This window comes from Klebsiella pneumoniae subsp. pneumoniae HS11286 (genome assembly GCF_000240185.1).
Taxonomy (GTDB): domain Bacteria; phylum Pseudomonadota; class Gammaproteobacteria; order Enterobacterales; family Enterobacteriaceae; genus Klebsiella; species Klebsiella pneumoniae.
The window spans coordinates 2,278,469-2,333,234 of the sequence record NC_016845.1 but is presented as its reverse complement, the minus strand read 5'-3'; the positions used below and the strand labels follow the sequence as shown (position 1 = coordinate 2,333,234).

The 54,766-nt window shown below is 52.9% G+C and carries 70 protein-coding genes (2 of these 70 cut by a window edge); 20 read left to right on the top strand and 50 right to left on the bottom strand.

Annotated features, from left to right (window positions below; all coding sequences use genetic code 11):
* From KPHS_23030 to KPHS_22960, 8 genes are all read right to left on the bottom strand, one after another.
* Positions 1-417, bottom strand: the 5' portion of a protein-coding gene (locus KPHS_23030; RefSeq protein YP_005226603.1) for a putative protease. Its footprint begins 2,238 nt before the window's first position; 417 of the gene's 2,655 nt are visible here — the first part of the coding sequence; its start codon is at positions 415-417; its stop codon lies off the left edge, out of view.
* 264 nt (positions 418-681) lie between these two features.
* Positions 682-1,173 (bottom strand): Hcp family type VI secretion system effector, encoded by a 492-nt coding sequence (locus KPHS_23020; protein YP_005226602.1) that lies wholly within the window; start codon positions 1,171-1,173, stop codon positions 682-684.
* Between the two features lie 4 nt (positions 1,174-1,177).
* A complete protein-coding gene (locus tag KPHS_23010; RefSeq protein YP_005226601.1) occupies positions 1,178-2,884 on the bottom strand; it encodes an OmpA/MotB domain-containing protein in 1,707 nt (568 codons plus the stop codon).
* Positions 2,881-3,570, bottom strand: a complete 690-nt coding sequence (locus KPHS_23000) for a DotU family type IV/VI secretion system protein (protein ID YP_005226600.1) — start codon at positions 3,568-3,570, stop codon at positions 2,881-2,883. The genes KPHS_23010 and KPHS_23000 overlap by 4 nt, the downstream gene beginning before the upstream one ends.
* Positions 3,567-4,910, bottom strand: a complete 1,344-nt coding sequence (locus tag KPHS_22990) for a type VI secretion system baseplate subunit TssK (RefSeq protein YP_005226599.1) — start codon at positions 4,908-4,910, stop codon at positions 3,567-3,569. Before KPHS_22990 ends, KPHS_23000 begins: the two co-directional genes overlap by 4 nt.
* A 9-nt stretch (positions 4,911-4,919) precedes the next feature.
* Positions 4,920-6,464 carry an EvpB/family type VI secretion protein gene (locus KPHS_22980; protein ID YP_005226598.1) on the bottom strand — a complete coding sequence of 515 codons (1,545 nt, stop codon included), beginning with the start codon at positions 6,462-6,464 and terminating at the stop codon, positions 4,920-4,922.
* A gap of 42 nt (positions 6,465-6,506) precedes the next feature.
* Entirely contained in the window at positions 6,507-6,998 is a 492-nt protein-coding gene (locus tag KPHS_22970) for a type VI secretion system contractile sheath small subunit (protein ID YP_005226597.1), read from the bottom strand.
* A 158-nt stretch (positions 6,999-7,156) separates the two neighbouring features.
* The gene (locus KPHS_22960) at positions 7,157-7,279 is read right to left on the bottom strand and encodes a hypothetical protein (protein YP_005226596.1); all 123 of its coding nucleotides are present in this window, start codon (positions 7,277-7,279) and stop codon (positions 7,157-7,159) included.
* 564 nt (positions 7,280-7,843) lie between these two features.
* Here KPHS_22960 and KPHS_22950 point away from each other — a divergent pair.
* Positions 7,844-8,092, top strand: coding sequence for a DinI family protein (locus KPHS_22950; RefSeq protein ID YP_005226595.1), 249 nt, complete (start codon positions 7,844-7,846; stop codon positions 8,090-8,092).
* A gap of 584 nt (positions 8,093-8,676) precedes the next feature.
* On the opposite strand, the gene KPHS_22940 is transcribed toward KPHS_22950, so the two are convergent.
* From KPHS_22940 to KPHS_22840, 11 genes are all read right to left on the bottom strand, one after another.
* Positions 8,677-10,164, bottom strand: a complete 1,488-nt coding sequence (locus KPHS_22940; RefSeq protein ID YP_005226594.1) for a putative reverse transcriptase/maturase — start codon at positions 10,162-10,164, stop codon at positions 8,677-8,679.
* A gap of 449 nt (positions 10,165-10,613) precedes the next feature.
* On the bottom strand, positions 10,614-10,823 hold the full coding sequence (locus tag KPHS_22930) for a hypothetical protein (protein YP_005226593.1): 210 nt from the start codon (positions 10,821-10,823) through the stop codon (positions 10,614-10,616).
* A gap of 738 nt (positions 10,824-11,561) precedes the next feature.
* Entirely contained in the window at positions 11,562-14,585 is a 3,024-nt protein-coding gene (locus KPHS_22920; RefSeq protein YP_005226592.1) for a hypothetical protein, read from the bottom strand.
* Positions 14,586-14,640: 55 nt separating this feature from the next.
* Entirely contained in the window at positions 14,641-14,838 is a 198-nt protein-coding gene (locus tag KPHS_22910; RefSeq protein ID YP_005226591.1) for a hypothetical protein, read from the bottom strand.
* Positions 14,813-14,944, bottom strand: a complete 132-nt coding sequence (locus KPHS_22900; protein ID YP_005226590.1) for a hypothetical protein — start codon at positions 14,942-14,944, stop codon at positions 14,813-14,815. Before KPHS_22900 ends, KPHS_22910 begins: the two co-directional genes overlap by 26 nt.
* A gap of 120 nt (positions 14,945-15,064) precedes the next feature.
* Positions 15,065-15,229, bottom strand: a complete 165-nt coding sequence (locus KPHS_22890; protein YP_005226589.1) for a hypothetical protein — start codon at positions 15,227-15,229, stop codon at positions 15,065-15,067.
* Positions 15,230-15,703: 474 nt separating this feature from the next.
* Entirely contained in the window at positions 15,704-16,372 is a 669-nt protein-coding gene (locus KPHS_22880; protein YP_005226588.1) for a putative bacteriophage protein, read from the bottom strand.
* 101 nt (positions 16,373-16,473) lie between these two features.
* Positions 16,474-17,670, bottom strand: coding sequence for a putative bacteriophage protein (locus tag KPHS_22870; protein YP_005226587.1), 1,197 nt, complete (start codon positions 17,668-17,670; stop codon positions 16,474-16,476).
* A complete protein-coding gene (locus KPHS_22860) occupies positions 17,670-18,023 on the bottom strand; it encodes a putative bacteriophage protein (protein ID YP_005226586.1) in 354 nt (117 codons plus the stop codon). The genes KPHS_22870 and KPHS_22860 overlap by 1 nt, the downstream gene beginning before the upstream one ends.
* Position 18,024: 1 nt before the next feature.
* Positions 18,025-18,678 (bottom strand): putative bacteriophage protein, encoded by a 654-nt coding sequence (locus KPHS_22850; protein YP_005226585.1) that lies wholly within the window; start codon positions 18,676-18,678, stop codon positions 18,025-18,027.
* A gap of 53 nt (positions 18,679-18,731) precedes the next feature.
* On the bottom strand, positions 18,732-19,082 hold the full coding sequence (locus KPHS_22840) for a hypothetical protein (RefSeq protein YP_005226584.1): 351 nt from the start codon (positions 19,080-19,082) through the stop codon (positions 18,732-18,734).
* 252 nt (positions 19,083-19,334) lie between these two features.
* Between KPHS_22840 and KPHS_22830 the strand changes: the two genes are divergently transcribed.
* Positions 19,335-19,520 carry a hypothetical protein gene (locus KPHS_22830; protein YP_005226583.1) on the top strand — a complete coding sequence of 62 codons (186 nt, stop codon included), beginning with the start codon at positions 19,335-19,337 and terminating at the stop codon, positions 19,518-19,520.
* Positions 19,521-19,572: 52 nt separating this feature from the next.
* Here KPHS_22830 and KPHS_22820 read toward each other — a convergent pair whose 3' ends face one another.
* From KPHS_22820 to KPHS_22610, 22 genes are all read right to left on the bottom strand, one after another.
* Positions 19,573-19,914: a hypothetical protein gene (locus KPHS_22820; RefSeq protein ID YP_005226582.1), complete on the bottom strand. Its 342-nt coding sequence runs from the start codon at positions 19,912-19,914 to the stop codon at positions 19,573-19,575.
* Positions 19,914-20,936, bottom strand: coding sequence for a putative bacteriophage protein (locus KPHS_22810; protein YP_005226581.1), 1,023 nt, complete (start codon positions 20,934-20,936; stop codon positions 19,914-19,916). Before KPHS_22810 ends, KPHS_22820 begins: the two co-directional genes overlap by 1 nt.
* A gap of 2 nt (positions 20,937-20,938) precedes the next feature.
* Positions 20,939-21,166 (bottom strand): putative bacteriophage protein, encoded by a 228-nt coding sequence (locus KPHS_22800; RefSeq protein ID YP_005226580.1) that lies wholly within the window; start codon positions 21,164-21,166, stop codon positions 20,939-20,941.
* A gap of 75 nt (positions 21,167-21,241) precedes the next feature.
* Positions 21,242-21,655: a hypothetical protein gene (locus KPHS_22790; RefSeq protein YP_005226579.1), complete on the bottom strand. Its 414-nt coding sequence runs from the start codon at positions 21,653-21,655 to the stop codon at positions 21,242-21,244.
* A gap of 185 nt (positions 21,656-21,840) precedes the next feature.
* Positions 21,841-23,844, bottom strand: coding sequence for a lytic transglycosylase, catalytic (locus KPHS_22780; protein YP_005226578.1), 2,004 nt, complete (start codon positions 23,842-23,844; stop codon positions 21,841-21,843).
* Entirely contained in the window at positions 23,834-23,986 is a 153-nt protein-coding gene (locus KPHS_22770) for a hypothetical protein (RefSeq protein YP_005226577.1), read from the bottom strand. Before KPHS_22770 ends, KPHS_22780 begins: the two co-directional genes overlap by 11 nt.
* A gap of 35 nt (positions 23,987-24,021) precedes the next feature.
* Positions 24,022-24,447, bottom strand: coding sequence for a hypothetical protein (locus KPHS_22760; protein YP_005226576.1), 426 nt, complete (start codon positions 24,445-24,447; stop codon positions 24,022-24,024).
* A gap of 3 nt (positions 24,448-24,450) precedes the next feature.
* Complete coding sequence (locus KPHS_22750; RefSeq protein YP_005226575.1) at positions 24,451-24,891, bottom strand: Putative bacteriophage protein; 441 nt, start codon at positions 24,889-24,891, stop codon at positions 24,451-24,453.
* Positions 24,892-24,901: 10 nt separating this feature from the next.
* Positions 24,902-26,047: a putative bacteriophage protein gene (locus tag KPHS_22740; RefSeq protein YP_005226574.1), complete on the bottom strand. Its 1,146-nt coding sequence runs from the start codon at positions 26,045-26,047 to the stop codon at positions 24,902-24,904.
* Positions 26,048-26,050: 3 nt separating this feature from the next.
* Positions 26,051-26,491 carry a putative bacteriophage protein gene (locus KPHS_22730; protein YP_005226573.1) on the bottom strand — a complete coding sequence of 147 codons (441 nt, stop codon included), beginning with the start codon at positions 26,489-26,491 and terminating at the stop codon, positions 26,051-26,053.
* Positions 26,492-26,585: 94 nt separating this feature from the next.
* Positions 26,586-26,972: a hypothetical protein gene (locus KPHS_22720; RefSeq protein ID YP_005226572.1), complete on the bottom strand. Its 387-nt coding sequence runs from the start codon at positions 26,970-26,972 to the stop codon at positions 26,586-26,588.
* Complete coding sequence (locus KPHS_22710; protein ID YP_005226571.1) at positions 26,972-27,478, bottom strand: putative bacteriophage protein; 507 nt, start codon at positions 27,476-27,478, stop codon at positions 26,972-26,974. The genes KPHS_22720 and KPHS_22710 overlap by 1 nt, the downstream gene beginning before the upstream one ends.
* On the bottom strand, positions 27,475-27,894 hold the full coding sequence (locus KPHS_22700) for a putative bacteriophage protein (protein ID YP_005226570.1): 420 nt from the start codon (positions 27,892-27,894) through the stop codon (positions 27,475-27,477). Before KPHS_22700 ends, KPHS_22710 begins: the two co-directional genes overlap by 4 nt.
* Positions 27,863-28,144, bottom strand: coding sequence for a hypothetical protein (locus KPHS_22690; protein YP_005226569.1), 282 nt, complete (start codon positions 28,142-28,144; stop codon positions 27,863-27,865). Before KPHS_22690 ends, KPHS_22700 begins: the two co-directional genes overlap by 32 nt.
* A gap of 39 nt (positions 28,145-28,183) precedes the next feature.
* Positions 28,184-29,125: a putative bacteriophage protein gene (locus KPHS_22680; protein YP_005226568.1), complete on the bottom strand. Its 942-nt coding sequence runs from the start codon at positions 29,123-29,125 to the stop codon at positions 28,184-28,186.
* Between the two features lie 11 nt (positions 29,126-29,136).
* Positions 29,137-29,631, bottom strand: coding sequence for a Putative bacteriophage protein (locus KPHS_22670; protein ID YP_005226567.1), 495 nt, complete (start codon positions 29,629-29,631; stop codon positions 29,137-29,139).
* Positions 29,632-29,634: 3 nt separating this feature from the next.
* On the bottom strand, positions 29,635-30,669 hold the full coding sequence (locus KPHS_22660; RefSeq protein YP_005226566.1) for a DUF2213 domain-containing protein: 1,035 nt from the start codon (positions 30,667-30,669) through the stop codon (positions 29,635-29,637).
* An 823-nt stretch (positions 30,670-31,492) separates the two neighbouring features.
* Positions 31,493-32,944 carry a phage-associated protein, family gene (locus KPHS_22650; RefSeq protein ID YP_005226565.1) on the bottom strand — a complete coding sequence of 484 codons (1,452 nt, stop codon included), beginning with the start codon at positions 32,942-32,944 and terminating at the stop codon, positions 31,493-31,495.
* 237 nt (positions 32,945-33,181) lie between these two features.
* A complete protein-coding gene (locus tag KPHS_22640; protein ID YP_005226564.1) occupies positions 33,182-34,582 on the bottom strand; it encodes a putative bacteriophage protein in 1,401 nt (466 codons plus the stop codon).
* Complete coding sequence (locus tag KPHS_22630; protein YP_005226563.1) at positions 34,533-35,021, bottom strand: putative bacteriophage protein; 489 nt, start codon at positions 35,019-35,021, stop codon at positions 34,533-34,535. Before KPHS_22630 ends, KPHS_22640 begins: the two co-directional genes overlap by 50 nt.
* Positions 35,022-35,941: 920 nt before the next feature.
* Positions 35,942-36,331 (bottom strand): lipase chaperone, encoded by a 390-nt coding sequence (locus tag KPHS_22620; protein ID YP_005226562.1) that lies wholly within the window; start codon positions 36,329-36,331, stop codon positions 35,942-35,944.
* Positions 36,328-36,858, bottom strand: coding sequence for a lysozyme (locus tag KPHS_22610; protein YP_005226561.1), 531 nt, complete (start codon positions 36,856-36,858; stop codon positions 36,328-36,330). The genes KPHS_22620 and KPHS_22610 overlap by 4 nt, the downstream gene beginning before the upstream one ends.
* 163 nt (positions 36,859-37,021) lie before the next feature.
* On the opposite strand from KPHS_22610, the gene KPHS_22600 reads away from it, so the two are divergent.
* From KPHS_22600 to KPHS_22580, 3 genes are read left to right on the top strand one after another with little or no spacing between them, the layout of a single operon-like run.
* Complete coding sequence (locus KPHS_22600; protein YP_005226560.1) at positions 37,022-37,426, top strand: IS66 family insertion sequence hypothetical protein; 405 nt, start codon at positions 37,022-37,024, stop codon at positions 37,424-37,426.
* A complete protein-coding gene (locus KPHS_22590) occupies positions 37,423-37,770 on the top strand; it encodes an IS66 family insertion sequence element accessory protein TnpB (RefSeq protein ID YP_005226559.1) in 348 nt (115 codons plus the stop codon). Before KPHS_22600 ends, KPHS_22590 begins: the two co-directional genes overlap by 4 nt.
* A 48-nt stretch (positions 37,771-37,818) precedes the next feature.
* Entirely contained in the window at positions 37,819-39,357 is a 1,539-nt protein-coding gene (locus KPHS_22580; RefSeq protein ID YP_005226558.1) for an IS66-like element ISKpn24 family transposase, read from the top strand.
* A 10-nt stretch (positions 39,358-39,367) separates the two neighbouring features.
* Here KPHS_22580 and KPHS_22570 read toward each other — a convergent pair whose 3' ends face one another.
* The gene (locus tag KPHS_22570; protein YP_005226557.1) at positions 39,368-39,571 is read right to left on the bottom strand and encodes a class II holin family protein; all 204 of its coding nucleotides are present in this window, start codon (positions 39,569-39,571) and stop codon (positions 39,368-39,370) included.
* Positions 39,572-39,588: 17 nt separating this feature from the next.
* On the opposite strand from KPHS_22570, the gene KPHS_22560 reads away from it, so the two are divergent.
* Positions 39,589-39,717, top strand: coding sequence for a hypothetical protein (locus KPHS_22560; RefSeq protein YP_005226556.1), 129 nt, complete (start codon positions 39,589-39,591; stop codon positions 39,715-39,717).
* Between the two features lie 37 nt (positions 39,718-39,754).
* Here KPHS_22560 and KPHS_22550 read toward each other — a convergent pair whose 3' ends face one another.
* From KPHS_22550 to KPHS_22500, 6 genes are all read right to left on the bottom strand, one after another.
* Complete coding sequence (locus KPHS_22550; protein ID YP_005226555.1) at positions 39,755-39,910, bottom strand: hypothetical protein; 156 nt, start codon at positions 39,908-39,910, stop codon at positions 39,755-39,757.
* 66 nt (positions 39,911-39,976) lie between these two features.
* Positions 39,977-40,759, bottom strand: a complete 783-nt coding sequence (locus KPHS_22540; RefSeq protein ID YP_005226554.1) for a putative antitermination protein — start codon at positions 40,757-40,759, stop codon at positions 39,977-39,979.
* Entirely contained in the window at positions 40,756-41,232 is a 477-nt protein-coding gene (locus KPHS_22530) for a hypothetical protein (RefSeq protein YP_005226553.1), read from the bottom strand. Before KPHS_22530 ends, KPHS_22540 begins: the two co-directional genes overlap by 4 nt.
* Positions 41,229-42,206, bottom strand: coding sequence for a putative phage DNA primase (locus KPHS_22520; protein YP_005226552.1), 978 nt, complete (start codon positions 42,204-42,206; stop codon positions 41,229-41,231). Before KPHS_22520 ends, KPHS_22530 begins: the two co-directional genes overlap by 4 nt.
* Positions 42,193-43,806, bottom strand: coding sequence for a putative helicase (locus KPHS_22510; RefSeq protein ID YP_005226551.1), 1,614 nt, complete (start codon positions 43,804-43,806; stop codon positions 42,193-42,195). The genes KPHS_22520 and KPHS_22510 overlap by 14 nt, the downstream gene beginning before the upstream one ends.
* Positions 43,807-44,693: 887 nt before the next feature.
* Positions 44,694-44,861, bottom strand: coding sequence for a hypothetical protein (locus KPHS_22500; protein ID YP_005226550.1), 168 nt, complete (start codon positions 44,859-44,861; stop codon positions 44,694-44,696).
* Between the two features lie 725 nt (positions 44,862-45,586).
* On the opposite strand from KPHS_22500, the gene KPHS_22490 reads away from it, so the two are divergent.
* The 13 genes from KPHS_22490 (at position 45,587) to KPHS_22370 (ending at position 50,948) form a co-directional block, all read left to right on the top strand.
* Positions 45,587-45,901 (top strand): hypothetical protein, encoded by a 315-nt coding sequence (locus tag KPHS_22490; protein YP_005226549.1) that lies wholly within the window; start codon positions 45,587-45,589, stop codon positions 45,899-45,901.
* Entirely contained in the window at positions 45,894-46,082 is a 189-nt protein-coding gene (locus KPHS_22480) for a hypothetical protein (protein ID YP_005226548.1), read from the top strand. The genes KPHS_22490 and KPHS_22480 overlap by 8 nt, the downstream gene beginning before the upstream one ends.
* 373 nt (positions 46,083-46,455) lie before the next feature.
* On the top strand, positions 46,456-46,617 hold the full coding sequence (locus KPHS_22470) for a hypothetical protein (RefSeq protein YP_005226547.1): 162 nt from the start codon (positions 46,456-46,458) through the stop codon (positions 46,615-46,617).
* A 314-nt stretch (positions 46,618-46,931) separates the two neighbouring features.
* Positions 46,932-47,054 carry a hypothetical protein gene (locus KPHS_22460; RefSeq protein YP_005226546.1) on the top strand — a complete coding sequence of 41 codons (123 nt, stop codon included), beginning with the start codon at positions 46,932-46,934 and terminating at the stop codon, positions 47,052-47,054.
* On the top strand, positions 47,051-47,476 hold the full coding sequence (locus KPHS_22450; protein ID YP_005226545.1) for a hypothetical protein: 426 nt from the start codon (positions 47,051-47,053) through the stop codon (positions 47,474-47,476). Before KPHS_22460 ends, KPHS_22450 begins: the two co-directional genes overlap by 4 nt.
* Positions 47,473-47,667 carry a hypothetical protein gene (locus tag KPHS_22440; RefSeq protein YP_005226544.1) on the top strand — a complete coding sequence of 65 codons (195 nt, stop codon included), beginning with the start codon at positions 47,473-47,475 and terminating at the stop codon, positions 47,665-47,667. Before KPHS_22450 ends, KPHS_22440 begins: the two co-directional genes overlap by 4 nt.
* Positions 47,664-48,491 carry a gp20 gene (locus KPHS_22430; protein ID YP_005226543.1) on the top strand — a complete coding sequence of 276 codons (828 nt, stop codon included), beginning with the start codon at positions 47,664-47,666 and terminating at the stop codon, positions 48,489-48,491. The genes KPHS_22440 and KPHS_22430 overlap by 4 nt, the downstream gene beginning before the upstream one ends.
* A gap of 104 nt (positions 48,492-48,595) precedes the next feature.
* Positions 48,596-49,114, top strand: coding sequence for a hypothetical protein (locus KPHS_22420; protein YP_005226542.1), 519 nt, complete (start codon positions 48,596-48,598; stop codon positions 49,112-49,114).
* Positions 49,115-49,119: 5 nt separating this feature from the next.
* Positions 49,120-49,830 (top strand): DNA-binding protein Roi, encoded by a 711-nt coding sequence (locus KPHS_22410; RefSeq protein YP_005226541.1) that lies wholly within the window; start codon positions 49,120-49,122, stop codon positions 49,828-49,830.
* Complete coding sequence (locus tag KPHS_22400; protein YP_005226540.1) at positions 49,820-50,044, top strand: hypothetical protein; 225 nt, start codon at positions 49,820-49,822, stop codon at positions 50,042-50,044. Before KPHS_22410 ends, KPHS_22400 begins: the two co-directional genes overlap by 11 nt.
* A 95-nt stretch (positions 50,045-50,139) precedes the next feature.
* Positions 50,140-50,253 (top strand): hypothetical protein, encoded by a 114-nt coding sequence (locus KPHS_22390; protein ID YP_005226539.1) that lies wholly within the window; start codon positions 50,140-50,142, stop codon positions 50,251-50,253.
* Positions 50,254-50,495: 242 nt separating this feature from the next.
* Positions 50,496-50,729 carry a hypothetical protein gene (locus tag KPHS_22380; protein ID YP_005226538.1) on the top strand — a complete coding sequence of 78 codons (234 nt, stop codon included), beginning with the start codon at positions 50,496-50,498 and terminating at the stop codon, positions 50,727-50,729.
* Between the two features lie 72 nt (positions 50,730-50,801).
* Positions 50,802-50,948, top strand: a complete 147-nt coding sequence (locus KPHS_22370; RefSeq protein ID YP_005226537.1) for a hypothetical protein — start codon at positions 50,802-50,804, stop codon at positions 50,946-50,948.
* Positions 50,949-51,130: 182 nt separating this feature from the next.
* Here KPHS_22370 and KPHS_22360 read toward each other — a convergent pair whose 3' ends face one another.
* A complete protein-coding gene (locus KPHS_22360) occupies positions 51,131-52,312 on the bottom strand; it encodes a site-specific integrase (RefSeq protein YP_005226536.1) in 1,182 nt (393 codons plus the stop codon).
* A gap of 256 nt (positions 52,313-52,568) precedes the next feature.
* Here KPHS_22360 and KPHS_22350 point away from each other — a divergent pair, with 256 nt between their 5' ends.
* Positions 52,569-53,057 carry a putative intracellular protease/amidase gene (locus KPHS_22350; protein YP_005226535.1) on the top strand — a complete coding sequence of 163 codons (489 nt, stop codon included), beginning with the start codon at positions 52,569-52,571 and terminating at the stop codon, positions 53,055-53,057.
* A 198-nt stretch (positions 53,058-53,255) separates the two neighbouring features.
* On the opposite strand, the gene KPHS_22340 is transcribed toward KPHS_22350, so the two are convergent.
* A protein-coding gene (locus tag KPHS_22340) for a putative metal-dependent phosphohydrolase with HD subdomain (protein ID YP_005226534.1) crosses the window boundary here: on the bottom strand, positions 53,256-54,766 show its 3' portion. The gene runs 22 nt beyond the window's last position; the window shows 1,511 of its 1,533 coding nt (coding positions 23-1,533); its start codon lies beyond the right edge, outside the window; its stop codon occupies positions 53,256-53,258.

The window sequence follows — 54,766 nt, the reverse complement described above, 5'->3', positions numbered from 1 at the left end:
ACGCTGGCCCAGCGTTAACAGCGGCCACAGGCCATCGCACTGGATCAGATTCTGTTTTTCAACCAGCGCCATCAGCAGGTGAACACTGCGGATCTGCGCTTCGCCGCTGAGAGAGGCAATCAGCCAGGCCTCCTGCATCAGCCTCAGGGTATGGTCAGAGAGCTGGGGACGATGACGTACCGAGCGCGGCTGTTTATCCAGCCAGCTCAGCAGATCCTGCCACAGCGCATCCATATCCCATTCATAGCGCCGCGCCAGCACCGTCAGATCGCCTTCCCCCTGTTCCAGCAGCTTGAGCAGCCAGTGCTCGGGCAGGATCTCGGCATGCGCCCGGGTCTGGCACAGGGAGGCCGCCCCCTCCATTGCGCGGGCACAGCAGGGATTAAGACGGCGTAACAGGCTGGCTGGATTTTCCATGAGATCCTCTCTTATTGTTTCCGGACACGCTACCGCCCGTCGCTGTTCCTGAACAGGAACCCCTAGCGCACAAGGTCAGGCAGACAGATTGTGTTTTTCTTTGCTGAGAACCCGTATCTCAGGCGCTCAGCAAAAAACGGCGGGCAGAGAAACGCTGCCCGCATCAGGCGATCGCCCGCAATAATCCCCGGCCGCAGAGATAACGATGCGGCCGGGATGAGCGAACGTCGCCTGCGCGCCAGCGGCGCGAAATATGACGGGCAATTACGCGGTGGCGCGTTCGTTCCAGCTATCGGAGTGAATGATGTTGCCGTCTTTATAGGTCCAGGTGATCTTCTCGTAGCGCAGCTCAATCTGTTCCAGATGGTTGTGCTTCTCGTAGGCGGGGTTTTTGATGTCGTGCATCAGGGGATTCACTTTCACCACCTTGACGTTCTCAAGTTTGGTATTGAAATACTCCACTTCCTGGCCGGCATCGTTGATTCGGTACCACTTGAACTCAGCGGATTTCAGGGTCTGGCCGGTGGTCACTGCCTTGTACAGGTAGGGGCTGGAGGAGTCGATCTCCTTGGTGAACAGGAACGGCGTATGAATACGCGTGCCGGTCAGTTTGCCGGTGTTGTTATCGGTCGGGATGTACAGGTTATGCTCCTGAGCCACCACTTCGATACTGCCTTCACGATCCTGAACGTCGACAGACCCTTTAATGTCCGCGCCGCCGTCGTCTTTCAGCCAAAGATAAACAGGAATTGCCATGGAATTACTCTCCATTGTGTAGTGAAGCGCCATCATCCTGGGATGACGCAGAGGGTTGGTCCGGTAACCGGCAGGCGTCTACCTGCGGCACCAGACTGATTTCGACACGACGGTTCAGCGCACGGCCTTCCGGCGTATCGTTTGTTGCAATTGGTCGGCTTTCGCCATAGCCCTGAACGGCAAAGCAGCTGTCCGGCACGTCGCCGGTATCGCGCATCCAGTCGCGGACCGATTCCGCACGTTTCAGCGACAATAGCTGGTTGGCTTTTTCCTCACCCACGCTGTCGGTGTGACCCGCCACCACGATCAGCCACCCGGGCCTGGCCTTAATGTCCATCAGCGAGCTGACCAGCCGCTTTGTCGAACCAGGCTTCAGTACCCATTTCCCGGTATCGAATAGCGACATGCTGTCAAGGCGGATGACATCCGGCGCGACGCGCTGCACCGGCCTGGGCGGAGGCGGAGGCGGCACGTAACCGCGAATCGCCTCCAGCAACGGCAGGCGAATCTGCTCCCCGTGATACAAGCCCAGACTCAGGCGCAGCGGGACGCCGTTACGCGCCCAGCTATCAAGCAGCGCGGCATCTTCACGCAGCACCCTGACAGCGCTGGCTTTTGGTCGATAATCATCCATCGCAATCCGCTCATAACGGGCAATATCGACGCTCACGCGCTGCAGCAGTTGTCGATTGTTCCAGCCACTGCTGAGCAGCGCGGCGACAGCCGCGAGGGTGAAAATCGCGAGCGCCGCTCGCCAGGCCCTGCCTCGTGGCGTGAGTCCCCGTCCCACCGGTAACTGCGGCAGGATTAATTCCGGCAAAGCTGAAGCGTCCCCGGTGTCGCTCTCATCTGGCTGCCAGCCAGCTACCCGCGACAGGCCGCTATGTCGGGATAACCACGTCGTCCAGGCCGACGATGCCAGCCTTCCAGGCAGCGAGGGCCCGAGGCCCCACAGCACGGCCGCAGGGGTCAGAGGTGGCAGGTCGGTATTCTCTTCCGTCAACACGGCATGGACGTGCTGTTCAAACCAGCCCATCAGGCTGTTCATCAGCACCTGCTGCTCCAGCGCGGCCGCCCCACCGGCGCTTACCCAGGCCGGTACGGAACAGGGGGCGCAGGAGGGCTGCCAGACTTTCACCGCTTCACCCGGTATCGCCGCCTGCCACAACAGGTCGCGACTCATCGCGCTGCCCACCTGCCCCTGCAGCACCAGCGGTACGGCATACCCCGTCTGCTGGCGCAGCTGGCTGAGTTGCCAGCGCAGGGCCAGCAGAGCGCTGGTCAGCGCATCGCTTTGCGCATGCCGCTGCGGGCAGACGCAGAGCAGCACCGACAGCTGAGGCCCCCATTCCGGCCGCTGGCTCAATACCTGGCGCGCGACCTGCTGCAGCTCCTCCGTCTTTTCCACGCGGATCCAGCAGCCCTGTTTGACCACTCGCACCGGTGACGCTTGCGGCCAGACACACGGCAGGTCGCCGCAAACGAGGACCACCGGTTGGCGATAAGCGCCCTCCGGGAGAGGGGCCAGGGTTGATGCGACGTTACGTCCGGTACGACGACTGGCGATGCGCCAGATCCCGATGATCAGGGCCAGCGTGACCAGCAGAATGAGCCACGCCCCCCAGCGGGGAACCGGCAAAAATAGCAGGCACACCAGCGCACTCAGCAGACTGGCCCACAGCGCCAGCCCACGCTGCTGCGGGGGGCTCATTTCACCTCCCCCGGTAACAAGGTCAGCAGCAGGTGATCGAGCCAGTGGTTGAGTCCCCACCACAGGGCGAGTACCACCACCACGCTCAGGCCAATACGTACCGGCCATGGGGCCAGCCAGCCGCTTATCCCCAGACCGGCGCGACTCTCTACCAGTACGGGAGCGGTAGCCGGGCACTGAAAAGGAGGAACACGCTCACCGAGCGCGTTGACCAGCTTCAGGCGCTCGGGGTCGTGGAGGGAGCGAAAGCTGCCAATAAAACCCAGCAGCATCACCCGCTGAAAACAGGTGACCACGGCCAGGTTGGGCGCCGGTTCACGCAACACATCACGCATCCGCTCGCACAGGGTGTCGCCGGCGTCCATGGTGCCGAGGAAGTGCCCCTGCAGCGGAATGTCATACCACTGCAGGCAGGCCTCATCCTCCACGCCGCGACCTTTCACTGCTTCATCGAGCAGCGCGCACTGGGCGGTGAGAATATGCTGACAGCTGACGTCATCAAGCCCGCTCGCCTTCAGCTCATGTTGCACGCGCTCGACATCAGCAATACAGCGCTGCCATAGCGTGTACCCTTCCTCATCGCGGAACTGCGGGCCGTGGCGCAGGCTGATAACCTGCAGCCAGGTGTTCTGCAGCAGCGCATCAATATCAATGGACGCGGCGTTGCCGCGTTTAGGCTCATTCACGTTCGTAGTACCGCAAAAAGTTCAAGTTCAGGCTCACCGAGCATCCCCGGGACGTAAAACATACAGGTGCCGCTCTGCAGCATTTCCGTTGCCAGAGGGTGGGACACATCGAGGCTGAAATACTGATTTTCCAGACGCAGCGGGATCGCCGCCGGCACATGACGCAATGGCGTGAGGGGCACCCCTGTCCGCGAGGAGTTGACGATGGCTTTGACATGATCCGGACTGCCCACTTTGCACTGGCGCGGAAACTGCTCCTGCAGTTGGGCGACCGGTACCGACGAACGAACCGACAGGTAGTAATCAGCCCCTTCCCGCAGCCGGGCATCGTGCAGACGCGCCTGCCAGAAGTGCAGCCGGACATCATGCTCCAGGGCAATCGCCACCACCCGCGATGGCAGGCTCGCCTCCAGCAGGTCGCTCAGTAAATCAAACAGCGGCGGAAAAACCGCGTTCAGCTGGTCATGCTGATAGATCGGGACGGCATTCGCCTGATGGGTGAGCGAAAAGGTCAGCAGGCTACCAGCCAGGCGCGCCAGCTCCGGGTAGAGGCGTTCCGGCGGGCTTTGCCGGTAACGCAGAAAGTACCCCAGCACCGGTTCGGCGCTGTTCAGCGCATTCAGCAACCAGAACAGAGAGACATCGGCTACGGCAAAATCAGCCATCCGTTCATTGCTTTCGCGACGCATGGCCATCAGGCGCGTCAGACGAGCCCGGAGCTGGACGAGCAGCTGTTCAAGCTGCGTCGCCAGCCAGCGGCTGCCCTGGATCTGCAGCAGCGGCGAGAGAAACGTCTCGTCGATAAGCCAGGCCCCCTGCGAGTCCCGCTGCAGGCGAACAAGCGGACAGGTCAGGTAATCGCTGTTGTCCTGGTGGGCGAAGCGGAGGGTCAGCTCCGGCTGTATGACGGCAATCTGCCGGGTATCATCCCCAAACTGGTTACGGACATCGCGCCAGCGCTGCCGGAAGCGCACCGGCCTTTCGGCAACCTCCTCCGGCTTCAGACAGTTGCCGCCATTCGCCTGCATCAGGGGCAGCGCCAGCACGATCACCGCCTCGCCGGGCGCGCCGTCCAGCGACAGCGCGGACGGCAGCGCATCGGCATTGTCCGTATCAATCATCGTGCCATCCTGGAACCGGACCTGCAGCCTGTGAGCCTGCAGGCGGCCCAGTTTGAGCATCTCTGGTTCGAAGGTCGCCTCAACCACTCCCCAGGGGTGGTTAAGACCCATCCGGGCAATCACTTCCGCAGTCCAGGCTGCATACGCAGCCTGCTGTTGAAAATGCTGAGGCGACACCATAATGCCCCGGCCCCACAACGGACGTTCCGTTTTCATCATCGTCCGAACCTACGCCTTCGCCTTTGGCATCTGGCTAACCAGCGACAGATTGACGTCCATCCCCTCGACCTGGAAGTGCGGCACCGCGTACAGCTTCACGCGGAAGAAGCCCGGGTTATCCTCGATATCTTCCACCACCACGCTGGCATCGCGCAGCGGATGGGAGGCCTGCAGCTCGTCGCCGGGGTCGGTCATTTCGGTCACCAGGCTCCGCACCCAGGTGTTCAGCTCCAGCTCCAGCAGACGCCGGTCCTTGGTGGTGCCGATATTTTCGCGCTGGATCATCTTCAGGTAGTGCGCGATGCGCGACAGCAGGAAGATGTAAGGCAGACGCGCGTTGATACGGCTGTTGGCGGTGGCGTCGGCGGTATCGTACAGCGCCGGTTTCTGCGCGGAGTTGGCCGAGAAGAAGCAGGCGTAATCGCGATTTTTGTAGTACGACAGCGGGATAAAGCCCAGGCTGGCGAACTCAAACTCCCGCGTTTCCGGGATCATCACCTCGGAAGGGATCTTCACCTGGTTGCCGGTGCCCAGATCGTACAGATGGATAGGCAAATCTTTCACCGCGCCGCCCGCCTGCGGACCGCGAATTTGCACGCACCAGCCGTTGTTAACAAAGCTCTTCACCATATTAGATGCGAAGGAGAACGCCGCGCTGGTCCAGAGATATTTTTCGTGATCCGGGCCCTTCACCTGCTCGACATAGTTGAAGCTGCGCACCGGCACGGTGTCCGGACCGTACGGCAGACGACCCAGCACGCGCGGCATCACCAGGCCGATGTAGCGGGCATCGTCAGTTTCGCGAAACGCCTTCCAGCGGATATATTCCGCACGATCGAAGTAGTTGCCGATATCCTTAATGGCAGCCACCTCTTCCATGGTCTCTTTCAGGAAGAAGGCCGGGCCGACGGCGCCGATAAACGGCATATGGGCGGCCGCAGAGACGCGGGAGATATTGCGCAGCAGCGCCACATCCTGCGGGCTGGCGTCGAACTCATAGGCCGAGATCACCGAGCCGATCGGCTCGCCGCCGGGAGTGTCATACTCCGCGGTATAGGTGTGCCAGTACATGCCGCTCTGGATAAGCTCCGGCGCGTCCTCAAAGTCCTGGCGCAGATCGTCTTTGGCGACGTCGAGGATCTCCGTTTTGACGTTCTGCCGATAGTCGGTGTTGTCCACCAGCTGTTTGAGGCCGCGCCACAGGGATTCGACCTGCTGAAACTCCTGATGGTGCATCACCGCGTCCAGCTGACGGCTTATCTGGAAATCCAGCTCGGCGATATGGTGATCGATCAGCGTTTTGTCGAGCTTTTCCACCCGCTGGCCGGACTGGCGGATGCGTTCCATAAACACCTGCATCGCCGCGGTGAGACGTTCCGCCGCCGGCGCCTCGGAGAGCGCGGCATCGTCCAGAAAGTCGTTGATATCCCCGAGGCGAGACGCCGGGGTGAGATTAATTTTTTCAAACAGCGAGGCGTAAACGCCCTCGCCCGCCCTGTTTTCCTGCAGCGTGGTTTGCCCCTGAACAGGGGCGTTTTCTGTGGTAACAGACATTAGCATTTTCCCGGTTAATCCATTAACAGACTTGCCCCGCACTTATTTCGGGGCAAGCGCACTCATTTCGTCGCGTAATTCCTGGGACAGCGCCGGATCTTTCAGGATTGCCTCAAGCTCTTTTCTGAAAGTGGCGTTATCGAGCAGATTGGATTTGAGATCGCGTAATAAATTACGCATCGCCAGCATGGCGCGGAGTTGCGGAATTTGCCGGGCAACCTGCTCCGGTTCAAAATCTTTGATGTCGGTAAAACGCAGTCTGACGTTCTCCTCTTCGCCATTGCCGGCCAGCGTATTCGGCACCGAGAGGTTAACTTCCGGGCTAAATTCCGAAAGTACGCTGTTAAAATTATTTTTATTGACGTTGATTTTTTCTCTTTCCGATAAAGGCCGGTTTTCCTTAACATGACTAAAATCGCCAATGGTAAGCAGTTTGAGCGGCAGTTCGACCTTCTTTTGCGCGCCGCCGGTATGAAGAGATAATTTGAGATTAATGCGCGCCCTGGGGACTTCATTCTGGAACGTATCAGCCATAGCAGTTCCTTTCCTTAAGGAATAATTATTGAAGATATATTGATGTGAAACGTGACGATGATAAAGCAAAAATGGATTACCGATCAACTTAACCACCTAATAATTATATTTATTCATAAACACCCACTTTCACCACGAAAATAAAAGCACCATGAATATCAATATTTAAAATATGAAACAACAGTCAATGATAAATTCAATAAATAATGCACCAAAGGAATGTTTGCAATGGATACCATAAGGCGGGCTAAAACATTAAGCGGATGAATAAAGGAAACCATAGAGACGACCGGGGCAATATAATTCGCTCATTATGCAAATTTAGCGTAACAACGCAATCAATTACTCAGAGGGAAAATATCTGGCTTCCATCCGATTGCCCCTTCGCGGCGGACGCTTAATAGTGCTGGCGCGAAATCTAAACGGTAACAATATTCTTCTGCTCCCCTTACTCCCCACAAACCGATTTTTTGCGGATAACGAGCCACAGCGCGATGTCGAACAAAGTTGTCGTTAGCAAAAAAACATGAGCCCGGTTACAAGACGCACACGACACCGTCGTCGGCATCCTGAACGGTTCGCATTCTGCAAGTCGCCAGGCTATATCTAAGACACCTTTCGCCCACAACGAGACACAAAGATGAGCAAGAAAATCCTAATGCTGGTCGGCGATTATGCCGAAGATTACTTGAACAAAATTATAACTAACTGATTTAAAATAAAATTAATTAATAATTACCTAAAATATGTACTTAATTATGTACTCACAAACCTAAACAATCCATTTGACTAGTAATCATCTCTCGCTGAATACTGTATATTCAACCAGCACAAAGGTGATTATCATGCGTGTAGAAATCAGCATTGCCAAAGAGAAAGCCGCGAAAATGCCAAAGGGGTCAATGGAGGCCTTGAAAGACGAAATGACCCGTCGAATCAGCAAGCAATATGACGACGTTGAAGTGATCGTGAAAACGGCCAGTAATGATGGACTGAGCGTTTTGTGGGCGACTGATAAAGAAATCGCCAAAGAATTTGTAGAGACCACTCTAAAAGACGCTTGGGAGACGGCTGACGACTGGTTTGTGCGTTGATCGGTCTATATAATCATTCGCGGTGATCTCCTGCCTGAGTCACTACCCCCACCAGGCAGCAGCATACATTAGCTGCCGGGTGGGCCTATGTGCAACACACTTTGAACTATTCACTAAATGAGCTGCCTGAATAATAACCACTATTAATAAGGCTCACTATGACTACTCTTCTGATCACCTCAAGCGTTGTATTTGTCATCCTCGCACTATTTACCATAAGCGTCATAAAACTATGGATTGGAGTCTCCAACAACCCTGACTAGCACCATCAGAGCCCCTCCCCATCCCTGCCATCATCCACAGCCTGTTTTCGCTATGGTCAGGCGTCTTATCGACGAAATACGTTTGTTCCCGCGCGATCCAGGAGTTCGCCTCCACCTCGGAGAAGTGGATGCCGCGCAGGCGCAGTGCGGTAACGAAGTCTCGGGTGTGAATGTACTGGAACCCCTTGGAACTGCGCAAAATGGACTCGCGGAAAGCCGCGGCGATGTCTGTCTGTCGAAGCATGATCTGCCCTCCAATTAATGTCGCGGTAGGGATACCCGTTACCGGATACCCCCCGCACAGATCCCGGCGTGCGCGATTTACGCACCGGGCTCCTGCCTCGGGTGTCTGGCGGTGAACCGCTCCACAGGCCATGGATGAAGAACCCGAACCCTTGGTAGCCATGCGGCTGCCAGTTTGTTTGCTTTCGTCCAGGTCGTATCATCCTTCTGGCTCCTGCGCCTGAGCGCCCGGCGCCAGAGGTTTGTTACGTGTGTCCTGAACTTCTGCATGGTGGGGAAGTTGCCCGGTACCGAGTGATAGTTCAGGTATCCCTGAACCACTCTCCTGAGCCATTTTCCCTGTTCGGGGATTGAGTAATGCCAGCGCCTTCGCAGACCGTCTTTGATGGCTTTCAGAGTTGCCGTCATCCGATCCCGGCGGGTCTTTCGTATCAGCATGAACCTGCCGTTGCGATCTTTCCCGCTGATGTGCGTGAACCCGAGGAAGTTGAACGTTTCTGGTTTGCCTTTTCCCCTGATGGCACGGTTTTCGGCAGCGAAGCGGCCGAACTCCATCAGACGGGTTTTCTCCGGGTGAACCGTGAGTCCGAACTCCCTCAGTCTGCGCTGCATGGCTATACGGAAGCGCCGGGCATCGTATCGTTTGTCGAACCCGATGACGATGTCATCGGCGTATCTGACCATTACCACATTGCCTGTGGCATAGCGACGTCGCCACTGATGCGCCCACAGATCGAAGACGTAGTGGAGGTATATGTTTGCCAGCAGCGGTGAGATGACCGCACCCTGTGGGGTGCCTTCCTCCGTTGCTCGCCATTGACCCTCCTCCGACGTCCCGGCTGTGAGCCACTTACGTATGAGCCTGATTACCCTCCGGTCGCCGATCCGATGCTCTGTGAACCTGATCAGCCATTCGTGGCTCACCCTGTCGAAGAACTGACTGATGTCGGCATCCAGTACCCAGTTTACGTTAGTGCGTACCAGCCCTGTGGCCAGTGCGTCCAGTGCATCGTGCTGGCTTCGCCCGGGTCTGAACCCGTATGAGAACCCCATAAAGTCGTTTTCATAGACTGCGTTCAGGATTTTCACCAGCGCATACTGGACGATCTTGTCCTCCAGCGAGGCGATGCCGAGCGGGCGTTGTTTTCCATCCGCTTTTGGGATGTAGTGACGCCTGCCGGGCTGCGCCCTGTAGCTGCCCTGATGTAGCCTCCGGTGCAGATCTGTTATGTTGTTCTTCATGTTTCCGGCGTAGTCCATCCACCTGATGCCATCCACTCCGGCGGCCGCTTTCCTGCTCAGGGAGAGGAATGCGGCTTCCAGTGCTTCGACTGTCAGCAGGTGGAACAATGCTGTAAACCGTTCTTTCTTCCGCTGCTTCGCAGCTTCCCGCACGCGTGACAGCCTCTGTGACATGCTTTCCCGGCTCTGTGTCCGGCGCATGTGTGGCTGTTCCGCGTTCCCCTTGGCCCCGCTCCTTCGCTCCACTGACTCCGCTCCTTTCGGGTTGTTCGCCTGCTTCGCCGCTACTATGAGCGAGTCCGACTTCTCCTCTCCGTACATCACCGGCTATGACTCCTCGTCTTCCCGGTGCGGGCCATCTCCGACACTGGCAGATGGTCAGAGGGGAGATCTCCCGGTTCCCGCGTAGAGATCGTATTGACATGCCAGGGTCTCAGACCCCGCCGGGTCCATGTGGCACTCGCAGTATCGCACCCTATGATGTTGCCTTCCGTTAACAGTACAACGTCGGCACCCGGTAATTTAATATACATTTCGTGGCTCAATGGCTGGCCTGTCAACACCCCTGTCAACGCTTCGCCCCATACCTCGCGGTATGCAACGCATGACTCGGGGACCTTGTGGATTGCTGGTCCTTCAATGGTCGGGGACTTTCACCCCTTGATCTCTAACCGGTCTCCCGGCGCACACTGTATTTATATACAGTAGTTTTGTTGGTGGGCAAGGTCAATACAAGATGTGGCTATTGGTTACTGTGACAGCGACATAAGTCTTTAAGGGGCCTCGTTTTCGCTTTGGGACCAACTCAGCGTATAGCCAGTGCTTACTGATATAACGGCTTGCGCATCATCATTACCGTTTACCAGTAAACTGATGATGTCATCACGCTCAAACTGGTTCAGTTCATCCCAGATAAATACTTCATGTGAGAATTCTACTTTTGCCCCTGAAACAGTCTCAATCTTAACTGCGATTGTTGTCATACCGTCTCCCCTCTTCCGGTCATGATACTAGTTCCCAGGGCTATGGCATTTGTGATATCTCCTGCGGAGAACTCATTACCCCATGCACCAAAGAACCCAATGTCGCCTTTGAGCATCGAGGATCCTGCGGCACTTGCACCGAGCATGAGAGGACTGCCAGCAACGTTAGCCAGATAGCCCGTTGGGCTAGCAGCAATTGCGGTTCCATCAGACAAAGTTAATTTGTGATTGCGGTTAGGGGAAATGACACCACAGGCCACATACCATTTGTCAGCAACGATGGTTTGTCCGGTTGCGTAGTAAATACCCATTGAGCCATCAGGCCACGCAACACGCAGCTCCAGGCGCTGCCCGGTGGGGTTGTATGTGATGGCAAAGCCGTGACCGGAGCCGACGGTAAGATCTCGACAGTCCAGAACGTACTGGAATGTGTCGATGGCACTGAAACGGAAAGCCGTCAGGAAAGATAGTCCCGCAAGTCCAGCCTCCGTAAAGTCTGTTTGACTACCTGCAGTACCTTGAAACTGCAGTCCATATGGTTTCAGCTTCTGAACGCCCTGCTGCACGCTAAATCCGTGCCGCGAGTTATCGAGAGGCGTCAACAGGTCGTAAGCGACCTTCGGATTACTGATTGCCGATAGCGGAGAAGCTACAGGCTCAAAGTGCTGCTTGCTCCAGTCGGTGATGATACCGTCCGAGTTGAGCAGAATACGTGTTCCATTAGACATTTGTTACTCCTCAAATAAACGCATTTGCAGGGAGGTTAGGCGCTTTGGCGCTATCACCGATCATCTCATTTCCAGAACCGCGTAAGGTTCCAGTATAGGTTGCGCCGTTCGTCGGATTCAGCCACGAACAGCCAGTAACCAGTGTTTTATCTGCTGCAAAATAGACCACGCCTGACGCATCAGGTATCAGCTCAATATCAGCACCGGTGACCCGGCAGCGGTTGCCATTGCCGTTGGTGTAGACCCGCGCCAGCTTGCCGCCATGAATATCGACAACAGCTTTTGCGCCAGGAGTATGGATAATTGCCGGGATGCAATTATCCAGGGTAATCCGCGGTATCCAGCTGTAATCACTGTTCAGGTAATCAGCGGTCCAGTTTGCCGCGTCTCCCGGAATATCGACGGTCTGGGCTGCGGCCAGCTCGATGGACGGATTGTTGATAACGCTGTGCAGGTTGCGCAGTGTGATCCGGGCGTTCGTCCCGTCGCTGCCCTTTTTGTTACGTGAGCCCACAGTGTTCTGATACAGGTCGGCAGGCAATTTGATGCCGCACATGACAGCGTTCTGTGTTGGCTGGACGTTAATAGCCGTCATTCCATCAACGGTGATATTGTCGGGTAGCAGCGTTTTACGTCCGGTTACCGCGTAGTCGGTAAACTGAGAACGTAAGGCCGTAACAGCGCAGAACTCAAAATTGTCATTCGGTCTTCCGGTCTGGATGCCGGCGAGATCAAACACTATATTGCGGATGGTGATGGTAGGCGGTAGTTTGCTGTCGATGCCCTGATCAAGAGAGTTGGCCGTATCGATAATTCTGACAAGGTCAAATGACCGGGTCGTGTTGTACCATGCGGGTAGCCCTCTGTCCCACATCACCGTGACACCATCAATATTGAGAATGCCATCGCAGTCACTGGCATAGTCCTGCCTCATGCCGATGGCGTAGTTAAGGAAATACTCCACTGCATCGCCACTGGTGCGGGTGATATACAGACGAAGTTTCTCTATCGACCACTCATTACCTCCCTGCAGGTTAATTTGCCTGCCTTTCACAGTCAGATCTTTGAAGAAAACATCGTACCCGAAGCTGTGGAAATCAACGCGGTTAAACGTATTTCTGTTGCCGTATAAACCCTTTATTCCGTGATGCCCCTGAAATCCCCAGCCATGCAGTCCGTAATAGTTATCGATATGCACGTTGCAGGTATCTCGAATGCAGATGACATATGAGCCGTTCTCCGCCGGGTGACAGGTGGTTTCTCCGTATTCGCAAAAGACGTCAAAGACTTCGCGAGCAGAAATAACCACGCGGCTTTCGAGACTTGTTGAAGCTGTTTGCCACGACGTATGCACCAGATTTTTAATGCGCACCATCGGCCTGGAAACTTCGATATTCAGGAATCGACGACTGTCGCCCAGCTCAATAAAATGCGGGCATTCAAATTCCAGAAAATCATCTTCTTTCGGGATAATCGCAGCGTAACCAATTGAGCCGGTCGGAATATCTTTCACAATCCGTTCCGTCAGCGCGCCATTTCTACCAATACGGGAGAATTCGCGGTATAAAACCCGGTCACGAGGGTTATCCCTGTTTCCGTTTCGGTAAATCTCCACTTCATTAGAAAGCGCATAGAACATCCCGCCGTAATAAGGATACAGTTTCGGATACGGCAGATAGTTAGAGCCTTTTTTCAGGTACTGAGAGTAACTGGTGTTGAACGTAGCCAGCTCAGCAGGAGTGAGTTCAATACGTTCTTTCCCCTTGATATTGAACATACGTTTTGGCTCAGGCGCTGTAGGATCAAGCAGTCGCAGTGGCCCCCAGCGGATTTCGTTAACACCTGAGTCAGCGGAGGTAAAAATTATCGACCCTCCGAGTGACGTTTTTGTCCGAACCTCTGCTTCATGGTCAACTAATACCAGGAAGGCACCATCATTCTGACGAACCGGGATATTGAGCAGGTTCGCATAACGATGAGCATTCTGGATAGCGGCATCGGCAGCTTCAACACCAGACAGGTATGCTATCGCGGATGAACAGTTGCCCATCGCCAGGGCGACCTGCACAGCAAGGAGCGTAGCACCTGGAACACGGGGGGCCATAAACATGTCATAGCTGACAAATTCCGCCTGGCGATACCAGCGGCGTCCCAGCACATCGACCAGTATCCCGCCCGGTATTTCCCCGGAGGTCGTATCATCCGGATTGACCACGAACCTGCCGGCGATACGCTGGCCGACGACGTCGCGCACAGTTGCTGTGCCCGTGTAGTTGCGGATTGAGTCATAGTCCGCTGCCGTATCGCCCGGCTCAATCGAGCCGCCACCGCTGCCGCCCTCACCGAAACCGATCATCGTGCCGTCATTCCGTTGACCACACATCACCAGACCATTTCGATAGTAGATGACAAAACGCCATCCATCCGGCGGATTGTTATCAATGATGCTGCCGCCAAACTCTAACCCGGCATCTGAAGAATAGAGCTTCTGAAATTCATCAGCATACAGTCGCCCGTCTTTGTAGCCGAACGGTGAAAGACCATTTTTAAACACCACTGAAAATGGGTTTTCGCCCTGGCTGTCTATTAATCCCCTCACTGAATCTACAGCCTGACTGGACGGCATTTTTCGCCCGGTAGGCTGCAGCGTCCCGCCAACATTCATGACTTCGATCGCGAGCGCGCTGTCGTCCGGGCTGCGGTAATACGTGGTGCTACCCTCGGGGTTATTCGCAATATCCGCTTGTGCCGCCGCCAGCGTCATGTACTGCCGGCTGAGAGGGATCAGGTTCTGGCGGGCTTCCTCAACTACAGCATCCCTTTCTTTTTGTGAGGTTTCAAAGTCTTCTTGCTGCTGCGTTAGCTGGTTGTCCGCCTTAACATTAACGCCACGCAAAGTATCTAACTGTTCGCCTGTGCGTGTGGTAATGGTCTCTTCGCTGCTATTAACGAACTTGTCAATAGACTGCATATTATCCCATGCATCAGGCATGGATGCAGACGGCACAGGATTGCCGGTATCGTATTCACTCATGGTCGCCCCAATAAAAAAACCGGCATATGCCGGTTGATTGGTAATTTACATGCACTTAGATGATGTTATTTATTTTTGAGAACTCTTTGTCGTCATAGAATAAACCATCATCTTTGTTATAAAACATTCCTGGCTGGCAAAATATGTTTTCTTGATATTCCACAAGGTCTGCACCAGCGTACTCATAACCATTTTCTGCAATAATTATATTGATGACTATCCCGTTTTCAATGACCGCATAATTTCCTGCCATTATGCCAGCTCCTCAATGATAACGTAGCCATTAGCCCCTTTCCCTGACGCCCTGGCCACTGAATCATACGATGCACCAGCACCGCCGCCACCGGGAAAGAAACCATCATCTCCAGATGTACTGACGTGAGGAAGACCACCATAACTGCTGTGAGACGCTCCACCCACACCGCCCAAGGCGCCGACCGCCCCCTGGCCACCTTGCCCGACCACTGAAAAAATAGTCCCTACAGAGGGCGCGCCGGGAGTACCTCCAGCAGAATTACCCGTTGAATTGCCGCCCTTCCCACCGCCTGCAGAAATGCCAAGATCAACAATGGTAGTATCACCACCATCGCCACCGTTTCCGGAATTTCCTGCCACAACAGCAGCGCCACCAGCACCGATAACAATATTTGCTCCAGTGATGCTACTTACATCATACAAGCCCTCTACATAAGCCCCACCTGCGCCACTTGATGCCCCCGTCCCTGCTGTGTCCGTTCCCTTCCCACCCCCGCCTGCACCCCATGCCTTGATTCTGACTTTTTTAGTGCCAGCAGTTTTTACCCATGCTCCGCTAGCGGTAAAAACCTGAATGCGGAGCAGGCGTCCTTCTGCCTGATTATTAAGTGCGGACTTGAGAATATTTAGTAACGTGGCAATGTTTCCATTATCCAGGACATCGCTTCCTGTGCTATCCGCCATGAATTGCGCAAGGACGGCAGCAATTGTAGAGGATTGCCGTAGTGCTTTATTTACTTGTGCTGACGAGGCTTTGCCGGAAAGAAATCCTGATGCCAGTGCAGATAGCGCTTCATAATCAGCCTGTGATAATACGTTTGCCCCGCTACCAGTAGCGAAGGGTTTAAAATCGTTAGTCGCCATTAAAATCTCTCTCCCCATGACCCGCGGTCGAAACCAGCGATATAGTCATTTTCGATATCGAAGCCAAAAAACTGATAACCATCACTGACGGTCTCTATTTCACGGACACGAACTCCGGCGGCCTTAACCGTCATATAACCGTTTTGAATAGCCCACCATAGTTCGCTGTTAACCTGGTCAATTGGGTTAATGTCATAGCGCGATGGTACGTAACCTGCCGGTAATGCGATAAAGGGGCCTTTATTGACGGCGCTATCCAGAATTAACCGGTCTATTTCACTTAGGGCTACCGATGGGTCACCGAGTATCCAGATAGAAATCGACATATCCTGGTTGTCGACAATAGCCATTCGGATCCCGGACCCGGCAAGGGCGGTATCAAGAATTGGAGGAAGCGAGTCGTTCTGTCCATCCCAGTTGTTTATCGCCACTTTCACCTTCAGCATTAGCCGATATATTTCATCGCTTAGATCGATAAAACCGTCGTTTGGGTCATATGGGCCCTGCCAGACCCCCTGGTCCCAGCCAACCCGCTCGGTGTCCCACGAAAAATAAATCCCGGTTACCGGTGTGGCTACGCGCCGGGAGCGCCCAACCCATTCACCCACAACGTCGAGTTGCACGCCTACGGCGGTATCAATATCAAAATCGGGTATTAGCCGTGACATGGCATCGGAAACATCACTCAGTGGCCTGGTGGATAGGTCGACGTGGGCAAAGAACTTTGGTTTACCGGCGTGGTAGTTTGTTATGCGGTCAGTGTATCTGCTCATGAGACCACCAGATTAATATTGCTGACGGCGCAGGATGCTGACTGGTCAAAGGCAATATCCACGTTTGCCGCGGCTACGCCACCGGCAGACGTCCCGATCAGCAACTCGGTAATGTCGTAATACCTGGCATTACCACCACTGACAACACCAAGGTTAGCCGGTGAGTAAACGCGACTGAGAAGAACGCTGGCGCCGATTGCCAGTGAGTTAATGTAGGCAGATACAGCCGCCTTTATCTCTTCGCCAACCTGGGATGTGTAGCCCGTAAGAGGTTCGATAGTGATTTTGACGTAAATGGGTACATCGACCGGCCTTGAAAAACCTACCGAGTGAGGGTTTCCGTACTTATCAGGCACAACAATCACCGTACTACCGTAGGGTGTTACGCCCTGCCCTTTCACACCACGAATGCTGTTTGCAATGACCGTCGCATCACCACCTTCTACAATGGCGGCGATTGAGTGCGGAGGCAGGCCATTTGCATCAGTGGTATCTGTATCGTTCTCATACAGCTTGTGTCGCGTTACGCCGCTGATATTTGCTATCGCGCCATCTACCGCCTCAAACGGCGTCAGAGACGGTAAAGCAACGCTCTGTGATTGCCGGACACGCAATTCAGCATTTGTTTCGGCAGCAACGCCTACCGTAGCCGCTTGCGGGTTAGTTACTGATACCCAACCACGTGTCGGGGTGTTTATCTTATTGACTGACCCGGCAGGGGCGGCCACAGCACCAGCAACAGAACACGTCGCTGTAGCAATAACCGTCCCATCAATACCAATTGTCACCTGAGCAGGAAGATTCCAGATGATACCGTTGGCATCTTTCACAGACCCGTTTGTGATCAACGTTCCGGCCTCACCTTCGATCAGCTCATCTACCGTAGAGTTTGTCGCAGCACGGCGAGTGATGCCGTTAATTTTGACGTTACTGGTTAATGCATCGTCCAGCGCCGTCGACGGAGAAAATGACCGGTAAACGGAAATGGCCGTGTTGTTGGCATCGTGAATGGCCAGAGCCACCAGAGCGACCATCTGGCCGTCTTTGCTGTCCGGGTCAAGATAGGCATCACTGCCATAAATCTGCTGAAAATAACCAGTGATGGTGTCCAGAACGGTCTGGTAGTCGGGCGCACTTATCCCCTCAGCGGTTACCGTTGCCGATAAGCCGAGCGTGTCGAGGTCCAAAGACATTACGCCTCCGAAGTTACTGTGGTTGTCCCGTAGATGGTTTCCACCGTCGCAGTGAACGTTACACGGCGCGTGGTACCGTCAACAGTGGTATTAAATGCAGTGATTGAGCTAACCCCCTGCGTTTCGAGGATCCGCTTACGGATAGCGAGGTTGTAGGTATCCGGCTTTTGCTTACCCAGAACGGACTGAATCCATGGCGTACCTTCTGTGGTGTCCAGAAACCACTGTCCGTACCAAAGCAGAAAGCGAGTTTTTATGGCCTGCGCGACAGCCTCGGGGGAGTTAACCAGCCAGGTATCATCGCCCTGACCGAAGGTGTAATCCCCATCGTCATCTTCTCGACGGTATCGCATATCATCCTCCGAGTGGTGCTGTACTGCTGCCACCAGGTTCAACGCCACCATGCGTATGCTTATCAACGATTGAGCCATCCACCAGCTGCAGGCGGCCGTCCGAAAGAATTTTAAGCCCGTTCAGGTTAAAACCTCCCGGCGCCGTGCCGTTGATAGCTCCGCTGGCAGGATTAAGGCTCAACTTTGTTTCCCCGTCATCGCTGCGCAGCTCTACCGCACTGGTGCTGATACCGCCGATTTTTTTCGCCTGAGACTGAGGGCCGACAATGCAGAAGGCATCCGACAAATCATGCATGCGCTCGTCTACTGGCTCCTGAATACCTCCACTTTGCCACCAGAAATCGATACAGCGGTCTGCAAAGATAACAAGGCATTCATCACCAGGCTTAACAGGAAAAGTCAGCGTACAGCCTCCGCCACGAGGGAAAACGACAGGAACGTCCACCAGCAGTGGGAGGTTTACCGATACCTGGGCGCCGGATTCGTCCTTCTCTGCGCCTTTAATGGCTGGCTGAACAACAGCGGTGACAGCATCCGGATCAAACGACTGAATGATGCCAGGCATGGAGACGCGCATTGCAGACATGATCGCCTGCGCCAGTTGTGCGTCTGCCTGCTCTTTACTGCCGAGCTGGGAGTTTAGTGCTACGGGCATTTGGTTTACTCCGGCATTAAAAAACCCGCCGGAGCGGGCTTCTTAACTATAAGCTAATAAGAAGGGAGTCTTATCTTACTTTCTATGAACAAGGTTTTGAGAGTATCAGGAGTTATCTCTATAACATCACCGATGTTCAAAGCTTTATCTTTTGCATAATTTCCAACAGAATCAAGGAAGTCATGATGCATTCTGACTAACAATTTAACGTCGTTCACAATAGGATTAAATTCGTACTCCCAATCACCTTTACTCTCAAGGCAATTATAATAAAAGAAATATATCTCTTCGGCTTTCCAAAAATCAGAATACGCACCACCTGTGCGCCCCATCTCACGCCCTATTCTTTCATAGTCAAAATTATATCCATCATAACCATCAGCATATGCACCACAATAGAGCACCTTAACTCTGCCACGAGCGTAATCTCTGACATCACATATAGTCTCTAAATTTACTTTATAGGCGCATAACGCATAGCCATAATGACTATTTTCCGAGCTGGGAACTTTTAGTTCAATTTTTTTTGGATCCCATCCCAAGATGTAGGCTGCAAGCCAATGACCAGCCTCATGCCTTGCTATCCGGTAAACTGCTTTCTTGTAGTCGTAAGCGTTCATTTCCCCTCCTGTTTTTGAAACAGATTAGGGGATTAAATGAGCTTAATCACTACCGCTTGGTGTTTTAACGTTAAATGCATTGTCGGCGGGATTTTCTGGGGAAAATCTTTCTCCATTAACGGGGTAATTAATAAAAATATCCCCCGTTCTCTCCTGTTCACATTTCAGGTCTTCGCAAGGGATAGGCGGATGATCAATTTTTACACCGGTGAGAAAATTTGACATAACGCTTACCTACCCTGCCTTTAAGCACATAAAATAGCGAGCAACCAGATTACTTCACCTTCCGACAGTCGTACGTCCAGAACTCTCTGGGCTCGTCCATGTTCTTGCGGATCACTTCGACGTTGAGGATGGCCTTATTGTTGCGCTTAACGTAGTCGAGACCTAGCCAACGCCCTGTTTTGGCGTCTGGGAGCATCCATTGCATCATGACGTTATCGAAGTCGTCTTTTTGCTTGAGGAAGGTCATTTTCTGCGTTTCAGGGGCTTGTCCGTTGATATGCATCAACCCATCGCTTTCGCCCTTTAAGAAAAAAGGTCCGCATTGAGTGGCAGAAAAAGCTCCGCAGGAATAAAACACCCCAAAGACCAAAAATATTCCTAATTTTTTCATCAGCCAACCTTGTTTAAAGTGCTCAGGCTTTGCAGTTCTCTAGCCCCTTTCGCCAGACACAGCAGGTCCATATACCACGCCTGCCCGCGAGTATCGCCAGTATAGTCAATGCTGCCGACAATGTAATCACCGTCGGTATTGATTGCCGCCAGCTGCGACCCGGGAAGCCCATCGACATAGATGTTACCGTCTGTGGTACTTTCGCCTAATAGACCTGGTGACTGACCAACCTGATCATTACCGAGAGCCTGACGATATACAGAAGCCTGATCCAGCCTGATAAGCCCCCCAAGCTTAATATTCGGGTTTATCAGACAGCGCACATTTACCCCGGCGCCCATCGTCTGCTGAGGCATACCGATCAGGCCCGTATTGGCGTTCAGCACAATCGCTTCCTGTATGTACTTATCATCAGGAACGATATGCACCTGGTTGTTTTCGTACCACCAGTTAGCCTTGCACTGCCCTGCAAGGCTGTACATAAGGCGTCCAGTGTTCTGATAAATAGTGCGGCCGCGGGGGAATACAGTTGGACCAAAATCCGGCCTGCTTCCCTCTGTAATGCCATAAGGGCTAAGGGACTGCATACCCAAATCAAACAGGTCAGCATGCTTCCAGCCTGCCGACACTGTCGTTTTCACGCTGGCGTTGAGATGCCCCTCCCAGCCATCAATACACTGGATAAGCACCCAACTATCGGTGACGTTATCTTTGCCGGTGACGGTAAAGCGAATATCACCGTTAAAGATGATCCCCACATTTTTATCAGGATAGTTGCCGCTGCTATCTGCTGTGCCGTTATACCCGGCAATAGCCCTTACACGAGTAAACTCTTTACCCATGATCCGGTTTTGAGTCTCCGGCGACAGATTGTAGATTTTGAAGTTACCGACGAATCCGTTAAAGATAGTCGCGGGCATCTTCTGGATATTAAACGTCACCTTAAAATCCGACAGCGAAATCCCATCACCCTTATCATCAATAAGCTGCAGCTCAAAGTGCCGCATCCAGTTCTGAGACATAATCACTCCGTTACTGCGTAGAGATGGCTTTTAATGCCGAGGTCTGTTTGGGTTGGATTATCATTTGCCGGGTCGTCGCAATTGACATAGAGCGAAAAGCCAAGCCCGAGATAGCGATACTGCGCCAACAGGTTGGCGCCGGTGATAAGCGGGATCCCCTTTATCAGGTCGGCCCCGGTACTGTCCATGATATCCAGACACCAGAAAGCAGCACGCCAGGTGACAGCCATTTGCAGACTTTGACCTGCCACAGATATGGAGAATCGCTGGTTTTCTGGTGACAGAGGGATTTCTGAAACAGCCATTTAACCTCCCGAGATGAAGCCGACAAACCGGCTTAGTAGCGACTCATCTTTCGGAGTCGGCGTCTTTACTCCTGAATTTTGCACCGCTGACGTGTTTACCCCCTCTTTCATATTTTCCTTCGCTGCCACGCTGACTGTCTGCGTTTGGCTGGTGATTATTTCCCTCAGTGTAACTGTCGCCATCAGTACGTTTTCGCTGGTACGTTCGGTCGTCACATCCAGAGAGCGGATCACCATATTGGTATAAAGACGTTTCCCGGTGGTCACATCAAGCAATTGCCTTTCCTGCTGCATTTTGAGCAGCTCAGCATAGACTTCCTTAGGCCCCATGTTGTTAAGGGGCGTAGACAGCCCGATGCCTGCTGTATCATAAAAATCCAGCAAGGAACCACCACCAGCAAAGCCTATCTCCATAACGACTTCTGACGGGCGCCGATACGCATGGTCTGCAATGAACCCTGTGCCTGCGCTTGTAGGCCTTTCAACTGGATGCTCTGTCACCTCCAGAGCATCGCTATGACGCTCTGAAACCACCACATCGGGTATCATCAGACCAATACGGCGGCTCCGCTGCTGGAAAATGGTTGAAAGAATATCCATCAGCTCGGCCCCCGGGTTAGTTGCTGGGTAGCGCGTGCATTAACGTTGCCCTGGCTTTCAGAGACGATTTTCCCCGCCTCTCTCGGATCGCTGACACCAGAAATGTTGATAACGGTATTCTGGTTCAATGTCGCCCCAGCCCCCGGCATATTGCTCAACACTTTCGGGATATATTGCCTGGTTTCCTGCGGCATCAGCGCCATGCCGTACTTCTGCACATTACCGATGCCCCAGTTATAGGAGGCCAGAGTTTTATTCAGATCACCGCCGTTCTTCTGCAGGAGCATCGAAAGATATCGCGCCGCTGCTTCCGCTGACTTGATCGGGTCGAAGACATCATTCCCGCGTAGCCCCATATCCCGAGCGGTTCCAGGCATAAACTGGAACAATCCCTGTGCGCCAGCACCAGAAACAGCGAACTGGTTACCGCCAGACTCTGTAAGGGCTACGCTACGCAGCAGGCCCGCAGGGAGGTTGTACAGCGCTTCCAGCTTACCCATCATCGGAGCCATCCAGCCCAGCAACTGAGCGCCTGCTTTAGTGGCCTGAGGTCGTTTAACAGACTGCCCGTATTGAGTAGCGTCAGCGCCAAACCAGCCAGTAACGGCTTGACCAATACTGCGAGGGTCAAACCCGGTTTTATTCTGAATCCAGTCCGCAGCTCTATTGGCGCTGTCTGTCACCGCGTTTGATGGTGTCGGCTCGCCGCCCTGATTCAGCAGCTGTCTGGCGTAAGCTGCCGCGTCTGACCAGCGACCTTCATCAATCGCATTGAGAAGCTTGCCTATGGTATCCAGCATCTTGTTCAGCTCATTGAACTGCTTCTTCAGACTGTCGAATTCGAACTTAATCGACCATGTTTTAGGGTCGATACCGAAAAGCTTAATCAGCTCATCTTTAAGGCGCTTCACACCAGTCCATAGTTTTTCAATGGCGTTAAGCGCCAGAGTTATCGCCGGTTCCCACGACTTCCAGTCGATGAGGCTTTTACCGCCTTCCTTCCAGGTCTTGTAATCGTCGTACAGCACCAGGATGGCGCCTGCGAGCGCCAGCACCCAGGTAATCGGAGAGGCAAGCATTGCCGCATTCAGCAATCGCCAGGCTACAAGCAAGCCACCAAGCGTCTGAATAAGCTTTTGTGTGTCGCTATCCAGCCCGATCCACCAGGCCCGGATATCACTGGCGGCCTGAATAAGGCGGTAAATTACCCTGCCTACCATCTCACCAGCCCAGAGAATTCCTTTCACGGTACCGGTTATTGCGCCTTCAATTTTCGGGAAGTTTTCCAGAATTTGTCGACGCAGCCTGTCCAGAGAGCCAGCAAGGCCATCAGCGAGGCTGGAGCCTATTTTATCCCGCGCCATGCCTGCCATCAGCCCAAAGGAGCGCAGCGAGGTCATGAATTTATTAGAGCTGACGGCGGCCACATCGGCGTTATAGCCGATCGCCTTCGCCATCGCGGTGTATTCGCCACTAAACTGGCCGATACCGCGACGCATTGCCATCAGGGTGTTTTCATCCAGACCCAGCATTTGAGCGTACTGGTTCGCGCGGTAATACGGCATGCTGCTAAGACGCTGGCCGACGCCGGTAAAGATCGTCGCCATGTCCCGCATATTGCCGCTGGCATCACGCGTTTGAACCCCCAGCCGGTTCAGGAAACCTTCCGCGCCTGGGTTATTGCGGATAAACCGTGCCAGATTCTCAAGCGATCCACGCGCTGAGTCGGCGCTGCCGCCTACCTGGCTAACTGCATACCCGATTTGCTTGATGCCCTCTACCGTCGCTCCGGTGCGCTGAGAGGCCCAATAGAGGTTGTCGAGGCTGCTGGCTATTTTGGCGGTGAACGCGACAACAGAAAGCGCTGCCGCTTCGACCTTGACGCCTAGCTCAATCGCTTTCAGCGTCGTACCCGCCACTACAGCATCGAACTTTTTAGCACCGGCCTCATCAACGTTAAACCCAAGCGAGATCAGAAAGTCCTTGAGCGTTTCAGCGTTCATTGTCCTCTCTCCATTTCGCTATGCGGTATTCGTTATCGGCTTTTAGGTCCAGCCAGTCATTCATGCGGGCAACATCGGCCAGGTCGACCGAGCCGTCTTTAAGTGCGGTGTAAGTGATGTATCCGGCATCAACCGGGCGCATCAGGAAGCTTTCGCCTTCAGGAAGAGTTTCCAGCGTCAGGCCACTGGCGGGGTGGACGTCTCGCTGGCGGGGAGTTCTTTCAAAAAATTTCCCAGACTATCGGCGACCACCCGCGCCACCAGCTGCAGCATGGTAAACAGGTCCGTATCGTCGAACATCAGTACGCCCTGATCGAACACCTTCGTCCAGCCCTTTTCGTGCTGGCGGGAAACGACGCTCAGGCACGGATAAATCACCGCGTTAACGTCCTCATCCGGCAGCGCGGCCAGCGTATCGGCAATTTTCGGCAGTACGCTTTCCAGCACTGCACCAGAGTTACCCGCAGCGGCCTGCGCTTTCAGCGTGGAAAATTCACTAACGAGCCCGGCCAGCACCGGCAGCAGCTTACGGCTGACCTTCAGTTGCTGGAATACGTCAAGTTTGGCGGTTCGGTAATTAACCCCTTTGATTTCAAATTCCATCTGTTAAAACTCCCCCAGCAGTTGGTCAATCTTGCCGCAGTCAAAAACCCACGACACTGTGTTACCAACCTTTGCGTTGGCGTGATCCGGCTGTTTCTGGAAGGCGCAGGAACGCGCTGTCGAGATGTCGCCAGAGACTTTGTTTCGCACTACGATGACGTTGTTACCCCAGGTGGCTGAAGACTGGCTCTGTGCGTTGTACATCAGAGACAGTTTTTTGTTGACCGGGGAGGTCTTAAGCAGCGTTACCGTGATGGTGCCGCTCTTACCGGCGTGAAGGCTGTGCATCACTTCCCCGTCGGCGCCTACGGTCATGGTGTTTTTTGCCTCTGCCATGACTACGGTGATCCCCTCTTCGGAGTTCGCCGAGCCGTAACCCAGATCGATACTGCCGGTCGGGCCCGTCAGGGATGCAGAGACGTCAATAAAAGAGTAAGTAGACATTTAGTTCCCCTTAACGGACCACGTTGATCTGCACGTCGCCATAATGAATAGCGCCAGCCAGCTTGATCGCCGCCTGAATTACCGGCGACTTACGCGCTTCCCTGTCGGATTGAGCCTGGTTAGCTACCGCGTCGGCGTAGACGTAGTAACCCTTGGTCAGGGTATCCCCGGATTCAATCTGGCCAATCGGGCCACCGTTCCAGACACCCGGAGCAATGAGGCCGTTATTTACCGCCTGATCCAGTGAGGCTTCGACGTTGGTCATTAACCGGGTTACGCCTGCGTCGGTCTGCGGGATTTTGGTGGCCGAGGTGTAAAGCAGGTTATAGAGATTGGTCTGAACGTAGTTCTGCAGCCAGTCCAGGCCATGCCGCTCATCAAAGAAATCACCGTTCGCCATCACACCCTGCTGGATAATCGCTGTATCGTTGGCGTAGTAGACGTAGACGTTACCGTTAATAGCATCAATAGCGGACGCCTGTGCGGTCGTCAGCGTTTCGTGCGTCACGCCCGGCTCGGTTTTGAACTTCAGGGTGATCGTGGTGTTGTTGCCGGTGAAATTCACCGTAAACGCACGGCCAAATGCCGAGATAGCGGCGTATTTGCTGCTGGAGCTGTACTGCCAGAACGTACGGCTGTAGCCGGCGGCTTTCAGCTTATAGCCGATGTTGTCGGTATTCCCCGAGACCAGCACATTCACATCAGCAGTGGTAACGGCCAGAATGCGGCTTAAGCTGGATGCCTCAATAGCAGCAGCAACGGAAATCACGTCAGCCTCAACCAGATCGGCGCTGTCGGCAATTGCCAGCCCGTACCAGTTGGTATACTGAAGGCAGGCATTAACGGCCTGTAGCAAGGTTTCCACCGCCCCGGCCTCTCCTTCCGCCAGCGTCTTCGCCCAACGGCCGATATAGACCAGCGTGGGTTTTGGTGATTGTGAAAAGAAGATGGTCGCTGCTTCGTATTCCGGGGAGTCAGCGCCAAAATCATCGCCGATATCTTCAATGGCCGAATACTGGCGAATGCGCTCGGTAACCGGAATAACGGTAGAGGTTCCCAGAATGAGGAGCGCACCGAAGTTTCGCCCCGTTGCCGCTACCGGTGACATGATGACGTCAACGTTAACGACATTGGAAACAGGTAAGCCCTGTGCCATGTTTTAATCTCCAAAAAATTGCACTGGCGCGTCGACCAGCGATTGAATGCCGTACTGGCGGATGATTTTGCGGCGCAGGTCAACGCTGATATCGTACCGGCGCACCCACTGGTTATTGATGAGTTCGGGCAGATTGAGGATCCGCCCATGCTGCAGAAATGTCAGGCCAGAGCGGTTGAGCTCGTCATTGTTCTGCGAGACCAGCAGACCGTCACGAAAGCGCGTGGCCATTGCCAGCCCCTGCGGGCCATAGAAGCACAAGATCAGGCTCACGGTCTCATGCGACCACTGTTCGGTGTTCTCTTCGCCCTGCACGTACGCCGGGTTGAAGTCCTCCTGAATGCCGGTGATACCGAACGCGCACCAGGTGGTGCCGTTTTTGGGTATCTGCTTTTGCGGGTCAGTCCAGCGTGGGTAAACCAGCGTGGCAGCCAGCCCTGTCACACCCCGTATCCAGCGGCTGATTAGCCGTTCCAGATCCTCATCGTAGGGCGGTGAATCACCGACGGGGGTCAGATATCCCGCCGTTGTGCTGTCGTTACTCAATTGGCGTTCCCCCGTCGAATTCCAGAAGCTCGCAATGCGCCTGAACGAACCCGGCACCGTACGCCGTATACGGGTCGACAAACGTCACACGATAATCTCGCCCGCGGTAGGTTACGATATCGGCATCTAATCCGGGTTGCCCCTGAGTCAGCCTGAACTGCGTCACGATGAGAATGGCCCCGTTGATGTTCTGTCCGGCGGCCATACGCTTCGCTTCCAGTGAACGGTCGACGGTTACGACACCAGAGAACGGAATAGCCTGCACGGTATTGGTTGGAAAATTATCTTCGTCCACTGTCTGCACCTGTCGATAACACACCAGAGACAGGTCGACAAAGTCCGGATCAAGCAGAACATCCGTCACATCGAGAAACGGCATTATTCTTTCCTCACGACATACTGAATCGCTCTGAACAGGAATCCGCGGGCACGCAACGGCTTATCGCCTGGAATGGGAGGCTTCATTTCTCTGCGCTTCTTGATGGTTTTTTCAGATAGTGGGGTCAGACGATCGCCTGCCTCAATGACAGCCTTTGAGGCATCACGCGCAATCTGGCCTGCGGCTTCAAGATGCATCGACGCCACATCTGCCTTACCTTCAAGCGCAGACTGAGCGGCCAGCTTTAAACGCTCTGTCGTTTTATCCCGGGAATCCTCAATACCCATGTCCAGAAATGGCCTTGGCGGCAGAGTAACGGTCTCACCGTCTATCTCTACGGTTGCCCCGGTGGACTGGAGATACCCCAGCTCAGCGTTGCTCAGCGGCGCATCATCGCGCGGAGGACCTGCCGGGATACCAACCAGCACATCAGTGCCTGACAGCTGCTTCAGCGCATCCAGAACGCTGCTGTAATTGTCTTCCCGAATTGTGAGCCCGCTTTTCATTCCGGCGTCCCCAGTTGAACCGCACCGGCACCAAACATCATCAGGTATTCCCAGAACTCCGATCCGTAACGGGAGTTGTTCCAGAAACCGGCATTAGGGTCCAGGGTTGCGCTTGCGTCATAACTGGCTGAAACCTTATCCACTGATTTCGCGGTCTGTATGCCGCTATTTATGCCACCAGCAGTACCCACAGCTACACCACGCATATCGGCGGCGTAAAGGTACATGTAGTGCGCAACATACAGCCCGACGATGTAGGGAAAGATATCCACGCCAAAGCGCGACTCACTCAGCATGGCATCAGCAAGATTCAGTCGAGCCTGAATCATTGGCGTGGGGTACTTTGTATCGTCAGCGAACTGCGGAAAGGTTGCCCTGAACTGCTCAGGCGTCGGCAGACTTTGATTTCTTGCCATTATTGGTAGTCTCCGGCAATTGCGCTTCGAGTTCAGCAATACGCGCGTCTTTCTCGGCGATTTTTGCTTCCAGCTCAGCAATGCGCGGGTCTTCTGCGACCGCTGGCGCTTCGCCATCCGGAGAACAGTGCGCTTTTACGAACCAGTGATCAGCAACCGTGTCATCGACGTCGTGGAAGCCAACCGGGAAATGCTTTTGCTCTTTGCCGTCGTTGAAGTTAAACGGGGAGAGTACGTAAATCTTTTTCATTGCAAGTCCTCATGAGCGGCCCTTTCGGGCCGCCGCAGGTTAGATGCCGTCGACGTAGGCCAGAGTTTCCGGATAAACCGGCTCTACTGCACCCAGCTTGCCGTAATAGGTTACGAGCTGATACAGGCCGCGATACTGGATCGGCACGCTCATCAGCGGAACCATCGGGAAGCGAACGTATTTCTTGTCGTTGGTGTAGAACATCATGCGATCAGAGTTCGACACGCCACGACCTTTCGCCCATTTCACCGGACGGATGTTCAGAGGACGCCCGTTCTGGTGGTATGCGATGGTGTTGATTTCCAGATAGGTCAGCAGGGACTGGTTACCAGCGCTGGATACGATGGTGCTTGCCAGCAGAGAGAACTGCTCCGGCGGGATCAGCATGTCCGTCGGTACCATGGAGTAAGCTGAGTTGGCCCACGCAGCACTCAACCCGGCATTAATGCTCGCCCGGATTTCGTCAGCGGTGGAGGTCGCCCAGGTCTTCGCGGCGTTGGTCGGCGTTACCTGCGTCAGGTTCAGCAGGCCTTTAACGTTCAGACCGGAATCGCCGATATAAACCTGCTCGTCCGTGTCCATGTTCCACTTCAGCTGCATGCCGTCGTACTTCTGCGTGTCGATCGGGCGACCAACCTGCGCAGCTGCCTGCAATTCAGGAACGGTCCAGCCAAGCTCCATACCCCACAGTGTGAGCGGGAAGCCAGTTTTTGCGATGTCGACGTTAAGTCCAGCCATCGCGGTCGCGGCTTTGCTAAGCCAGTTTTTACCGTTAGCATTCGGCGTACCGGCAGCAGCAAAAGTGGTGTTAGTGAACGAGCTGATCTCATCAGCAATAGACACGTCTTCACGCAACTGGATATCGCGCGACCAGGTGAAATTCACCAGCGGCAGATTCAGTGTCTGATCGAGACGCTCCAGCTCATGGACAAGAAAGGCACCAGTGCCGTCGACTGTCGCCTGGTCAAATGTCATTGGCATTTGCGATTTCCTTAAATATTGAAGGCCAGCTCAATGTTGCCGCTGGTGTCGCCAGGGCCATTGAAGTAAGCGTTAGTGATCTGGACGGTATTCGAGCCATCAGCGGCGGCAAGGAACGCGCCGAGAGGGCTTGAGGCGGATGGTGTGGCCACTCGCATGTAGACCGGGCCATGCAGAGCAACGCTGGATGCATCCGCGCCGATGTTTACCGTGACGTAACCACGTACCAGGCAATCGCCGGTGAAGTTTTTACCGCTGCCTACCTGCTGGACTTTATCCGGCTGGCTGGCGGTCGGATACGGACGAACATAAATGCCCACCAGCACCGACGCTGTATCGCTCGCAGCGATTGGCACAAATTTCCCGGAGGAAATCTTGCCGCCAAGGCCGTAAGCGGGGAAAAGGTTGGAGGAGTCCAGCAGTTGAGGTTCAACCGTCAGATCCTGCGGACGAGAAATTGCCCCGGCGATGCCCGCTGGCATCCGGTAAAGAAATGTATTACCCATTAGTTAGCCTCGTTTAGACCAGAATTCCTGCGCGGCCTGATTCATACCGGCAATGGTTTTAACAGTGGTGGCAGTCTGCGTTTGCAGGCTGTCGACGGTTTTGGTATTGCGGTTTTTCGCCAGCTCAGAAACAGCCGTGAAAGCCATATCTACCGTGGCTTTTTTCAGCTTGCTGATATCGGCATCACCGACAATAGAGCGAACCAGAGATTGATCGGCAGAGGCAAGCACCTGGCGCTTGAATGCTGTCGGCTTCGCCTTTTCTGGCAACTGGATGCCTGGCTGAATCAGATCGGCACGATAAGCGGCATCGCCGGTAACCTTACCCTCCTCTTCCTTTTTCTCCTCTTCATCCTCGGCATCGCCGGTACCAGGAGCAGCTGCCGCAGGCGTGAGTTTGGCCACCGCCTCAATCAGCGCCTTACCCCATGCAGGAATTTCTTCCTCACCATCGCCAGTACCAGGCAATGCCGGGCCGGGAAGCGGATTTTGCGGTGCAAGGTTGATGACCACTCCGCCGGGTGTCATAGAGGTCGATACATCGTTATCGCCCGTGACATCATCAGGCGGGTTATCAATGAGACTTGCCATTTCGGCAGCGTCCCCGGTTTTACGGGCCTTCAGGAGCCGGGTAAACCAGTTTTTAGTAGTGCTTGGCATAGAATCCCCTATTGCACAACGGAAACCGGCCCGCCCGTTAGGGACAAGGGCCAGATGGTTAGCGGTAATCGCAGATTGCTTTGCGAGACCAGGTGAAATCTGTTCGTAATCGGCGTCGTACCCGCAGCTGACCTCGTCATCACCATCATCAATGGCCTGCAGGGCTTCCGGGGTTTTGACGATGACATCAGCCAGCAGCAGATCGATTTTATCGTCCGTGCCACGTCGTACGTTCTGGATGTGCCCGTGAGCCAGCTGGCGCCAGTTATCAGGGGTAACAAAGATGATCTGCCCGTCAAAATCTCGCGGATGGCCGATAGTGACTGCCATTCCTTCGAATGACGCCATGGCTCGCTCGCTGAACACCTCTTCTGGCATCCGGCGTACGATGACCTTCCCTCTGTCGTTTGGGACAAGCTCAGGCCGCTCTGTGGCGTCGTACTCCTGCTCACCAGTCCTTGCGATCGGGACGTCCTTAAACAGGACAGACCCATCAGCAAGTTGAAAGCGGGTATTACCCAGGCGGGTTTTAAAGAAATATTTCATGGGTTACCTGCTGAATTGCGGGCATTGAAAAGGCCGCTCATTGGCGGCCTGTTATTTTACAGGGTCAGGTATTTGCACTTCCGACCAACACTTGCAGTTAGGCAGGCACCCGGCGTGTCCAGTCATGCCATCGAGCGTTGGCGGGCTATCCCAGCGCACAAACTTATCTTTCATTTTTCGGTGTGAGGGCCTGGTGCCTGCACCTTCAATGCGCCACCAGTATCCCTCTGATCCAACTGCCAGAGCCCGTGCCTGGGTCAGTGCGCCAGTTGCGCGCCCTATCTCTGTGCGGGCTATCATCCGCGCCCTGCTGGCCGCCACGTCACCGGATTGCATGATCATCTCGTAAAGCTGATCGGGGCGCTCACCATGGATGACAGCCTGTATCGCACGCTCCTGAATTTCCCTGACACGTCCGGCCGCCTCTAATGGCAGAGACTTCATGTAGCGAATCTGTCGGTAAACGATGTCTTGCGCCACCATGCCGACAGGAGTGTTACCAATCACGTCACGCAGACCAGCGGATATTTCTTCCGAAACAGAGCGCCACTGATTCCACTCTTCACGCTCCACCTGGGCAAACATCTTTCGACCGACCATTTCGGCCCAGTCGTCGATCACCCCGGAGTAGTCAACAAGCGATTTAGCAATGCTCTCAGCGCTTGCCTGTGAACCATCGTAGGAACCCGTGACGATTTGATTTATCTGGTCGACTATCGCCAGTAGGCTTTTCTGATACTGGACCTCCGATCGGCGGCGGAGGGCTGGTTTCAGATTCAGTCTCCTGCCACTGTTTCGCCGCATTCTGGATATCCTCATCGCTAATTGAAGCACCGATGCCGGTAACGTCAGACAGCTCGCGCAAATCAGTCAGAGCAGCAGCCGGCGACATGCCCAAATCACGCACCGCGGTTGCAAGAGCGGTAGTTGTGTTGGTTGCCACCGTGGAGCGATCGGTGTCGCTCATCTGCCACAGGGGGTTAAACTCAAAGGTGAAATCTTGCGGCAACGGCTCGCCAAACTCTGAGCGATGCAGTACATCGAATAACAGGCGGATGTGAGGCCGTAAATCTCGCTCCTGAAGCGCTCCCACGTCGTCGTAGTAGTTCGCGAGGTCAGCGTCACCGGTTGAAAAACCCTTCGGTGACTGGCGGAACAGACGGACAAGAGGAATGCCAACAGCACCCGCGATATCCTCTTTAAACTCGCTAAGCAGGTCAGACAGCCCTGCGAAAGAATAGGAATGTGTTTCAAATTCGTCCTCCGAATCAAACAGGGACATACCCTCGTTCGTCTGGTACTGGCGGACCATCTCCATATTCTTGATAAGCGCCTCAAACGCTTTACCGCCTGTGGCGATAATTTCACGCAGCTTTTTAATCTTTGCCGTTCGCAGATGTGCCTTGTAGGCAAGCTGGGCGGCGCCGACGCTGGTGCTATCGTAGGAAGTCAGGCGATCGAAGATGCGCTCGACAATGGACATCCCCCATTCGTTTTCGGTGATTTTCTGCTGATACGGCAGTTTCACACCATCCATGCGGATCAGGCGGCTGTGGTGAACAGTCCACGCAGGCAGCCCCTGCGCCGTTGTCACGATGTCATAGAATTCAGGCTTGCCGAGGTTAGGACCAAGTGCCTTAATGCGCCTGGTGAGCTGTGGGTTAATCATCCAGCGGTCAAGTACAGCCAGACCTTTAAAGCTGCCCTTGCCAACCTTATCCAGCACCAGCGGCGTCAGCGGTGCCTGACCTTCAATCAGAATCAGTGCCACCGCCCCGCCATACAGCCGGGACCATTTCAGCGTCTCGTTGATGCAATCCCAAAGCTGAAGCTCATCGAACCGTGATTCCAGAATGCCACGACGTTTCGGGTCAATCTCACTGGTGATCCGCACGCCCTTTTTGGTCATATCGTCCGCTTTCGAATCGACTGCGGCGCCAATAATCCAGGAGGAACGATAAGCCCACTCGATGAGCAGGCGGTTGCGGCTGGTATAGTTCGCCCTGTAGGTCGATGCGGCATGCTGATTAGGCTGCTGCATACCGACACGGGCAACAAAGTTATCGTACGAATCCGCCGTGGCGACTCGTCCTGTTTTCTTCGCCATGGTGACTATTCTCCGGCTTTTTTGGTACTCGTGGCGGATAGGATAATTTGTTAAAAAACGACCCGATTTAACATAATGACTGTTACCCGCACCAGCCGGATCCCTCCCATGATGAAATGTCCGCCAAAGGCTTATTTATCGGGGTTAAGTGGCTAAAAGCGCGTGAATAAAACATGCATAAACAGGGTCGAAAAATGAATAGCGTGAATTTTGCGTGAAACGGTTATTTCCAGGTATTTAGCTGTTTCCCAGCGCTTCCCAGATATCCATTGCCGTATCGGTTGGAGCAAACGCCATGATGAACGCGTCGGCCACGTTCGGCGATGGTACGTCACGCTTGGCGAGGTCTTTCTTGCTTTCCACCATCACGCGACCGTTTTTGTCAAAATCACGGTGCGGGGTGGTAAGTTCCAGCTTGAGCTTTTCCAGCAGCGGGCAGGATGAGTCAATGCTAATCAGCTCATCTACCGGGTACTGCTCGCCGTTCTTTACCGCGTTGAAGGTGTTACGGAAGCGATCCGCTACCAGCCACCAGGCTTGCGCTTTGAGGTTGGCGAAAAAATCCTTGTTCGGGATCCCACTATATTCGTAGTCCGGCTCATTCACACCAGCGCCTGCATTGAATCGCTGATAATTGATGCGGGATGCATTCATGTTTTCGCGCTTACGATCCTCATTAATTTCTGAGAATTTCGCGCCAGCAGATGCCCCAACGCCGATTGAGTCGTAGACGATATCAGCATCGCGCTCCAGTGCTGCCTGATACGTACGCTGGCAGCTCTTCAGCAATTCGTCTTCTTTCGCCTTCCACTCATCCGCCCAATACACGACGGAGCCGTGACGATAGACGTTAGCGCACTTATCGGCGCCGCTATCGGCGACGTCGAAGCCAATACGCTTACGCCCGCTTGGCTCGAAATTCAGGATTTTGTGGGCATCAACAGCCGCCTCAATCCATGACAGCTTGATAATGGCCGCATCATCATCCGACTCTGGCACGCCTTCGTAGACGTGCTTAAACCCATCCGGATCCCGGCGCTTAGCGGCTTCGATAACCTTCAGCATCGTGTCGGACAAAAAGGGGTTTTCATCGTAGTTGATTTTGCGTATCAGCGTATCTTCTGGCGGATCGACCACAAAGTTACGCCAAACGAAATCAGTCACCAGTCCGGGGTTAAAGATAAACCAGCACTCTGAGCCCTCTTTACGGATGGTAGGCTCCAGTATCTTCCACTGGTACTCCGTCAGCGCGTGGGCCTCTTCAAGCCACAGAACGCTGATACCTTCCAGAGACTTAATCTCTTCAATGTTGCGCCAGAGCCCATAAAACACGAATTCAGACCCGGTCACCCGGTTAATGATTTTGTTGTTCAGAATGCGGAAACGATGCCGCAGGCCAAAGCGGTCAATCTGAATTTTGAGCAGGGTATACACCGACTCTTCAATTTTGTTCTGGATCTGACGCGCACAACAAAAGCGCAGGCTGTATTTATTTGACAGGAATATGGCGATGCCAGCAGCATCCCATGACTTTGACGATGACCGGCCACCATAAAGCACTTTGTTACGCGCCTGCGTCGTCCAGAAGCTACGCAGGACCGGATTCAGCGTCGGTTTGGATGTCAGAGTAGAAGTCATTGAGGTCACGCTCTCCGTTGCCATCATCAATACCAGCATCACGGCGAAGACGATCGGCCTCCAGCGACACCTTATCAGTAGCAGCCTTGCGATAGTCTGTATCAGCAAATATTTTGCCTACCGTCGCAAGCGTGCCGACGATGGACTCAATACGAACGGTATTGCGCATCATCGCCTTCTCGGCGGCGCTGATATTTTCCATCAGCACCTTTCTTTCCTGGTCCCCTTCAGCATCATCCAGCTTGGTCAACCACCGGCCAATATTCTCTGCGGCGACAAGGTTGTTAGCCCGAAGGCGAAATAATTCGTCTTCGAGTGTCAACGCTTTCGCGTCTTCAATGACCTCATCTTTAAGCAGAAGACGGCGGGCATAACCACCGTGTTTTAACGCCTGCTGGTTGCCGGGTTGAAATGGGTTAGTCGGCGGATCGGTACGCACCCCGCGTATCGGTTTCGTATCTGGTGGAGGTTCGGCTTTTGGTTGCGTACGGCCAGAGCTGGCAGGCTTTTCGCTGGTACGCGCCTTACTCTTTTGCGTACCATTTTTGCGTACCTGCGTACTGGCCTTGCGTACCCAATCAAACTTTTTAGCCCTCTTCCTGATAGCCCCTTCAGTAACGCCGTATTTATCGCCTATATCACGGAGACTAAGGACTCCGGCCCGGTATGCCGATTCGATGGCCTCCCAGTCCGGTGTTGCCATAATTTTGTCCTCGCCTTGACATTATCGAGCCACCTCTGGAAGTGGCTCTGTAATGCCCATAAAAAAACCCGCCGCAGCGGGTTTGGGATAAAGAATACTCTCTAAACCAACTCACCAATGAATTTTGCACTTACCCTAAGCCGAGCTTGAGGAATTCCTTTAACGGCCCCTGATAAAAGGTAACCCCCCTGCACTTCTACAATGCTCATTTCCATCGTGTAGTCATTTACACCTTGAATGACATTCACCGCCTGAGGATTATGCTGAGAAACATGCAAATCTAATGTATCGCCCTGAATATGGCCTTGGTAAGTGAACCCGAAATCACCACCGTTGATGGCATTGTCTTTTACTACTACAGTGCCTTGTCCAACATCATGGTTATTGCTGCTGAAGGTTACGAAGTAAATACCGTTTTTCATGTCACACCTTATGTTGTAGCCAATCGGCAAAGGCATTATAGACACGCTACTTACGGGGAGAAAGATGGCATTTTAATAACTGCCGGATATGACTAATTTTTCCCTCTAAATATTTCAGACCGACGTATGTCGGCCTTATCCCGGTTGCACTGCCCCAGCGCTGATAGCAGACTGACGTTTAAATCAAGGCTCTGGCCCCACGTCATCTTGTCCGGTATATCAGGATAAGGCGTTTCAGCTGTCAGGCTGGAGGGTAGCGGCACTACCGGAACGGTGACGTAAACTGTCTTTGTATTGCTGCAACCGCTTAACTGCGCCAGCAGGAATACCAGCGGGAGCGCAATCATCATTCGCAACAGCCACTTTGATATCCGCCGCGGCTCCCGATGCGTCCAGTGCGATCTGCTCTTTGGCATTTTTGTTGGCCTCCGCGATGGAATTGAATATGGTCATGGTGGTAAGAACGTTGGCTGTGATGGCCTGAGTGCTGTTTACCTGCTGCTCGGCGCCATCGGCTCGGGTTTTCTGCTCAGCAGCAGCGTTGTGGTAATGCATTACCAGCCACCCAAGGCAAACCATCAGGCAGATCACAACAGCGCTGATAATGGCTGCTAATCGGCTCATTCATCTATCCCCCAACATGCCAGTGCGCTTTCCTGATCACGACGAGAGACCTGGCCGTAACAATTGTTCGAACGCACGCGGCAATCTTTTCCGCCATCAAAAATCCACCGGCGAATTTCAGCGCAGGCGCCTTTCCGGTCACCGGCATTCAGCTTGCGGTAGAAGGTGGAAGGAAAGCATTTACCGGGCCCGATGTTATAGGGGCAGAAACTGGCAATCCCGACCTTTTGAGGGGGTGTCAGAGGAACACGCACATTCTGATCTACCCATGCCAGCGCCTTATTGCGCTCGACGGCATTAACCTGATCGCATTTGGCCTGGGTTAACTTCATTCCCTGGGTTACAGGTCTTCCATCTACCTGGGTAACTCCACGACATATCGTCCATATGCCGGCGCCATCGCGGTATGACGTGAGGCTTTTGCCCTCTTTCTCATTCAGGAACTGGTCCATAAGAACGGGAGCTGAAGCGCCAGCAGCGATAAGCGCCAGCATGGCCGAACTGAGTTTCGTTTTCAGGTTAGCCATCGCTATTCATCCTGCGGTGGCGGGCCACCATAGCCACGATCGAGGGATTGCTGATACATCTTCGTCCAGCGGCGCTTAAAGTGTAAGCGTCGTCTCAGCACCGTCTGGCAGATCCTGAAATTCCTGAGAGGATAATGGACACCAAATATGGTGGACGCTATCCATGAAATCATTAACCGCAGTGCGTAAAAAAAGCCCTAATTATCCCGTTGAGTTCAAAATCAAAATGGTTGAACTCTCGCATCGACCAGAGATCTCCGTAGCGCAACTCGCTCGTGAGCATGGGATCAACGATAATTTGCTGTTCAAGTGGCGCCAGTACTGGCGCGAAGGAAAACTACGTCCTCCTTCAACAACAGAAAACAACGTGCCTGAGCTGCTCCCGATAACACTTGATGCCGAAGATGTTGTCCCTGCAACCTCCCCCCGGTCACAACCTGTAGCTGCTGCGGCACCTGAATCACTCAATATCAGCTGTGAAGTGACGTTCCGGCACGGATCACTCCGTCTGAATGGTGCCATCAGCGAAAATATCCTGAACCTGCTGATACGGGAGCTCAAACGTTGATCCCATTACCATCAGGGACAAAGATCTGGCTGGTCGCTGGCATCACCGATATGAGAAACGGCTTCAACGGCCTGGCGGCAAAGGTGCAGACGACGCTGAAAGACGATCCGATGTCAGGTCACGTTTTTATCTTCCGTGGGCGTAATGGCAGTCAGGTAAAGCTCCTCTGGTCTACCGGCGATGGACTGTGTCTGCTGACCAAACGGCTGGAGCGCGGCCGCTTCGCCTGGCCGTCAGCCCGGGATGGCAAAGTGTTCCTCACACCGGCACAGCTGGCGATGCTCCTTGAAGGTATCGACTGGCGGCAGCCTAAAAGACTGCTTACGTCACTGACTATGTTGTAGGCCTCTTTATCCTGGTCGACGCTGAATGAGCCTGGTAATATACCCGGTATGAACAGCTTACTTCCTGACGATATCGATGAACTGAAACGTCTCCTTGCCGAACAGGAGGCGCTGAACCGTGCCCTTCTGGAAAAGCTGAACGAGCGTGAACGCGAAATAGATCACCTGCAGGCGCAACTGGATAAGCTGCGCCGGATGAACTTCGGCAGCCGCTCCGAAAAAGTCTCCCGCCGTATCGCGAAGATGGAAGCCGACCTTAAGCAGTTGCAGAAAGAAAGCGATACCCTTACCGGCCGGGTGGATGACCCGGCCGTGCAGCGCCCGCTGCGGCAGACCCGTACCCGCAAACCGTTCCCTGAATCACTTCCCCGTGACGAAAAACGGCTGCTGCCGGCAGCGTCATGCTGCCCGGAATGTGGTGGTGCGCTGAGTTACCTGGGTGAAGATGCCGCCGAACAGCTGGAGCTGATGCGCAGCGCCTTCCGGGTTATCCGGACAGTACGTGAAAAGCATGCCTGTACTCAGTGCGATGCCATCGTGCAGGCCCCCGCGCCTTCACGGCCCATCGAGCGGGGTATCGCAGGACCGGGGCTGCTGGCCCGCGTGCTGAGTTCAAAGTATGCAGAGCACACCCCGCTGTACCGCCAGTCTGAAATATACGGCCGCCAGGGTGTGGAGCTGAGCCGCTCACTGCTGTCGGGCTGGGTGGATGCGTGTTGCCGGCTACTGTCACCGCTGGAAGGGGCGCTTCAGGACTATGTGCTGACTGACGGTAAGCTCCATGCTGATGACACGCCTGTCCCGGTGCTGTTGCCAGGTAATAAGAAAACGAAGACCGGGCGGTTGTGGACGTACGTTCGTGACGACCGTAACGCCGGGTCAGAGCTGGCGCCGGCAGTGTGGTTCGCTTACAGCCCGGACAGAAAAGGTATCCACCCGCAGAGCCATCTCGCTGGCTTCAGCGGTGTTCTGCAGGCGGATGCGTACGCCGGGTTCAACGAACTGTACCGCAATGGACAGATAACGGAAGCTGCCTGCTGGGCTCATGCCCGCCGCAAGATCCACGATGTGCACGTTCGCACCCCGTCAGCACTGACGGAGGAAGCCCTGAAACGGATCGGTGAGTTATATGCCATCGAGGCGGAAATAAGGGGGATGCCGGCGAAGCGACGCCTTGCAGAACGTCAGCAAAAAGCTAAACCGCGGCTGAAATCCCTGGAAAGCTGGCTGCGTGAAAAGGTGAAAACGCTGTCGCGACACTCAGAACTGGCGAAAGCGTTCACGTACGTACTGAACCAGTGGCCGGCGCTGGCTTACTATACTGACGACGGCTGGGCCGAGGCAGATAACAACATAGCTGAGAATGCGCTACGGATGGTCAGCCTGGGCCGCAAAAACTACCTGTTCTTCGGTTCGGATCATGGAGGAGAGCGGGGAGCGCTGCTGTACAGCCTGATCGGGACATGCAAACTGAACGGAGTGGAGCCAGAAAGCTACCTTCGCCATGTGCTTGATGTTATAGCTGACTGGCCGATAAACCGGGTCAGCGAACTGCTCCCCTGGCGCGTAGCACTGCCAACTGAATAACACATCCCCGTCAATACGGTTCTCGCTGCACGCTTACCTTAAAGTAGAGATTGGTCAGATAAGTCGCTACACCGATTATCACGCCACTGGCCAGGGCAATAAAATTCCAGTCAAGGCCATGAAACCAGTCATAGGTCCTTGCCAGCCCGGTGCATATCAGGCCGCCTGACGAGCAGTACGAGGCCGCCGAAAAGATTTTGTCAGGCATTTTCATAGTCTCCACCTCCGATAATGTTCGGGGTGCTATCTGTAGTCAGTAAAAGGTTCAGGGCCGTCGGGCTGGATTTAACAACGAAGCGTGTCGATGATGATTCCCGTGAGCCTGAAATGAAAAAGGCCACGCAAATGCGCAGCCTGTAATTGTCGCGGGTAAAATTTAATTGTCGCTCGTTGGACGCTAACCCGCTTTTGACAACGCGCCCATCCAGAGCGCGGCCTCAATGGAGGTCTTCCAGTCGGCCAACTTTTCAGTCGCCAGAAACAAAAAACCCCGCCGAAGCGAGGTTTCATGTTTTAATTTCGTACGGGCGTTATATCCCACGATTGAAAGCATACTAGACACTTTTATGCAAAGTCAATACTATCATGCAAAAAATAGCCGATATTTGTTCCGATCATATTAATAACTTGTCGCTTTCTCAAATTCTACTGCAGCCTGACGCTCCCCCTGACGCAGCATGTCCACCAGCCCCTCATAGAACGGTTTCCAGTTGCGTGACCACGAAGACTGATGGAGATCCGGGAGACGCTTCAGAATGGCGCGGTGAACCGTCGCTGAGGGTACAACAGAGAAGCCATTTCCAGAGCAGCGCTCACATGTTTTGAAAACCGGTGCGCCAAGTTCTTTGGTCGCTTTGCGATCTAACACCTCCCCTTTACCACCACACCTGCATCGCGCATGGATCACTTTCTTTCCTCCACACACTCCACAGACCCTTTTCACCAGTTCATTTCTAATCTTTGGGGCCTTCACCTCGACACCGTCTGCATCGAAAATACCAGGGTGCTTAATTACATCTTCATGGCTGGAAATAAAGCCGGTTCCGCTGCAGCTGTGACACGTTGCGCTGGTGGCCGCCGAACGTGAGTACTCCGCAAAAGCAAATTGTGCCAGCGTCAACATGCAGGTGCCGAGCTTGTCACCGGCGGCTTTGCGGACATTTTTAGGAGCGTTTTTGATGGCAAACTGCGCCAGCGCCTGAATTGCAAGCTGTTCATCCGTTTTGCTGATACCAGCCTTTCCGAAGAAAGCGGCCAGGCCGAAGCGTGCCCTGCTGCTGGTCACACCGATCCCGGTCATAATGTCTGTGCCATTCAGGCGATTCGGGGATGTGCTTTTCGCGTCGTCGGTGATATGCATGCCCTGAGGGCTAAAGTGTTTGAGGGAGGCTTCCAGTTTCATTCTTCGCACTCCCCGACCAGGTTCAAAATAATGCGATCAAACAGCGAATCCCGTTCCTCAAAATAGTCACATGCCAGTAACCACTTGCAGACTGTTAATGCTTCAGCCCGGGTAACTGGTTTCATGGCGCACAAAAGGTCAGTGAGCCACCCGCGCCGATCCCAGATAATCTGGACGTAGCCATCGCCATTTTGTGTTTTATACCTGTGACGAAGTACGGATTCCCAGTAATCCCATTCAATGGTTACATCGCTTAATGTCCAGGGAGAGAGGAGGATGTTTTTAAAACCTTTAATTTCTCTTACGCGAAGTTCTTCCGCCTCACGACTTAAGTTTTTTTCATCGGCCCAGTTTGCATAAATATGACTGAAGCGCTCCATAACAAGGCGCTCAGCATCAGTAATTTTCTCAGGCGAAAAGTCCTGTTCGATGGTGAAGAATTGGTTATGTTGCAGATTGTTATTGTTCATCATGCTGCCACCTTTTTATAGAAAACTTGTTCACGAACCTGATCGCCGTTCATAAGCATATCATTGAAATCTCCGTTATCCGGCCAGCGTATGCTGACTTTCACCAGGTCGTTTTTCGCCAGCAGGTTTGCGTGGGCGCACTCGAACGCCGCGGCATGTCCAGTTGCAGAGTGCTTGTCCATGTCGGCAAAAATAATCAGATGCTTCACACCTGCCGGGACCCGGAATTTCTTCATAAACCCGCTGTTGATTACCGCCCAGGTGTTGACGCCATAAACCTGATAACAGGAGAGTGCTGTTTCGATACCTTCGGCAATGCCGATCGTCGTTGATACCGGAAACATGCGAATGGCCACAGAGCGGGCGTGATCCAGATAGCTGTCCTCTTGAAGCGACTTAAGACGTTTGGCGCTATCAATATCTGCCTTCCTGTCGCCGTCCAGCAGCGTCTGGTGCAGGTAACAAAGCTCAGCTTTGTCATCGGTAGCCAGGGCATACAGAGCTTGATAAACGCGCCCCGCATGGCGTTGGCGGTCACAAAAACGGATGCCTTCTGCCGGCAGGCGACTTATCCCACGTTGAAGAAGGTAACCAGCCGCGCTAGTTCCCCGTAAATCGAGCAACTTGGAAAACTTACTGATGACTCGCTGGCGCTGCCGCGCCGCCGAACTGTTAGAAGGCACGTTGATGCGCTGATAGTTATTCCCGATGAGCTGGTCCACTTCTGCGCAGATGGCGGAAAAGCTTTTTGACTGGGTCAGGGTCAGCAGCTTCATCCCGTCACCGCTACCGCATACACAGATCCATGTACCCTGACCGTCACGGTCATCAACGCGATACTTCCCCCGCGCCTTACAGACCGGACATTCTCCCTTGTAATGGTTTTTCCCGGTGATAGGCGGCAGCCCGTAATATTCAAAAATTTCTGACCACCGGCCTTTTGCTGCTTCTGCTGTTTTCATATCACTGACTCGCACTATTTACGTTTTTCTGGAGTTTTCGTTTTGCTTCGATAATTAATTGCCCGTCGCTGCCCTCAGGAGGCTCATAGTTGATACTGGCGCTCGGAGGTGGAAATAGATCCTGGTCAGGTTTCTTCCCCATCTGCTGCAGGCGTTCGCGGCGTTTAGCAAATTTGATAAGTTTGTGTTTGATGTGATTGCTGACCTCCGGTGTGATCTCCATTGGAAAGTCGCTTAAGCCGTTGGGCCATTCGCCGAATTTCTCCTGAAAGGTATGAGCACACCAGCCATCGCTGACAGGTTTCCCCTGCGCCGCACGATGACGCTGGTAAAACTTGATCTGACTCCACCAGGACTGCTTGTCGCTTTTGGTATAAACCGTTTCGTGCTTGCTCATTTTTTTGATGTTGCGGGTGCCGTCAGTCTCGACGTCCTGACCAACGAGCGGTTTAAATCCGCACTTTGGGCAGACGTAAACGCCGGATGGCTTCATGAAATGACATTCGGGGCATTCTTTCGGAAGTTTTTCTTCGCGCTCCTTAGTTGCGCCGGCAGCGGCCGCTTTCATGCCGTCGTTTGTGGATGGCAGATCGTCGTATTCGATGGAGTCAGGGAAGCCGAGGCGATGCACAGTGCCACTGTGATCAAAAATCAGGCAGGCATCTTTCCCGGGTGCAGTTCGCAGTCCGCGGCCCAGCGCCTGCAGCCAGCGAATTTCACTTTTTGTCGGACGGGCGTAGATAATGCAGCGAACATCACTATCAAAACCGGCCACCAGCACACCCACACTGACGATTATTTTTGTGGCGCCAGTCTCGAAGCGGTGGATCATCGCCTGCCGTTCTTCGTGGGGTGTTTCTGCGACCATCACCTCAGCGTTAATGCCCGCCTTGTTAAACTGCATGGTTACAAAGTTTGCGTGGGCCTTGTTAACGCAGAACGCCACCGTAGGAAGGTCACGACCATGACGAAGCCAGTTATCGACGATATCGCCCACCAGGTCAGAACCGCACATGATTTCCGCCAGCTGGGACTCGTCGTAATCAGTACCGAACTCTATAGATGGCTTCGTTTCTACCCCGCTAAGATCCGGTTTTGTTGGGGCGAAAAATTCGTACTTACTGAGGTCACCACGCTGGATCAATTCGCCAATCGTCGTTGGCTTAATCAGGTGTTGATAGTAATGGCCCAGGAACGGCGCAAAAGGGGTACCAGATAAACCGATAACCTTCGCTTTTTTCTCCGCTGTGATCCGTTCGATTTCTTTCAGGATACGGCGTTTACGCAGGTGCGCCTCATCGACAATAAGCAGATCGATGTTTTTGGGAAATTCACGCCTAATGAGCGTGTCAGCGCTCGCAATCTGGATCAGCAGATTTGGGTCGTAGTTCGGGTGATCACGCCAGATAAAACTAATCTGGTCTTCCGGCAACCCGTATTCTGTAAAGCGCTGGGCGGTCTGGTTAATCAGGATCGTATACGGGGCGACAAACAGAACACGCATACCACGACTAACCAGGCCGGCGGCGATAAACGCAGCCAGGCCTGTTTTGCCGCTTCCGGTCGGTGCGTAGACCATGAAGGAATCGTGCGCCTTCCAGGTGCGCCGCAGCATGTTAAGCCCACGTTCCTGTGCAAAGTTCGGTGTGATGTTAAGCATTGTCAGCCCTTTTTGAGTTCTACTCTTCCAGGAAGAAACATTCCTGACCTCTTGCCGGGATACCGTGTACCAGTTTGCTAGTGCGCCGCTCTTTTATGGTTCTGCCTTCAAGATCGGTACCTACCTAACCCATGTACCTGTCTGTTGGAAAAGGACGCTATTCCTGCCCTAACTCCCAACTCCCCCCAACCCCCCTCTTCCCTCTTCCCCATCCCATGTACTCGCAAGCTGGTACAAAGAACAAAAAACAGTCAAGGATTGTTCCCTGCTATCACCCGGCACCTTTTAAGCCCGGTGACCAACGGATCGTTACTGAGATCCGGCCAGGGGTGGCTGGGTCGTATACCCCTGCAGTGCGCGTCCGTGTGCATCCACGAATCTGCGAAGCCTCACATTGGCTTCATGCCTTGCCCGGTTCTCCTTGCGGTATGGAACGGGCTCGGCTTCGAACGATTCCTGATACACAGCTGCATAACGCTGAATGGCTTTTTGTCGTGCTGCTGGCGTCAGGCTCAGTAACTGCTGCTTGATCCATTCTTCATCTGCAGATGCGTACACAGATGGGAGCAAACCGTGGTCAGGCCTCATCCCGTGCAACATCATCTGAAAATACCTCGTCCAAACTTGTATTCAGGCCAAGCTGTTTAAACGCGCTGACGATCCGCTTTCCGACTGCAACATCAGGAATCCTTCTTCCTGTTTCGTAGTGGCTAACGGCCCCCTGGGAGCTATCAATCAGCGCGGCCAGCTCTCCCTGAGTTACCTTTGCTTTGCGTCTAAGGCTCTTGATTCCACTCATTCGATTAGTCTCGCATAAATAATACATAACGTACTATACACGGTCACAAGAATAATACAAAATGGAAGTTGCTCAGTAAATACGGAATGTAATAATCATGGCTATGAAACAGAGATGGCAGGACCTGGCCAAAACCAGGATGAAAGAAGTCGGCATGACTCAAGAACAGCTGGCAGAGGCGCTCGGCATAACGCAGGGCGGGCTGGGCCATTGGTTAAACGCCAGACGTGAACCGAACTTAGAGGTTATAGCTAAGATTTTTAACATATTGAAAATGCCCGGCTTCGTAGTAAATGCTGACGGCACTATCAGCGACTCAAGAGCCGATCACAATGTAAGTTTTAATAGCATTAACGAATCCAAGGGAAGCTACCCTGTTATAAGCTGGGTTAGCGCTGGAGATTGGATGGAAGCTGTAGAACCGTACCACCGTAGAGCGATAGATCGATGGTATGACACCACCGTTGAATGCTCTGAGGATTCGTTCTGGTTAGACGTCAGAGGCGATTCCATGACATCACCAGCAGGGCTGAGCATACCGGAAGGGATGGCGATACTTGTCGATCCCCAAGTGGAAGCAATCAACGGAAAATTGGTTGTAGCGAAACTTGACGGTGACAATGAAGCCACTTTCAAAAAGCTTGTTATCGATGCCGGTCAAAGATTTCTCAAACCCCTCAACCCCCAATACCCAATAATCCCTATCAATGGCAATTGCCGTATTATCGGGGTTGTAGTCGACGCAAAAATCACCAACCTCCCATAAATTGGCCGCGAAAGCGGCTTTTTTTTTGCCTCCAACACCCCACCAGAAACTAAAAAACCTTGAAAAACAAAATGATGTGAAATAACACACCAAAATACTCCATTTTGTATTGATCTTATTTAATACGTTATGTATTGTTTATGCATTAGCGGATTAATGGAGTGCAAAAGATGAGTACAGAGAAATTTTTTCAACTGGTAACTATACCTGATTACCGTTTCTCTTCCGATAAAGAGCAATGTCAAAACATTGATTTCGACAAAATTGCTACTGATTGCGATACAAAAACAATATCTATTTTGCAAGCCATCAATCATATAGGGGTTAGCATAATGAGTGAGGCAGAAGAAAAGAGATTAAATAAAGATAAAATAATGATGCTTTCTAGTGTGGTTGCAGACCTCGCTGAATTAGCAATAGCAACAAATAAAATAGCTAACTCAGCAACATATTCTTCCGGTTATAAGGATGCTAAAAATGTCTGATATCACTTTGCAAAAAGCAGCATCAAAGGCTTACCAGGCTGAGATTGTGGCGAGGATGCTTGAGAACTACCCTCATAAACTGACCGACTCAGACGTGGAATCTGTCGCCTCACTTTTGGCTGATCTGATTGGGCCAGTTGCAGCGTACCTTATTGAGGAAGAGTCTAAAAACCCGGCTTAAAAATTTAATTAGTAATTTTAATTACAGGAGTAATCCCGGGGATTTCTGCAATCAAATTAAGGGTAACCATGATTAATAAACAAGCATTTAAAACAGCTCAGTTATTTGTCTCTCTTGGTTATTGGTCTATAGCCATGCTTTATTTAAAAAAGGCTTACGGTAAATAAAAGTGAATAATTTAATTAGCACTTATAGACGCAGAATTTTAAAAGCGGCCTTGTTACGCCACCAGCGAAAGACTGGGAGTAGCTTACTTGTCATTAAGCTCAACAAGGGTGGGATTAGTACTATCGAATTAACTGAGATTCTTCTTGATGGATTGTTGCGGAAATTCGAGCGACTGGCGCTCGGTGAATACGGAAATGTGGAAGGTGTGAAAGCTCTTAAGGGAATTTACAGCAACTCTGTTGATGTTAATGGCAGCGGCGAATTCCTCACAGAAAGCGGGAAAGAGTTAATCGACGAGCTTATTTCTGAACTGGTTGAGTTCGTCAAAAAGCAGAAACCAGTTACTGCGGAGTCCGGCAATGAATAACCAGCAAACAATGCTCTATCAGGGTGTGCTGATCCCCCGCCCCGTGTTGAACGTGGATCTGCATGTCCTCCCTGATTTTACCGGGCGGGTAGTCTTGCACATCGAGAACGGGAGGGTGATATGCGACCGCCAGCTGTTCGACGACGAGCACATTTGCACACTGGCCACGTTTATCGAAATGGCCCGCGACGCGGGGTTGAGGATCGAGGAGGAAGCTGGTGGCACTGACAGCGATACGAATTCCTGAGAGGGTTCACCTGCAGGCGCTGCAGGTCCTGCTGCGGTATCGGCGCCGGCGGATATTCCCGCGGCGAATGCGCCGCACCGGCTACCTCAGCCTGAAGGTTAACCCACGCTGGCGCCTGTTATCGAAAGACGATGGCCGGAACTGGGAAGTTATGAGTCATGAAACCTATAACCGGGAGAAAGACAAATGATTGACAACAGAACTGTCAGCGCCATTGACCTGGCGTTGCAAAAGCACCCAACGCCAGTTGGTGATCTGTTCGCCGCGATCCGCCACGGACGCATGAAGCGGTGCTTCAGCCGGGATACCGCAATTCGTTACCTGGCGTTCTTCATGACCTCCCGAGCTTTTGGGCGTTCTGGTTTCAAGCAGCGTTATCCGGACGTGCAGGTAATTCATCCACTGAATCCAGAACTGAGTAGCTGGCAACGTGGCGCCGTGACCACTGAGTATTTTAACGCCCACCAGCGCACCGTTCGCCGGCTGCGTCGCATCCTCGCCCGCAAAAGAGAAATGCAAAAGTGGTGCAAAAAGTGGGATGCCATGCACGACCGCTACGTGAAAGAGCGCGAAGAACTACAGGCCTGTAAGCCTGGAGGGCTGAGTCGATGATTGCTTACTTACGCATTGTTCTATCGGTGGTGATTGTCGCCAGCGTTTATGGGCTGTTCGTTCCGATCCTCATTTCGATGAAGGACACGACAGCAGTTATATCCGGTTTTGCCCTGGCGATTCTGACCCCGCCGTGCATCTACGCCATTTGTAAGGGTCTTGTGCTTACCGTAACGAAGGAAAAGAAATGAAAAAAGCAATTATGGCTTCAATTATCGCACTCTCTGCCATCGGCCTTGTTGGTTGCGATCGAGTTGAGCCCGGCAACGTGGGTATCAAGGTGAATAAGTTGGGCGACGATAAAGGCGTTGGTGAAGTCGTCGGCGTCGGCCGCTACTGGACCGGCTGGAATACCGAGGTTTATATCTTTCCGACCTTCAAGCAGATGAAAACGTATGAAGACGCTTTCAACTTCCAGATGAGCGATGGAACCACCATCGGCTACCACATCGGGGTCGCGTACAAGGTTGATCCGACCAAAGTTACAACCGTTTTCCAGACCTACCGTAAAGGCGTGGACGACATCACCGACACCGACCTGCGGCAGAAAATTGCTGACGCCCTTAATCGTCTCGCAAGTCGGATGAGCACCGATAAATTCATTGACGGCGGGAAAGCTGAGCTGCTTGAAAACGCACTGAAAGAGATCCAGTCCGATATGGGGCCGGTTGGTATCCAGGTGATCAGCCTTTCTTACGTTGGCCGTCCGGAATACCCGCCGACAGTGATCGAAAGCATCAACGCCAAAGTTACGGCCAACCAGAAGACGCTGCAGCGCGAGCAGGAAGTTAAACAACGTGAAGCTGAAGCCAACATGTTACGAGCCGAAGCCGATGGCCAGGCGGATGCAAAGCTGAAATTGGCTGAAGCAGAAGCAAAGTCTATCCAGATCCGTGGGCAGGCCTTGCGTGAGAACCCTGAGGTACTGCAACTGGAGGCCATCAACAAATGGAATGGCACCCTGCCCCAGTACATGACCAGCGGAACAAACACCCCTTTTATCCAGGTTAAATGATCCACCAGCCCGGCGACAAGCCGGGCACATATGAGAGGTTCGCAATGCTTCAGAACATGCTTAACCCGGAACCAACCTCAACAGGGATCCGGTCTGGAAACCGGGTGATTGGCTACTCCGCTGCTATTCGCCTGCTGGATAACGGTCGCTATGACAAACACCTTGCCGATGGAATGGAAATTCTGGCCTGCATCATGGAAGCGGTAGAAAGCAACTGGATCACGCTCAATATCGAAAAAGAGTTGATCCTCTGGCGCTGGTTACTGGCTGCCGTGTTCATCACTGAGGAGCTGGAGAAAAACGGAACTGTCGACGTTCCGAATGATACTGGCGGTGTTGATACTGCTGTTATCTATTCCAGCAAGCATGGCGCCATTAGCGTCTATCCGGGACCTGAACGCTTTGCACTCGCCAACCATATTGAGCTGGGGGCAATCGAGAAATATGGGCCAGAGGTTGGCCAGCAGCTGGCGCTGCGGATGTATCAGGACATGGTTATTGCTGACGAAGAATTTGGGTTCAGGTTATCAGCACTTGGCCGGGAGGGGCTTAACCTCCTCCATGACAGCTTTATCGAACACATCCAGATCGAAGGTGTGCCCGAAGCACCGATTATGCATTGAGGGGAATGATGATGAATAACTTGATCACTAACAAACCATCCATGACCAGCCTTGAGATCGCCGAGCTGGTAGAAAAACGCCACGACAACGTGAAACGCACGATTGAGACCCTGATTATGCGTGGCGTTATTACTTCTCCTCAAATTGAGGAAAAGCCTACTGCCGGGCGCCCCACAACAATTTACGTTTTTGAAAGTGAAGAAGGGAAGCGTGACAGCATCATTGTGGTCGCGCAACTCAGCCCCGAGTTTACCGCCAGACTGGTAGATCGCTGGAAAGAGCTGGAAGAAGAACGCTCCCGGCCAAAATCGCAGGCAGAGCTGATCGCTGAAATGGCCCTGCTGAATGTTGAGCAGGAACGACGCCTCTACCAGGTTGAAGAACAGGTGGAAACCGTAGTCGAAGCTGTCGAAAACATTAAGCGTGGAAATATGCGGGCCGGGTATGTCGGTTATCGCCAGGTGGTCGCAAAAAGCGGCATGACCGATGCCAAGTGTCGAAACCTTGTTAACGCATACCGTATCCCAACCGATACACACGAATTCATGACGCCTGATGGTTTACTGTCTCGCCGGGCGATCGTGGAGTTTGAACCTTTTATGAAAGCATTCCGCCAAATGATGGCAGAAGCCGAACCACGTGGGACCCGTTGGTATCACCCGAAAATGGGACTCTTTCAGGCTATCGGATGGGAGGAAAAACATTGTGAAAATTGAGTTTAATGATCAAGGGTCGGTTTCAGTTATCACGGTCACCAGCACCGTGTTTGAGTTCCGCCGGCACAACCGGGCGATTGATGTCGCGTTGTTCCTCACGCCTGAAATTACCAGCCAGAGCAGCGGTTTTTTCATTATGAAAACGATCTTAAGCGGGAAGACACATCACGCGCTGCGGGCCTATAAACATCTGATCCGGGAGGCTAAGCAATGAGAAACGGCCAGCATTATGCATACCCAAATCCAAGCAACGCAACGCCTGGTGGTATGACTTATCGTCAGTATCTTATCGCAAAAATTGCACCAGTTATGATCACGAACTTCTTCAGCAACGATGCTTGGACGGATTACGACGACCTCGCCAGAACTCTGATGATGGCTGTGGATGCCATCATCGAAGCTGAACAGGAGACAGCTGAATGACAATCTGCGAAAAACGGCTTAAAAGAATCGCCGGCGGTGAACCTTTCTTCCCGGGCGAGGTGGTTGCGATGGCTCTTGAGCTTCTGGCGAATTCTAAAGAAACATTGCGGCCGGAATACCCTGAAACACTCCCCTGCCCGGTCATTCTTGAACCCGGCTTCCGGTTTGGCAAAGGCGTTGGCACTCACCTGGTTCTGCGAGCACTTAACAACAGGGCTAAACGTTACGCTGAATTGGATGCCATGGGTCCAGAGGCCCGCGCAGAGCATGATGCCGCTATCGTTGAACTTCGGGAAAAACTGGGTTTTGGTACCCAAGCAAAAACAGCTGTGCAGGTGAAGCTTCCGGGACTGCCGCAGCTCGGATCTAACGCCGAATGGTATCAGGGATTTGCTGCTGGTGCAGGAAGCATGCGCGAAGCATGTGCGGCCGCTCTGATTTCTGCGGGTATTGAAATTATTGGGGAGACAATGTAATGGACTGGCCAACAGCATTTTGCATCGTCGGTTGTGCGTTTGCCATAGCCTGGCTGTTTCGGAGTTAGTGTCATGAATAGAGAATTTGAGATATGGATCAGACTGCGCTACGGCGGCCGCTATGACCTAACGCGAGACGGTCACGGCTACTACAGCCGGGAAGTAGTTAAGCGGATGTATGAAGTGTGGTGCCACTGCCGTGGCCTGGAAGTGGTGTGAGGTGAGTAATATGGTAGACATTGAAATGATTGACGAGGAAGAGGCGATGCGGATGATCCGAGTATCTTCACGCGTGACCATCCGGAAATACACCGAGCGCTATAATTTCCCCAAGCCGGTCCGGACCTACCCTAAACAGTATCTGCGCTCTGCTATTGTGGAGTGGATCTTAAACGGGGGAGTCAACCAGAAATCTTCCTGATATGCCAGAATATCTTTTCAGCATACAGATCGTAGGCGTCTTTCTGTTCGGCAATCCAGTCATGCTTGTTATAGACAGAAAGCACGCCACCAAGCTCATGCCCCAGCATTTTTTCGATGACGTGCGGGGCAACCCCCTCTTCGGATAGCCGGGTTGCCAAGGTGCGCCGGAAATCATGTGAAGTAAACTCACCAAACCCCAACGAGTCTTTGATTCTTCTCAGAAATTTATTTGCACCAGAAATAGTTATAGGGCTTTTCAGGTCCTCGCCCGGGAAAAGTATATCCCCATACGTCATTTCAGCTTTTTTCAGCAAATCATCTGCCGCGGAGAAAATTGGGCGCCTGATAATTTTGTTGGTTTTGCTTTTCTCTGCCGGAACAACCCATAACCCCTCCTCTCGGTCAAATTCACCCCTTATAGCCAGCCGAAGTTCGCTATTCCTGGCGCCGTACAGCATTAGCAATTGATGAAGCAATCGGTTAGAAGTTGACCCTCGACTTCTTTCTATAGCCATCCAAATTTTGGCAAGCTGGTTATAGCTGAGTGTGGTCTCTCCAATCACAGGTTTAACACCGATGTCTTTCGGCTGCAAAAGCATGAGCTCGGTTGTGCTAACGAACTGTCGCCGCGTACACCAACCAATGGCGGACCTGAGCTGTATCAATAAATGCCGGGCTCGGCGAGGATTGATTTTCTCCTCTTCGGTAAACCTCTCAACCCACAAGCGGACTGGGATATCCTCAACCGGAATACCGGGAAAAGCGTCACGCATGTGCTTTATAACCGTTGACTTATAAAGCGCTATCGTCTTAGCCCTTAACGTTACGTCAACGTAATTTTCCTTCCAGTAATCCAGGCAATCCTTTACCGTTGGCTTACTCTTGGATTTGTTGCCACCAGCCAGCGTTCGGGGGTCAATGCCTTTGTCTGCCGACTCCCTCAGGTCTGCAACGATATTGCGGGCATCGCGCAGCGTCAGCGCTGGGTAGCGTCCAAGCCCCATTCGGTTCTGCTTTCCTTCCCATCGGAACCTAAACTGAAAGCTGATCACGCCTTTGGGGGTTATGCGAACTCCAAGCCCGTCAGAATCCGTAATTTCAGCAGGCCCAGAATATGGTTTACCATAGATAGAGCGAAGCTTTGTGTCACTGATTGCCATGTTAGTTTTCTGTACTCATCACTTTGGTATTTTATGTACTTATTCTGTACTCAATATCGCATGAACGAACATAAACAACAATATCAAATCATGTACAACCATGCGCAACAATTGGCAGCACAACTAAAATAATAATAAAAAATCATATACATAAACATCTAACCGTATTCATTCTTGTCTGAACAATCTCAACCATGTGCAAAGCCCACACCTTGCCGAAGATTACGAAACGATGGTTCCTTTTCAGGCACTGCAGATGATTGGACACCAGGTCGATGCCGTCTGCCCGGATAAAGCCGCTGGCGACTATGTCATGACCGCAATCCATGACTTTGACGGCGCCCAGACTTATAGCGAAAAGCCGGGCCATCGCTTCACGCTGAACGCTGACTTCGCCGCAGTAAAGGCCGAGAACTACGATGCGCTAGTGATCCCCGGCGGCCGGGCGCCGGAGTATCTGCGCCTGAACGAGGAGGTTATTAAACTGGTACAGGCCTTCGACGCCGCGCGTAAACCTATCGCCGCCGTCTGCCATGGCCCACAGCTGCTGGCCGCCGCCGGTATTCTGCAGGGACGGACCTGCAGCGCCTATCCCGCCTGCGCTCCGGAAGTGCGCCTGAGCGGTGGGCACTATGCGGATATAGGTATCGACCAGGCGCATGTGGACGGTAACCTGGTTACCGCCCCCGCCTGGCCGGCTCATCCACAGTGGCTGGCGAAATTCGCCGCCCTGCTGGCGGAATAACCATACTGAGCCGGCGTTTTTATTGAGCCACCCGCTCCCCTGCGGGAATCTATGCCTCAGCGCGGTGTTTAGTCTCGGGTAAACGCGCTGTTGTATGTTATGCCGATGGCGGGGATGCGCCACGATTTACCGCTTATCTTCAGGGGCCGGTTAAAAAACCAGCCCCTGATAGATTTATCGCTGCCCTGACGGGCATCATCAATTCAGCAACGCGATCTGCTTGACCACTATTTCATTGATTTTATAGATTATTTCAGGAGTTACGCGTTCTTTGATATCGCGGTCAACAAATACCCGAATGCAATATTTGATGATTTGATACTGATTTAACTTATCACCACATTCAATTAACGGTTTTATTTCGTAGCGGTTCTTAAGATCTTTCACCAAAAGCTTAACTTCGGTTTTATCCAAGTCTTTAAAGGCGCAGTCGGAGACAATATCAACGGCAAATTCATGTGGTTTGAAATGAGGCTGTAATACAGAAGTCAATAACCCGGTGAGTTGACTCTTCCACGCCTTATTTTCCTTGTCAGCGATGTTAGCTTTATACACAGAGTGTTTGGCCTCATAGACCTTCGACCATGGGTGTCGGTTAATAATGTCATCAAGTATTTTTTTATTAACCGCCTCGGTATCGCTGATATCTATCCATTCACCAACCTTGTCATTCAAAAAATAATCATCACTGCACGCCAGATAAAAATCCTTCAGCGCGTCGATGAAGCTTTCATCGCTATGGTCAACGATACGGTCGGTAACGTCAGCGATAATGACATTTTGTGGATCCTTGCTTTGCATAATCTCACATAATGTGCTCAACATCGTCGCAAAGGCGCGGTTTGTTTTATGGTAATATACCTGCGAAAAAAGGCTGGAGCGCGCCCCAATAAACTCAGCGATCGAATCAATCCCACTCTCTTTGTAAGCAAGGTACAATTTTCCCTGTTCCTCGACCGGGACAATTGACATAAACAAGCGATTGTAATCGTAGATGCCACACTTGACGCCGGAGAAATAGCCATCTCTGAGCAAGTAATCCATCCGGTCGGCATCGATCGGACAGGAAGAGATGATCGAGGTCATTAACGGCAGGATATCTGTTGCCTTTCCATTAATTTCCTCAATGATCTGTTGGTCACCGTATCTTTTTTCGATAATTTTTAACACATTTTCGATATTTATTTCGTCATCGACCTTACCTTGTTTTCTCAGATCATGATAAATCATCAGGCTGAACAACAGCGAAAGATGTTCATGTTCAACTTTCTGTTCTGGCTTGCTTAATACATCAATGATTGAATGGTAGGCCGTGGGGAGAACATCGGAGAATTCGTGCTTACAAGGCATAAAACTCTCAAACTGGTGGGATACCGGCCCGTGCCCGATGTCATGCATCAGGGCAGCGAGTCTCAACTCCTGAATGTTGTGTTTTGGTATCTGATCGATATGACCAAACACATGGCCATCATCATATTTCTTTTGATACCGTATCGCATTCAGGCGTAAATTATTGAGTATTTCACTTGATAAATGCAGCACCCCGAGAGAGTGTTCGAAGCGGCTGTGCACCGCAGAGGGAAACACCTTATATAAAAAAGAGTTCTGTTTAATGTTGCGTAAGCGCTGGAACAGGGGGTGATTGATAAAGGCAATCTCGAGTGTCGTCAAACGAATAGTGCCGTGAATGGGATCAAGGATCTTACTGG

Excerpts from the sequence above, each read along its gene's own strand:
- KPHS_22900 (YP_005226590.1), bottom strand. The coding sequence starts at position 14,944 with ATGGTTTCTTTCCCGGTGGCGGCGGTGCTGGTGCATCGTATGATTCAG.
- KPHS_22460 (YP_005226546.1), top strand. The coding sequence starts at position 46,932 with ATGCGCCGCACCGGCTACCTCAGCCTGAAGGTTAACCCACGCTGGCGC.
- KPHS_22800 (YP_005226580.1), bottom strand. The coding sequence starts at position 21,166 with ATGGCTGTCACCTGGCGTGCTGCTTTCTGGTGTCTGGATATCATGGAC.
- KPHS_22370 (YP_005226537.1), top strand. The coding sequence starts at position 50,802 with ATGAATAGAGAATTTGAGATATGGATCAGACTGCGCTACGGCGGCCGC.
- KPHS_22880 (YP_005226588.1), bottom strand. The coding sequence starts at position 16,372 with ATGTCACGGCTAATACCCGATTTTGATATTGATACCGCCGTAGGCGTG.
- KPHS_22720 (YP_005226572.1), bottom strand. The coding sequence starts at position 26,972 with ATGCCGTTTCTCGATGTGACGGATGTTCTGCTTGATCCGGACTTTGTC.
- KPHS_22950 (YP_005226595.1), top strand. The coding sequence starts at position 7,844 with ATGCGTGTAGAAATCAGCATTGCCAAAGAGAAAGCCGCGAAAATGCCA.
- KPHS_22480 (YP_005226548.1), top strand. The coding sequence starts at position 45,894 with ATGTCTGATATCACTTTGCAAAAAGCAGCATCAAAGGCTTACCAGGCT.
- KPHS_22830 (YP_005226583.1), top strand. The coding sequence starts at position 19,335 with ATGAGCTTAATCACTACCGCTTGGTGTTTTAACGTTAAATGCATTGTC.
- KPHS_23010 (YP_005226601.1), bottom strand. The coding sequence starts at position 2,884 with ATGAGCCCCCCGCAGCAGCGTGGGCTGGCGCTGTGGGCCAGTCTGCTG.
- KPHS_22410 (YP_005226541.1), top strand. The coding sequence starts at position 49,120 with ATGATGATGAATAACTTGATCACTAACAAACCATCCATGACCAGCCTT.
- KPHS_22870 (YP_005226587.1), bottom strand. The coding sequence starts at position 17,670 with ATGTCTTTGGACCTCGACACGCTCGGCTTATCGGCAACGGTAACCGCT.
- KPHS_22550 (YP_005226555.1), bottom strand. The coding sequence starts at position 39,910 with ATGCTTTCAATCGTGGGATATAACGCCCGTACGAAATTAAAACATGAA.
- KPHS_22970 (YP_005226597.1), bottom strand. The coding sequence starts at position 6,998 with ATGGCTGATACGTTCCAGAATGAAGTCCCCAGGGCGCGCATTAATCTC.
- KPHS_22440 (YP_005226544.1), top strand. The coding sequence starts at position 47,473 with ATGATTGCTTACTTACGCATTGTTCTATCGGTGGTGATTGTCGCCAGC.
- KPHS_22430 (YP_005226543.1), top strand. The coding sequence starts at position 47,664 with ATGAAAAAAGCAATTATGGCTTCAATTATCGCACTCTCTGCCATCGGC.
- KPHS_22510 (YP_005226551.1), bottom strand. The coding sequence starts at position 43,806 with ATGCTGCGGCGCACCTGGAAGGCGCACGATTCCTTCATGGTCTACGCA.
- KPHS_22560 (YP_005226556.1), top strand. The coding sequence starts at position 39,589 with ATGTTCGGGGTGCTATCTGTAGTCAGTAAAAGGTTCAGGGCCGTCGGG.
- KPHS_22640 (YP_005226564.1), bottom strand. The coding sequence starts at position 34,582 with ATGACTTCTACTCTGACATCCAAACCGACGCTGAATCCGGTCCTGCGT.
- KPHS_22660 (YP_005226566.1), bottom strand. The coding sequence starts at position 30,669 with ATGCCAGAAGAGGTGTTCAGCGAGCGAGCCATGGCGTCATTCGAAGGA.
- KPHS_22910 (YP_005226591.1), bottom strand. The coding sequence starts at position 14,838 with ATGGCAGGAAATTATGCGGTCATTGAAAACGGGATAGTCATCAATATA.
- KPHS_22570 (YP_005226557.1), bottom strand. The coding sequence starts at position 39,571 with ATGAAAATGCCTGACAAAATCTTTTCGGCGGCCTCGTACTGCTCGTCA.
- KPHS_22740 (YP_005226574.1), bottom strand. The coding sequence starts at position 26,047 with ATGGCACAGGGCTTACCTGTTTCCAATGTCGTTAACGTTGACGTCATC.
- KPHS_22620 (YP_005226562.1), bottom strand. The coding sequence starts at position 36,331 with ATGAGCCGATTAGCAGCCATTATCAGCGCTGTTGTGATCTGCCTGATG.
- KPHS_22670 (YP_005226567.1), bottom strand. The coding sequence starts at position 29,631 with ATGGGTAATACATTTCTTTACCGGATGCCAGCGGGCATCGCCGGGGCA.
- KPHS_22500 (YP_005226550.1), bottom strand. The coding sequence starts at position 44,861 with ATGGCCCAGCCCGCCCTGCGTTATGCCGAGCGCCTCTGCCAGCTGTTC.
- KPHS_22600 (YP_005226560.1), top strand. The coding sequence starts at position 37,022 with ATGAAATCATTAACCGCAGTGCGTAAAAAAAGCCCTAATTATCCCGTT.
- KPHS_22770 (YP_005226577.1), bottom strand. The coding sequence starts at position 23,986 with ATGCGCCCGGTTGATGCCGGATACATCACTTACACCGCACTTAAAGAC.
- KPHS_22690 (YP_005226569.1), bottom strand. The coding sequence starts at position 28,144 with ATGAAAAAGATTTACGTACTCTCCCCGTTTAACTTCAACGACGGCAAA.
- KPHS_22680 (YP_005226568.1), bottom strand. The coding sequence starts at position 29,125 with ATGCCAATGACATTTGACCAGGCGACAGTCGACGGCACTGGTGCCTTT.
- KPHS_23020 (YP_005226602.1), bottom strand. The coding sequence starts at position 1,173 with ATGGCAATTCCTGTTTATCTTTGGCTGAAAGACGACGGCGGCGCGGAC.
- KPHS_22390 (YP_005226539.1), top strand. The coding sequence starts at position 50,140 with ATGATCACGAACTTCTTCAGCAACGATGCTTGGACGGATTACGACGAC.
- KPHS_22990 (YP_005226599.1), bottom strand. The coding sequence starts at position 4,910 with ATGATGAAAACGGAACGTCCGTTGTGGGGCCGGGGCATTATGGTGTCG.
- KPHS_22820 (YP_005226582.1), bottom strand. The coding sequence starts at position 19,914 with ATGAAAAAATTAGGAATATTTTTGGTCTTTGGGGTGTTTTATTCCTGC.
- KPHS_22360 (YP_005226536.1), bottom strand. The coding sequence starts at position 52,312 with ATGGCAATCAGTGACACAAAGCTTCGCTCTATCTATGGTAAACCATAT.
- KPHS_22580 (YP_005226558.1), top strand. The coding sequence starts at position 37,819 with ATGAACAGCTTACTTCCTGACGATATCGATGAACTGAAACGTCTCCTT.
- KPHS_22780 (YP_005226578.1), bottom strand. The coding sequence starts at position 23,844 with ATGAACGCTGAAACGCTCAAGGACTTTCTGATCTCGCTTGGGTTTAAC.
- KPHS_22530 (YP_005226553.1), bottom strand. The coding sequence starts at position 41,232 with ATGATGAACAATAACAATCTGCAACATAACCAATTCTTCACCATCGAA.
- KPHS_22710 (YP_005226571.1), bottom strand. The coding sequence starts at position 27,478 with ATGAAAAGCGGGCTCACAATTCGGGAAGACAATTACAGCAGCGTTCTG.
- KPHS_22610 (YP_005226561.1), bottom strand. The coding sequence starts at position 36,858 with ATGGCTAACCTGAAAACGAAACTCAGTTCGGCCATGCTGGCGCTTATC.
- KPHS_22490 (YP_005226549.1), top strand. The coding sequence starts at position 45,587 with ATGAGTACAGAGAAATTTTTTCAACTGGTAACTATACCTGATTACCGT.
- KPHS_22850 (YP_005226585.1), bottom strand. The coding sequence starts at position 18,678 with ATGCCCGTAGCACTAAACTCCCAGCTCGGCAGTAAAGAGCAGGCAGAC.
- KPHS_22810 (YP_005226581.1), bottom strand. The coding sequence starts at position 20,936 with ATGTCTCAGAACTGGATGCGGCACTTTGAGCTGCAGCTTATTGATGAT.
- KPHS_22930 (YP_005226593.1), bottom strand. The coding sequence starts at position 10,823 with ATGACAACAATCGCAGTTAAGATTGAGACTGTTTCAGGGGCAAAAGTA.
- KPHS_22790 (YP_005226579.1), bottom strand. The coding sequence starts at position 21,655 with ATGGAGATAGGCTTTGCTGGTGGTGGTTCCTTGCTGGATTTTTATGAT.
- KPHS_22980 (YP_005226598.1), bottom strand. The coding sequence starts at position 6,464 with ATGTCTGTTACCACAGAAAACGCCCCTGTTCAGGGGCAAACCACGCTG.
- KPHS_22750 (YP_005226575.1), bottom strand. The coding sequence starts at position 24,891 with ATGTCTACTTACTCTTTTATTGACGTCTCTGCATCCCTGACGGGCCCG.
- KPHS_22700 (YP_005226570.1), bottom strand. The coding sequence starts at position 27,894 with ATGGCAAGAAATCAAAGTCTGCCGACGCCTGAGCAGTTCAGGGCAACC.
- KPHS_22540 (YP_005226554.1), bottom strand. The coding sequence starts at position 40,759 with ATGAAACTGGAAGCCTCCCTCAAACACTTTAGCCCTCAGGGCATGCAT.
- KPHS_22650 (YP_005226565.1), bottom strand. The coding sequence starts at position 32,944 with ATGGCGAAGAAAACAGGACGAGTCGCCACGGCGGATTCGTACGATAAC.
- KPHS_22760 (YP_005226576.1), bottom strand. The coding sequence starts at position 24,447 with ATGGAATTTGAAATCAAAGGGGTTAATTACCGAACCGCCAAACTTGAC.
- KPHS_22960 (YP_005226596.1), bottom strand. The coding sequence starts at position 7,279 with ATGGTTTCCTTTATTCATCCGCTTAATGTTTTAGCCCGCCTTATGGTA.
- KPHS_22450 (YP_005226545.1), top strand. The coding sequence starts at position 47,051 with ATGATTGACAACAGAACTGTCAGCGCCATTGACCTGGCGTTGCAAAAG.
- KPHS_22350 (YP_005226535.1), top strand. The coding sequence starts at position 52,569 with ATGATTGGACACCAGGTCGATGCCGTCTGCCCGGATAAAGCCGCTGGC.
- KPHS_22860 (YP_005226586.1), bottom strand. The coding sequence starts at position 18,023 with ATGCGATACCGTCGAGAAGATGACGATGGGGATTACACCTTCGGTCAG.
- KPHS_22920 (YP_005226592.1), bottom strand. The coding sequence starts at position 14,585 with ATGAGTGAATACGATACCGGCAATCCTGTGCCGTCTGCATCCATGCCT.
- KPHS_22380 (YP_005226538.1), top strand. The coding sequence starts at position 50,496 with ATGGGTCCAGAGGCCCGCGCAGAGCATGATGCCGCTATCGTTGAACTT.